Here is a 57,671-nt window from a genome sequence, read left to right as displayed (position 1 = left end):
AAGCTAATCACTATTCCTAAGCTGATGGTCTGGGCGCTACTGGTGGCACCTACGTTAAACCTGTGGGCCAGTAGGTAGACGCTGGCGGCGGTCGGCAGGGCGGCCAGAATCACGCCCATTTCCAATAGTTGTCCGTTTACTCCTAGGGTGCCGAGCAACAAGTAGGCTAACAATGGCTGTAGCAATAGCTTACTCAGGTTGAGCAGGGTGAGTTCAGCCAGACGCGATTGTATGCCGGCGGCGTTTCTCCCCCCCTGATTGGCCTTGCAGAGCACCATGCCGATGGCAAACAGGGCGCAGGGGCTGGAGGTCATGCCAAATTGCCTGATGATCTCGGCGATGGGGCGGTACAGCTCTATATGGGCGGCTGATATTGCAACCCCGGCCAGGCTGCCCAATATGATGGGGTTTTGGATGAGGGCTAACACTACCGTCTTGAGTGCGCTGTCTGTCTGGCCCTGAAACAGTGCCAGTTGGGCCAACACTATGGCAAATACGGTTACAGATAAAAGGCTGGCCAGGGCAGCCGCGGCCAACGCCAGCTGATCGCCGGGAAACAGCATCATCATCAGCGGGATGCCGATAAAGGAGGTGTTGCCGAAGGTGGTATTGAGGGCCCGGATGGCGGCGAGGGGCTTCTCTTTGGGTTGTAACCAGAGGGAGAGCAGGCCGGTGAGCAGGTAAATCAGGGTCATGGCCAGGCTATAACCGCCAATAAAGCCTCAGTTGGCGATCTGCTCGATTGGGGTTTCGGCCAGCACTATCATCATGATCGCCGGAAAGGCGATGTAATAGACATATTGATTGAGCACATTGTCGCTGCCTTCGGGCAGTAGCCGGGCTTTCTGCACGACAAAGCCAGTGACCATAATGCCAAATACGACAAAGAGTGGCGAGAGAGTGGATAACATAGGGAGACGACTTCCTTGGCTTGAGTCTGAGTGGCGCTTATCCTAAAAACTGTTATGGCTATTAGGTTACCACTTAGCCGGTCGTGTCCCTATAACGCTAAAGTCTAATGCTTAGGGCCTGATCGTCTTTGCAGCGGCTTGGGCGGCGGTAGGATGCCCAGCTCCAGGTAGAAATGGAGCTGGCGCCTGAGTTCAAACAGGGAGCCGACGCGTCGCTGCTCCCCTATGGCGAGGCACCAGGTATTGGTTAACCCATCGGGGTTGGTCAATACAAATCCCTGGTAGATAAGTTTGCGCATTAGGCGCCCGCCGAGATACCTATGTTGGATACGCCTGCCTGGACAACCTCCTTGCGCAGCGCCTTGACGAAGTCGGCGGTGATCTTAGGGTTCTCTTCGATGATCTCCAGTAAAGAGGCCTGCAGTGCCTTCTCTTCCTGCATCACCTCGTGATTGAAGATGTGCTCGTCCAGCGCCGCTTCATCCATCTCATCTTCTAGGGTGGCCTCGATATAGTTGGCTACCGTGGCGGATGAGAGCTTGCTGATGTTGGTGATATCGTCTTCCACCTTGCTCTGCAGGGCGCTGAGCAGTGAGGTGAGGGCGACGGCCGCATCCATGGCAGGGTAGACGCCATAGACATCGAAATCGCTGGGTTCTGGGGTGTTGAGATCCAGACGCTCCAGGTAGAGGTCGATGTTGAGCTTCAGCTTCTGATCGTACATAGATTGCCACAGCAGGTTGAGCACGGTATCGAGCACCTGTGGGTCGCCAAACTCGCAGACTTCGCTGAACAGCTGATAGTTGGGGTACATGCGTTGGCAAAGGGCGATGGCGAACAGCTTCTTCTGTTCCAGTTCGAGGGCCTTGAGGCGCTTGAAAAACCCGGGTTTATTACTCATCGATCACATCCATAGATAACTGGGCTATTACTTGATTTGCGGCCGATTCTACCTTAGAAAGCTCGTCAAGTAACTCAAGTATTTCCGGCTCGACGAGATCGACATCGGCATTTTGCTTGAGTGACTGTTCAATCTCTCGACAGAGTCGCTGCGTGGTCGGCACGCCGCAGTAGCAGCTGGCGCCGTGTAGCTTGTGGACATGGCTGACCATGGCCTGGCTGTCTTGCCTTTCGAGGGCGCCCGAGATGTTATCGCGGGTCTCGGGCAGTGAGTCGACCAGCATCTGTAGCATCTCCAGCGCCAGATTGGTCTTCTGGTTGGCCTGGGTCACACAGAGATCCCAATTGAGGGTGTGCTGGTCGAAATGGGTAAACTGCGGTCGGGTCTTCCAGCGGCTAATCACGCTCTTGAGCGCCGCCTCATCGATAGGCTTTGGCAAGTAGCCATCCATGCCACTCTGATCGATACGCTCGCGCTCTTCGGCGATGGCATGGGCGGTCACGGCGACTATGGGAGTGTTGCGGTTGAGCGAATGCTCACGTATCTGCTTGGTCGCGCTAAAACCGTCGGTGCCCGGCATCTGAATATCCATGAAGATGAGATCGAAGCTCTTGGCCTTGGTGATCTCTATCGCCTCCTGGCCGTTGTCGGTAACAGTAACCTGAGTGACCAGCTCCTTGAGTAGGGTCTTAATCAGCTTGAGGTTGGCGGGGTTGTCATCCACAGCCAATACGCTCATGGGTTCGCGTTCCTGGGTCTCTTTGATCGCCTCTTGGAACGGCATGGCTTCGAATTGGGCGCGGTGAGGGTTGATCAGTGTCACCGCCAGGGCGCGCTCGCCAACCGGTGCCTGCATCACCTTGTCTACAGTGGGCTGGATCAGGCTCATCTTGGCGGTGCTTTCGGTGCTGCTGTACAGGTAGAGGGTATAGTTGCTGATCTTGGCAATCTTATTCAGCACGTTGAGCAGGTTAGGGCTACTGGCCAGATCGTTACAGCTGATGATGGCATAGTCGAAGTGACGTCCCTCTTCGCCGGCGACACGGGCCAGATCTTCCGGGGTCGTGATGCTGACACTCTGCATGCCCCAGTGGCTAAGCAGGCTCTCATGGACCTTGCGTGACAGCTCCCTTGGCTCGAACAAGAGCACCGTCTTGTCGATGAGTTTATCGGTTTCCAGCGGCTGACTGATAGGGTAGGAACTCAGCTTGAGAGGTAGGGTGAACCAGAAGGTAGAGCCCTTACCCGGCGCCGAGATGCAGCCGATTTGACCGCCCATACGGTTGAGCAGACGTTTGGTGATAATCAGGCCCAGGCCGGTACCGCCGAAGCGGCGCGAGATGGAGGAGTCTGCCTGGCCGAAGGCCTGGAACAGCTGCGCCTGATGTGGCTTGTCTATGCCTATGCCTGTATCGGTGATCTCACAGCGGACATTGACCTTGTCAGTCTCTTCGCTGGTCAGGCGCATCTTGAGGTGCACGCTACCGCTGTCGGTAAACTTGATGGCGTTGCCCACCAGGTTAGTGATCACCTGGCTGACCCGCAGGGCATCGCCGGAGACGTTGTCGTTGATGCTCGGCTCTATATCCACCACAAGTTCGAGATCTTTATCCTTGGCGCTGTTGGCCAGCAGTGAGATGGTGTCGTCGATCAGCTCGCGCAGGGCAAAGGGCATGTTCTCCAGTTCCATCTTGCCCGCCTCCAGCTTGGAGAAGTCTAAGATGTCGTTGATGATCCCCAACAGGTTGGTGGCGCTCTTTTCTATGGTCTTGATGTAGTCCTGCTGGCTGGCGTGCAGCGGTGTCTTTAATAGCTGCTTGGCGAAACCTATCACCCCGTTGAGCGGCGTACGCAGCTCGTGGGACATGTTGGCCAGAAACTCAGACTTGATACGGCTGGCCTCTAGGGCGCGTTTCTTGGCCAGATCCAGCTCGACGTTTTGGATCTCTATCTGCTCTAGGGTTTCCCGCAGATCCGAGGTCGCCTGGTCAATATTCTGCTGCATCTCCTCGTGGTATTCCGACAAGGAACCGGCCATGGCGTTGATGCCGCGCTTGAGCAGGTCCAGTTCACCGATCAGGTTGCCGTCGACCCGGGTATCCAACTTACCCTCGCGGATCTTGGCCACCACGCGCACCATCTCGGTGATGGGGTGGGTGACGTTTTTCACCAGGCGAAAGGTAAATAATAGGTTAAGCTGCACGCCGATAAGGACGATGATAAAGGCGGCCACCGCGGCCCTGTGCTGTTCCAGCAGGGCATTTTCTTTGTTGAGTAACACGGCGATATAGCCGAGTTTGGCGGAGTTGACCTGCTGGGCCATGGTGTTGCTGTCGTAGGGGCTGACCACAAGTTCGCGCTGGCTGGAGAAGATGGGGCTGCGCATGATGATGCTATCGCCAAACTGCTCCACCTCTGTGGTTTGCAGCGAATCTATGGGCTCGTTGTAGCGCATAAATTCGTGGCTCTTATAGTGATGCGAGGTCACTATCACCCGGTTACTGGTGTCGAAGATGGCAATAAACTGCACCAGGTTGGATTTGTTGAGCTGTACCGAGGTGAGCAGTCGCTTGGTGGTCTCGAAATTCTTAGTTTCCAGGCCTATCTCGGCCGAGATGGCCAGCGGCTCGATGATGTTACCGCCGCGCTCGATTAAGCTTTCTTCCAGCTCATAGAAACGATTTATGGTAAAATAGCTGCCAAGCAAAATACCAACCAAAATAGTGGGCGCTAAGGCCAGCACGAGAACCCAGGCTCTCAGGCTGTATTTAGTCATATTGTCTGCACTATTCATTGAGTTGGTATTATTTATCTACGATGGATATAGGTTACATTAGAGTGCCAGACTTTGTGCAGTCTTTACTAGTATTTTTATTGTTTTAGAGGCCTAAATGGCACAATTTTATAAAGCTAAACCCCGCAAGACACAACAAACCCAGGCCAAGCAAAGTTTCCATGTGAGCCAGCTGGATCACCTAGGGGCGGGGATAGCCGAGCATCAGGGAAAAATCGTCTTTATTCCCGGCGCCCTGCCCAGTGAAACGGTAACGGCGCAGATAACAGAGCAGAAGAAGCGTCACGCCAAGGCGAAGCTGATCAAGGTCGAGACCGCCAGCGAGGCGCGTATCGCCCCTAGTTGTCCTTATTATGGCCGCTGTGGCGGCTGCGACCTGCAACATCTTGAGCTCTCTGCCCAGCGTGCCGCTAAGCAAGATGCGCTTGAGAACCTGATTAATAAGCTGGGCCGCAACCAGCCGCAGGCCATGAGTGAACCGCTGAGTGGCGAGGGCTGGCACTATCGCCGCCGCGCCCGTCTGGCTACCCAGTATCAGCGCGATAGTAAGCGGCTCAACCTGGGGTTTCGTGCCCTGGCCAGCAGTGAGGTGGTTAACATAGATGCCTGCCCCGTGCTGGCTAAGTCGCTGTCAGATCTTATCGCGCCGCTCAATCAATGCCTTAACCGCCTGAGTGCCAAGCGTAGTCTGGGCCATGTGGAGCTACTGTCAGTCGACTCGGGCCCTGGTGTGGTGCTGCGTATCACCAGCCCTTTGAATGACAAGGATAAAGCCTTGCTAGCAGCCTTTGGCGAGCAGCATGGGGTAAGGGTGATATTGCTCGACGACGAAAGCAGGCTTGAGACCCTTTGGGGCGACGAGGGCCTGCCTTTCTATCGGCTAGAGGATGGCAGTCAGCTTGGCTTTTCGCCGGGCAACTTCATCCAGGTCAATGGTGAGATCAATCAGCAGATGGTGACTCAGGCCATCGACTGGCTGCAGGTTCAGCCCGGCGAGCGGGTGCTGGATCTCTTCTGCGGCGTGGGTAACTTTACCCTGCCGCTGGCCAAGGCTGGCGCCCAGGTGGTGGGTGTCGAGGGGGTCGAAGCCATGGTGGCTCAGGCAAGACTAAATGCCGGTGCGAGCGGCGTCGAGGGCGCGGAGTTTTATCATGGGGATCTTAGCGCGGATCTATCCGGTGCACCTTGGCTCGGGCGTATCGATAAGTTACTGCTGGATCCTGCCAGAGCCGGCGCCTATGAGAGTCTACAATGGTTAAAGAAGATGAAGCCCAAGGCGATCGTCTATATCTCCTGTAACCCGGTGAGTCTGGCCAGAGACTGTGAGCCTTTGCTCGCCCAGGGATATGTGCTGAGTCGACTCGGCCTCATCGATATGTTTCCCCAGACACATCATATCGAGGCAATGGCCTTGTTTGAGCTGGGTAAATAGTTGTTAATCTTGGCCTAAGCGCGCAAATAGTCGGCGTATATCATTTGACTTTGGCGAGGGAATCCCCAAGATAGTGAGTTCATTATTGGCGATGTCATATGGCGCTTATTTAGGCCGGGGTCGAACGCTTTTAGGGGCAAGCAATCAAGTAATAGGACATGCAGTAGATGGTATCTGTTAGAGAAGCACATTTTAAAGACACAGATTTTCAATTGACCGAGTGGGTTAATCGTTATCTGAGTGACGCCGATGACGCCAGCACCTTACTCGCGCTGATTAAGCAGATCGAGGCGCTGGTGGCGAAACATGATGCTAACGATACCCTGCTGATCGGCCGTGCCCGCGAGCTGATCGAGATCCTGGCGCCGCTCAACATGGATATCGAGACCCTGCAGGCAGCGGTGATCTTCGTGGTGTTCGATGCTGGCCTGCTGACCGAGGAGCAGATACTTGAGCTGTTTGGCGACAAGCTCACCACCCTGGTCAATAGCGTGGTCACCATGGAAGCCATTGGGGCCCTCAAGGTCAACGAGCAGAGCCGTAACGCCGAACCCCAGATAGATAACATACGTAAGATGTTGCTGGCCATGGTGGAGGATGTCCGCGCCGTGGTGATCAAGCTGGCTGAGCGTATCTGTCTGCTGCGTGAGGTTAAGAACGCCGACGAGGAGACCCGTGTGTTACTGGCGCGGGAGATCGCCGACATCTATGCGCCCCTGGCCAACCGCCTTGGCATAGGTCAGCTCAAGTGGGAGCTGGAAGATATCTCGTTTCGCTATCTGCACCCTGAGATCTACAAGGACATTGCTAAGCAGCTCGATGGCAAGCGGATGGATCGCGAGACCTATATAGATAACTTCGTTAACCAGTTGCAGCAGCGATTGGACGAAGAGCAGATCCGCGCCAAGGTCTATGGCAGGCCCAAGCATATCTACAGCATCTGGAAGAAGATGCGCGGTAAAGATCTTACCTTCGATGAACTCTTCGATGTGCGCGCGGTGCGAGTCGTTACCGAGCGTCTGCAGGACTGCTACGGCGCCTTGGGTGTGGTACACACGCTCTGGCATCATATTCCTAAAGAGTTCGACGATTATGTGGCCAACCCTAAACCCAATGGCTATCAGTCGATCCACACCATAGTCGTAGGGCCAGAGGGCAAGACGGTGGAGATCCAGATCCGTACCGAGCAGATGCATGAAGATGCCGAGCTGGGGGTGGCCGCCCACTGGAAGTATAAAGAGGGCACCACAGGCAAGCAGAGCGGCTACGAAGAGAAGATCAACTGGCTACGTAAGATCCTGCAGTGGCAGGAAGATGTGGCCGAGAGCGGCAACCTGGTGGACGAGGTGCGCAGCCAGGTGTTCGAAGACAGGGCCTATGTGTTTACGCCAAACGGTGACGTGGTGGATCTGCCCATGGGCTCGACCGTGTTGGATTTCGCCTACTATATTCACTCCCAGGTGGGCCACAGGTGTATCGGTGCCAAGGTCGATGGCCGCATCGTGCCTTTTACCTATCAGGTCGAAACAGGTGAACGGGTAGAGATCATCACCTCCAAGCATCCTAACCCTAAGCGCGACTGGCTTAACCCTAACCTGGGCTATATCAAGGCATCGCGCACCCGCTCTAAGATCCAGCATTGGTTCAAGCAGCAGGACAGGGACAAGAATATTGTCGCCGGCCGCGAGATGCTCGAGGCCGAACTGGCACGTTCAGGCCTGACACTGAAAGATGCTCACAGTGCGGTGGAACGCTTTAACATGGTGGGCATGGACGATTTGCTGGCCGGTATCGGCGGCGGTGACGTCAGGCTCAACCAGGTGGTCAACCACGTACAGAGCCGTATGCGGGTCAACGAGGTCTCCGAAGAGGAGGCGCTGGAAGATCTGCTGAAGAAGAATCAGGCGCGTTCCACCGGTAAAGGCAAGGGCCAGGTCGAGGTGAATGGCGTAGGTAACCTGCTCAGTCATATTGCCAAGTGTTGTCAGCCGGTGCCGGGAGATGAGATCTTCGGGTTTATCACTAAGGGCAGGGGGATCTCGGTTCACCGAGCCGATTGTGAACAGGTGAAGGAGCTGATGCGGGTGCATCCCGAGCGCAGCGTCGATGTGGTCTGGGGTGAGAACTATTCCGGCGGTTATAAGCTCAAGCTCAAGGTGCTGGCCAATGATCGCAGCGGCTTGCTGAGGGATCTCACTTCAGTGCTGGCGGCGGAGAAATCAAACGTGCTGGCCATGAGTTCATCGTCGGATGTAAAGACCCAGACTGCGGCTATCGAGCTGGAGCTTGAGCTGTACAACCTAGAAGGCTTGTCTCGGGTGATTGCCAAGTTGTCTCAGGTCAGCGGCGTTATCGAGGCGAGACGCCTCTAAGCTGTAATGACAGCCTATAAAGCGTAATTAGAGGCGGCCCAGGCCGCCTTTTTGATGAGGTAAACGATGCAGAGCAAATCAGACATCCAAAGGCTGCTGACCATCATGGAGCGGCTCAGAGACCCGCAGACGGGTTGCCCCTGGGACAAGGCACAGAGCTATCAGACCATAGTGCCCTTCACGCTGGAAGAAGCCTTCGAGGTGGCCGACACCATAGAGCGCGGCGCCCTGGGTGAGCTCCCCGGGGAACTCGGCGATCTGCTGTTTCAGGTGATCTTCTACTGTCAGTTGGGTAAAGAGCAGGGCAGGTTCGATTTTGAGCAGGTGGTGGAGAAGATCTGCACTAAGCTCACCGAGCGTCATCCCCACGTATTTGGCGAGATGAGTCAGGCCTCAAGCAAGACGGTGCGCGAGACCTGGGAGAGCATCAAGGCCAAGGAGCGCGCCGGGCGCTCGCTGCATTCGGTGCTGGATGATATTCCAAGGGCACTGCCAGCCTTGACCCGCGCGGCCAAGGTACAGCGCCGGGTGGCAACTGTGGGCTTCGACTGGAACGACTTAGGGCCTGTGGTGGCCAAGATCCATGAGGAGCTTGACGAGGTGATGGTGGAGGTCGCGGCCCAGGATAGCGACAAGATGGAGGATGAGCTGGGTGATCTGTTGTTTGCCGTGGTGAATCTGGCCAGGCATCTTAAGCTGGACCCTGAGCAGGCGCTGCGCCGGGCGACCAACAAGTTTGAACATCGCTTTCGTGGTGTGGAGGTCCTAGCAGCCCAGGCGGACAAACCCATGCAGGCGCATACCCTTGAGGAACTGGATGCCTATTGGGAGCAAGTCAAGCGAAATGATCCCTTAAAAGGCTAAAATAGTTGCTGTTACCTATTTGTCGAATCCAAAGGGCTTTGATATAATAACGCCCCGTCCTAGTGCTTTCTTACAAGCACATATTTCCAACTCATTTTCTCAGGTTCAGCATGACTACAAGGTATATCTTCGTTACTGGTGGCGTGGTTTCATCACTAGGTAAAGGCATTGCAGCAGCATCATTGGCGGCAATTTTAGAGGCTCGGGGCCTTAACGTAACCATTATGAAGCTGGATCCTTATATTAACTTGGATCCGGGTACCATGAGCCCAACCCAGCACGGTGAAGTATTCGTCACCGAAGATGGTGCTGAAACTGACCTTGACCTGGGTCACTACGAGCGTTTCATCCGTACCAAGATGAACCGTCGTAACAACTTCACTACGGGTCGTATCTACGAAGAAGTGCTGCGCAAAGAGCGTCGCGGCGACTACTTAGGGGCTACCATTCAGGTGATCCCACACATCACCAATGCGATTAAAGAGAAAGTGCTTGAGGGCGGAGAAGGGCACGACGTGGCGATCGTAGAGATCGGCGGTACCGTTGGTGATATCGAGTCATTGCCTTTCCTTGAGTCTATTCGTCAGTTAGGCGTAGAACTCGGCCGTGACCGTACCCTATTTATGCATTTGACCCTGGTGCCTTTCCTAGGCGCGGCGGGCGAAGTGAAGACCAAACCTACCCAGCACTCGGTGAAAGAGCTGCGCTCAATCGGTATCGCACCAGACGTATTGGTTTGCCGTGGTGACCGTGCGATCCCATCTAATGAAAAGGCGAAGATTTCGCTATTCTGTAACGTCGAAGAGCGTGCGGTTATTTCACTGAAAGATGTCGATAGCATCTATAAGATCCCGGCTCTGTTGAAGGCGCAAGGCTTAGATGACCTAGTCACCAAGCGTTTCGGCCTAGAGTGTAAAGAAGCCGATCTGTCTGAGTGGGAAAATGTGATCTATCAAGAAGCCAACCCAACCGGTGAAATCACTATCGGTATGGTCGGTAAGTACACTGAACTACCAGATGCCTATAAGTCGGTGAACGAAGCGCTGAAACATGCGGGTCTGTTTAACCGCGTATCGGTTAACATCAAGTATATCGATTCACAAAACATCGAAGCCAAGGGCACAGAAGTGCTGGAAGGTCTCGATGGTATCCTGGTACCGGGTGGTTTTGGTGAGCGCGGCGTAGAAGGTAAGATCATGGCGGCTCAGTATGCCCGTGAGAACAACCTGCCGTATTTCGGTATCTGTCTGGGTATGCAAGTGGCGCTGATCGAGTTCGCTCGTCACGTGGCTGGTTTAGAAAATGCGCATTCAACCGAGTTCAACAAAGACACGCCGCACCCAGTTGTGGGCTTGATCACAGAATGGATTGACGAAAAAGGTAATATCGAGCAACGTCATGAAGAATCAGATCTTGGTGGCACCATGCGTCTAGGCGCGCAGCTGTGTCATCTGGTCGAAGGTACTAAGGCGGCAGAAGCCTACAAGGGACTGACCTGTGTAGAGCGTCACCGTCATCGTTACGAAGTGAATAACACATACAGAGAACGTTTAGAGAAAGCCGGCTTGGTATTCAGCGGTCTGTCGACAGACCGTCAGCTGGTTGAAATGATTGAACTACCTAACCACCCATGGTTTGTGGCGGGTCAGTTCCACCCTGAATTTACATCAACACCTCGCGATGGTCAGCCATTGTTCCAAGGTTTCGTTGCTGCAGCCGTTGCGTACCAGAAACGCGATTTAGACTAATCTTTATACAAGAGCCGCTTCCGAGTCTCGGAGGCGAATTTTTTGTTTCAGATGATGTAAATTTAGCGATAAGAATTTTAGTTTTGCATTAACTTTTAAACTTAAATCTTAAACTTAGAGTCGAGGAAATTATGGCTAAAATTATCAATGTCATTGGTCGCGAGATCATGGATTCACGCGGTAACCCAACGGTTGAAGCGGAAGTGCATCTAGATGGCGGTTTCGTAGGCATGGCAGCTGCACCATCGGGTGCCTCTACCGGTAGCCGCGAAGCACTAGAGCTACGTGATGGTGACAAGAGCCGTTACATGGGTAAAGGCGTACTGACTGCTGTGGCTAACATCAATGGTCAGATCCGTGATGCCCTACTGGGTAAAGATGCGACGGCGCAAGCCGAGCTGGATCAGATCATGATCGACCTGGATGGCACTGAAAACAAAGACAAGCTAGGCGCGAACGCTATCCTGGCCGTGTCTCTGGCTGCTGCGAAAGCTGCAGCTGCCTTCAAAGGCATGCCACTATACGCGCACATCGCAGAGCTAAACGGTACCCCAGGCCAGTACTCTATGCCTGTACCTATGATGAACATCCTTAACGGTGGTGAGCACGCCGACAACAACGTTGATATCCAGGAGTTCATGGTTCAGCCTGTTGGTGCTAAGAGCTTCCGTGAAGCGCTGCGTATGGGTGCCGAGATCTTCCATAACCTGAAGAAGGTACTGCAAGAGCAAGGCCTTAATACGGCTGTGGGTGATGAAGGTGGTTTCGCGCCTAACCTGGCCTCTAACGCCGATGCGCTTGCTGTGATTAAGGTTGCAGTCGAAAAAGCCGGTTACAAGCTGGGTGAAGACGTTACTCTGGCTCTTGACTGTGCAGCCTCTGAGTTCTACAAAGACGGTCAGTACGACCTGTCTGGTGAAGGTAAGGTATTTGACTCAAACGGTTTCTCTGACTTCCTTAAGTCACTGACCGAAGAGTACCCAATCGTTTCTATCGAAGATGGCTTGGACGAGTCAGATTGGGATGGCTGGGCATACCAGACTCAAATCCTGGGCGACAAGATCCAGCTGGTGGGTGACGACCTGTTCGTAACCAACACTAAGATCCTAAGCCGTGGTATCGAGAACAAGATCGCTAACTCAATCCTGATTAAGTTCAACCAGATCGGTTCTTTGACTGAGACGCTGGCGGCAATTCGCATGGCGAAAGATGCTGGTTACACAGTGGTTATCTCTCACCGCAGCGGCGAAACCGAAGATGCGACCATCGCGGATCTGGCGGTAGCGACAGCGGCTGGCCAAATCAAGACCGGCTCTCTGTGTCGTAGTGACCGTGTTGCTAAGTACAACCAACTGCTACGTATCGAAGAGCAGTTAGGTGAAAAGGCTCCTTACAAGGGCCGTAGCGAGATCAAAGGTCAAGCATAACCGAGTTTTTTTACGGTTAATTTGGTAAAAGGCCACCACTTGGTGGCCTTTTTTGTTGTAATATCAGTTCAGCCTTTTAACAGAGATAAAGCCCATTAAGGATGAAGCGACTTCTTATCGCCATGTTTATGCTGCTTGGTCTGCTCCAGTATCGACTCTGGTGGGGACAAAATAGCCTTCCCGAATCTTTTCAGCTGCAGGAACAGATCAAGTTGCAGCGCGAGAGTAACGCCAAACTCATCGAACGAAATCAGGTACTCAAAGAAGAGATTCTCGACCTTAGACGCGGTACCGAGGCGCTTGAAGAACGCGCCCGCAACGAGCTGGGGATGGTGAAACAGGGAGAGACCTTCTTTCGGGTAGTGGGTGAGCCTCAGCGTAAAGCCGAGATCGGCGAGCACTAGCCTCAGACGGTTTCGCCTAAAAGTGACACGAGTTAACACCTATGACAAGTAGCATACAAGAACTGGTTGCTATCGTGCCCGCCGCCGGCATAGGCGCGCGAATGGGCGCCGAGATCCCAAAGCAATATCTGATGTTAAATCATCAACCTATCCTGGCACATACCTTAGATGTGCTGTTGGCACATCCGCGCATCACCCAGGTGATTATTGCCCTGAACCCTGAAGATACGTATTTTGCCAAACTGACCCAGTCAGCCCATCCTAAGCTGATGACAGTCATCGGCGGTAAAGAGCGCGCCGATTCTGTGCTGAGCGCTCTCAAGGCGGCACCGAGTGATGCCTGGGCGCTCGTGCATGATGCCGCGCGCCCCTGCCTGAGTGCCTTGGATATCGACAAGCTGATCGCCGCCTGCGAGACAGATGTTGGCGCTGAGCAGGGCGCCATCCTGGCGATGCCGGTGCGCGACACCATGAAGCGCTCGGGTGAAGGGGGAGCTATTCAAGAGACAGTCTGCCGGGAGAACCTCTGGCATGCGCTGACGCCCCAGCTGTTCCCGGTTCAGTGCCTGAAGCACAATCTTAATGATGCCCTGGCCGCGGATGTTGCCATTACCGATGAGGCTTCGGCGATGGAGTGGGCCGGAGGTCGGCCGCTATTGGTGAGTGGACGCTTCGATAACATCAAGGTGACCCATCCAGATGATTTGCAACTGGCGGCGCTGTTTCTGCAGGCGGCTGCGAGTGATTTAAATTCGAACACAGGTGAAAAGTAGATGAATATACGTATCGGCCATGGTTTCGATGTGCATAAATTCGGCGGCGAGTTACCGCTTATCCTCGGCGGGGTGGAAGTCCCCTATGATACCGGCCTGGTCGCGCACTCGGACGGTGACGTGGTGCTTCATGCCATCTCAGATGCCATTCTTGGCGCCATGGCCCTTGGGGATATAGGTAAACATTTTCCCGATACCGATCCAGAGTTTAAAGGGGCCGACAGCCGCGTATTGCTGCGCCACTGCTATCAGTTGGCGCTCGATAAGGGCTATCGGCTTGGTAATCTGGATGTCACCATCATCGCCCAGGCGCCTAAGATGCTGCCCCATATTCGAGCGATACGCGAGTGTTTAAGCAGTGACTTAGACAGTGACATTGAAGCGATCAATGTAAAGGCCACTACCACAGAGAAACTCGGCTTTACCGGACGCAAAGAGGGGATAGCGGTGGAAGCCGTGGTGCTGATGTGCGCCTCCCCGAGATAAGAGAGAGTTATGACCCCACTACATTATTTGCATGGCCAGCCCGAGGCGAGCGCCGACTTAAGAACCTTTAATCGCGATTTTATCGTGCAGGAGCTCTTGCCATTCCTTCCGACAGGAGAGGGGGAGCATCATATGCTGCACATTCGCAAAGAGGGGTTAAATACCGCCGATGTGGCGCGCATGCTCTCAAGTTTTGCCGGGGTGCATCCTAAAGAGGTGACCTTTGCCGGCCAGAAAGATAGACACGCCATCACTGAGCAGTGGTTCGGGGTGCGTATCCCCGGCAAGAGTATGCCCGACTGGCAGTCGCTCAATAGCGAGCAGCTCACCGTGCTTTCCTGTGCCCGTCACGGCAAGAAGCTGCGCACCGGCGCCCTCGCGGGTAACCGTTTCACCCTGACCTTAAGGGCGGTGTCTGACATGGACGCTTTGGTGCGGCGCATCGAGCTGATTAAAGCTACAGGCGTGCCAAACTACTTTGGCGAGCAACGCTTTGGCCACGATGGCAAGAATCTCGCTTTTGGCCGCCTGATGCTCAGCGGACGCAAGAAGGTGAAAGACAGAAATAAGCGCAGCATCTATCTCTCTGCGGTGCGCTCTCATCTCTTTAACCAGCTGGTGAGCGAGAGACTGCGCCAGCATGAGCTGAACACGCTCGAGGGCGACTGTGTGATGTTGGCCGGCAGCAAGAGCTATTTCGTGGCCAACCCCTGGGACGAGGAGCTGATGGGCCGTCTGTCACAGAAGGACATTCAACTCTCGGCGCCCATGTGGGGCAGAGGTCAGGCATTGAGCGAAGCCGAGGCGTTAGCCTTTGAGCAGAGTGTTTGCGATCAGTATCCTGAGGATCTTGCCGGCCTGGAGCAGGCTGGTCTGAATCAGGAGCGTCGCCCCCTGCTGCTTATGCCGCAGCAACTGAGTTACGAAATAAAGGATGATGTCATAGTGATAAAGTTCGCCCTACCGGCCGGTAGCTTTGCCACCTCTGTGCTGCGGGAGCTGGTGAATTATCAAGATGTCAAAGAGCGGGAATATCAGGCCAGAAAGGCCGCTGCGAGTGAAGAAGCCCATGATTAAGATATTGGTAAGCAATGATGATGGCATCACGGCGCCGGGGATTGCGGCCCTGTCCAATGCCCTGGCGAAGCACTTTGACGTGATGACTGTCGGTCCGGATCGCAACTGCTCCGGTGCCAGTAATTCACTAACCTTGACTAACCCTTTGAGAATTAATAAGTTAGACAATGGTTATATTTCCGTCAGTGGTACGCCAACCGATTGTGTACATCTGGCCATTCGCGAATTTTATACCCATGAGCCGGATATCGTGGTGTCTGGCATCAATGCCGGCGCGAATATGGGGGATGACACCCTCTATTCGGGCACCGTCGCGGCGGCGATGGAAGGGCGCTTTCTGGGCTTACCGGCGATTGCCATCTCGCTTGTGGGCCGAGAGCTGAAGCATTATGACAGCGCAGCCCATTACGCCTGTAAGATAGTGGCTGGCTTGATCGATAGCCCTATCGCTTCGGACCAGATCTTAAATGTGAATGTGCCGGACTTACCGCTCAGTGATATCAAGGGCATAAAGGTGACCCGCCTCGGCGCCAGACACAGGGCCGAGGGCATGGTACGCATGCAAGATCCGGCCGGACGCGAGATATTTTGGCTGGGTCCGCCGGGTGAAGAGCAAGATGCCAGCGAAGGCACTGACTTTCATGCCGTGGCCAACGGCTATGTGTCGGTGACGCCATTGACGGTGGATCTCACCGCATTTGAACAAGTACCAAAGATAAAGCAATGGATAGAGCAATTATGAATGGGGTAGCCACAACGGCGGCATTGAATCTGGCACGTCACCTTCAGGGGGCGGGGATAGTTAATGCCGATGTTTTATCTGTGGTGGCGAAGACGCCGAGAGAGCTGTTTCTCGATGCGGCCCTGGGCCATAAGGCCTATGAAAATACTGCTCTGCCCATAGGACAGGGACAAACTATCTCTCAGCCCTACATAGTAGCGCGCATGACGGAGCTGTTGCTGGAGTCGCATCCCAAACGGGTATTGGAGATAGGCACAGGTTCTGGTTATCAGGCGGCTATATTGGCGCAATTGGTGGACGAGCTCTGTACTGTCGAGCGCATCAAGAGTCTGCAGATCCAGGCGCGCCAACGTCTAAAGCGGCTCGATCTGCATAACGTCTCCTTTAAATATGGTGACGGCTGGAAGGGATGGGCGAACAAGGGGCCCTTCGACGCCATCATGGTGACGGCCGCGGCCAGCAGTGTGCCTCAGGCGCTGCTCCAGCAGTTGGCCGATGGTGGCGTGCTGGTTATCCCTGTCGGCGACGAGGTTCAACAATTGATGCGCGTGGTGCGCCAAGGCGAGCAATTTCATTCGCAGACTATCGAGATGGTGAAGTTTGTCCCTCTGGTTAACGGTGAACTCGCCTAGTGGTGGTTGTCATGTTTTTCGCTGGCGCAAAGGGAATAGGGGAGCTGTCATGCTGAGCACCCCGAGCCGGTGTAGGTTTTTGCAAAAGCTTGTTCAAAAGTCTGTCGGCATTCTATGTGTCTTGATGCTTGCCGGTCTGCTGAACGCCTGTAGTTTTCAGGCCCATTCTCCCGCTCCTGTGGTTAACGTTAACTCGCCGGTGAAAAAAGCCTATAAACGAGGCGGCCTCACCTCCGACTACTATAAGGTCAGGCGCGGCGACACCCTCTATTCGATCGCCTGGGCGGCCAACAAAGATTTTGTCGAAATTGCCCGATATAACGGGCTTCGCAAGCCCTATACCATCTATCCAGGACAGGTTTTAAAGCTAAAATCGACAAACGCTGTTACAAATAGCAAAACCCAGCGTAGCACTCAGTTATCGAGCAAGAAAACGCAGCAAGACACAGTTAAAAATCAACCTAAACAAACAGTTAAACCTAGTCAGCAGGAGGCTGCCAGTAAAACGACACCGGTGAAAAAATCGCTTGATCGGGGCGATAAATCTGCGTACGCTGTAACAACTGGTCAACAAAATTTTAACGGGGTTATCCACAAGCCCAGTAGCACCCTACCCAAGAAGGTTCAGCGCTGGCATTGGCCTGTTAAAGGCAAGTTGATCGGCACATTCTCTACCAAGGAGCAAGGTAATAAAGGGATTAAGATCGCAGGATCCCGAGGCGATCGCATTCAGGCCGCCGCCGATGGGCGAGTGGTGTATGCGGGAAATGCACTAAGGGGATACGGCAATCTGGTGATCATTAAGCATAGCGATGACTATCTCAGTGCTTATGCCCATGCCGATAAGATCTTAGTAAAAGAGAAGCAGTTCGTTACCGCGGGACAAACGGTGGCGAAAATGGGACAAACGGGTACCAACAGAGTGATGCTGCATTTCGAGATTCGGTATCACGGCAAATCCGTTGACCCACTTAAATTTTTGCCTAAATCATAATTTTATAGGCGCCATTTTGGCAATTGGAGGACAGTAAAGTGCAGTAAATTAGCATGTAAAATTTGGGAGAGTATATTATGGGTCGTAAACAATCTACCGCCGTGGCGGAGCCCTTGGTTGACTTGTCTAAGAATGAGTCTGATCTATCAGTTACCAACAGCAAGGAGGTTTTGAAAGAAGCAGAACTAGAACAGCAAGTACAAGATGACTTACAAAAGAACTTAGATGCCACTCAGCTGTATTTAAGTGAAATTGGATTTTCCCCCCTATTGAGTGCGGAAGAGGAGGTTTATTTCTCACGCAAGGCCCTAAAAGGCTGTGAAAAATCTCGCAACCGTATGATTGAGAGTAATCTCAGACTCGTCGTAAAAATTGCACGTCGTTATAACAATCGTGGCTTAGCCTTATTGGATCTGATTGAAGAAGGTAACTTAGGTTTGATCCGCGCCGTCGAAAAGTTCGATCCGGAACGTGGCTTTCGATTCTCCACCTATGCCACCTGGTGGATCCGCCAGACCATAGAACGTGCGATCATGAATCAAACCCGTACCATTCGCCTACCTATTCATGTGGTGAAGGAGCTCAACGTTTACCTTCGCACCGCTAGGGAACTCGCGCACAAGCTAGATCATGAGCCTACCGCCGAAGAGATCGCCGAGCAGTTAGACTTGCCCAGTAGCGATGTGAGTAAGATGCTGAAGCTCAATGAGCGTATCACCTCTGTCGATACCCCGCTGGGTGGCGACAACGACAAGGCACTGCTGGACGTGTTAGCCGATGATGATTGCGTGGGCCCGGATTACAAGGTGCAAGACGATGATATGTCTAAGTCTGTCGTACGCTGGCTAGACGAGCTCAACAGCAAGCAGAGAGAAGTGCTTGCCCGTCGTTTCGGTTTGCTAGGTTATGAGCCATCGACGCTTGAAAATGTCGGTAAGGAGATAGGCCTCACTCGTGAGAGAGTACGCCAGATCCAGGTGGAAGCCCTGAAACGGTTAAGAGATCTGCTCAGTGCACAAGGACTATCGGTAGAAGCTATCTTCAGAGTATAAGTGTGTATCGGGGTGTAGGCTTAAGGGCTGATTTAATGTACTTATCGCCGTTTTGAATTCGTCGCCAGGTTGAACTAGCCGTATGATGGCTAGAAGGTCGATGAGCAGTGCTAGCGTCTTGTTGAGAAAAGTTGCGGTAAGCGCCCTAAGGTGTAAACCTTTTTCATGAAGAGCCGACCCCAGAATTAAAAAAAGCGCACCTCTAAGAGGTGCGCTTTTTGCTGTCTAGACTTAATTAACCTGGCTGTATTTAATCAACGTAGCTGTTTGAGCTCATAGAGCAGATCCAGCGCCTGTTTCGGGGTAAGGCTGTCGGGATCTATGGTGTCTAATCTGTCTAGTGCCTTCGAGGCTTCTGGCATGGCGAGACTCAGCTGAGCCTGTCTGAGCTCGGGCAGGCCCTCCTCTTTGTCACGGCTCTCAAGGTGATGCAGCTTGTGCTTGGCGGCCTGTACCACCTTGGCCGGTACGCCGGCGAGCGCCGCCACCTGCAGGCCATAACTCTTGCTCGCCGCCCCTTCTTGCACCGCATGCATGAAGGCGATGGTGTCGTCATGCTCTATGGCGTCAAGGTGTACGTTAGCCACATTTTCCATCTGCTCGGGTAGCTGGGTCAGCTCGAAATAGTGGGTGGCAAACAGGGTCATCGACTTTAAATTCTGCGCCAGATGTTCGGCGGCTGACCAGGCGAGCGATAAGCCGTCATAGGTCGAGGTGCCCCGGCCAATCTCGTCCATCAGCACCAGGCTCTGTGGCGTGGCGTTATGCAGTATGTTGGCGGTTTCCGTCATCTCAACCATGAAGGTCGACCGGCCGGAGGCAAGATCGTCCGCGGCGCCAATACGGGTAAAGATGCGATCCACTGGGCCGATGGCGGCCTTCTGCGCCGGCACGAAGCTACCGATATGGGTCATCAGGGTGATTAGTGCGACCTGGCGCATATAGGTCGACTTACCGCCCATGTTCGGACCGGTCACAATCAACATGCGTCTCGTCGGACTTAGTGTCACCGGGTTAGCGATAAAAGGCGACTGGCTGACACGTTCGACCACGGGATGTCTGCCCGCCTCGATATGGATGCCGCTCTGGGCGGTGAGTTCCGGCCTGTGATAGTCGAGCTGCTCGGCGCGTTCGGCAAAGTTAGTGATCACGTCGAGTTCGGCTGCCGCCCGGGCAAAGGCCTGTAATTCATGTAGACGTGGCATTAAGAGATCGAACAGCTCTTCCCATAGCTGTTTCTCCAGTGCCAGTGCTTTGCCCTGACTGGAAAGCACCTTCTCCTCATGTTCCTTGAGCTCGGCGACGATATAACGCTCTGTGTTCTTCAGGGTCTGTCTGCGCTGATAGCTCATGGGGACCAGATCTGACTCGCGGCGACTCACCTCGATGTAATAGCCGTGCACCCTGTTATAGCCAACCTTCAGGGTTGAGGCGCCGGTGGCAGCCTTCTCGCGTGCCTCGAGCTGGGCAAGGTAGTCGGTTGCGCCTTGGCTGAGTTTGCGCCACTCATCCAGCTCTGCATGATAGCCCTCTTTAATCACTCCACCGTCGCGGATCAGCATAGGCGGGTTGTCGACGATGGCGCGGCTTAGGAGGGCATGCTCTTCGGGAAACTCGCCGATAGATTGCGACAGGGTATGCAGATGTGCGCTGTGACAATCGGCTAGCTGCTGCTGTATTTCGGGCAATAGGGCGAGTGCCTGACGCAGGCGGGCAAAGTCACGGGGGCGGGCACTGCGAATGGCCAGACGCGCCGTGATACGCTCTATATCGCCCAGGGCTTTTAGCTGCTCATGCAGACTCTCGTGATAACCATTGTCCAGTAGCTCGTCGATAGCATCGTGACGGGCACGAATGATGTTGTGGTTGCGCAGCGGTTCGTGGATCCAGCGCTGTAACATGCGGCTACCCATAGGAGTTGCCGTGTTATCCAGTACCGAGGCCAGAGTGTTATCGCTGCCCCCCTGCAGGTTGCGGGTCAGCTCCAGATTCTTTCGGGTGGCCGCGTCCAGCACTATGCTGTCGCACTGATTGAAACGTGTGATGGCGTTGATATGGGGCAGGGCGGTGCGCTGGGTATCTTTTACATACTGGATAAGGCAGCCAGCCGCCTGCAGCGATAACCTGACTTCTCCCAGGCCGAAGCCATAGAGGTCTTTGGTGCCGAACTGTTCCAGCAGCAGCTTGTAGCTGGTGTCATAGTCGAACTCCCATTCGGGGCGGCGCCGCTTACCCGAGAGCGAGGCGATCAGTGCCGGCTCGCTGAAATCTTCGCTGTAGAGCAGCTCTGCCGGATTGGTGCGTTGTAGCTCGGCTTCCAGTGCCTCTTTGCTGGCCAGCTCTGTAACCACGAAGCGCCCAGATGAGACATCCAGGGTCGCGTAACCAAAGCCAATCTTACCGTGATAGACGGCGGCAAGCAGGTTGTCTTGCCTCTCCTGCAACAGGGCTTCATCGGTAAGCGTGCCAGGGGTGACGATGCGAACGATTTTTCTCTCCACCGGTCCCTTAGTGGTGGCGGGGTCACCTATCTGCTCGCAGATAGCCACAGATACCCTGAGTTGCACCAGCTTGGCCAAATAGCCTTCTACCGCATGGTAGGGAATGCCCGCCATGGGGATAGGGTCACCGCCACTCTTGCCCCGGGCCGTTAAGGAGATCCCTAACAGCTCAGATGCGCGTTTAGCATCGTCGTAGAAGAGCTCGTAAAAATCTCCCATACGATAAAAAAGCAACATATCGGGTGTTTCGGCTTTCAGCGTCAGATATTGACGCATCATGGGGGTGTGCTTTTCAAGATGTTGAGTATCGACGGCGTTCATGAATTAACCAAGGTATCCTGCTACAAAAATGTCTGTCATAGCCCCGCGGCTAGCACAGAATGAATGGCCTCAATACTAACAATAAATTGATGGCGGTTGCGCATTTATCCTGCCTGTTTGGATAAATTTAGTGCTAATGCGCCTTGGGGCATTTAGCTGGCTTTGTCGGAGCTTAGGCAAAAATAATCGCATACAGTACTTGATACTGTATGATTGTACAGTATACTAGGTTTCATATTGAGACAGCCTAAAGCGATGCAGAAACCGTCTGCGGGCTTTAACTTAACGGATACCCCACAGCGCAGCGTCTGTGATTGAGAGGAAAGCAGAATGAAGATTGATGCGAATAAAGAGAAAGCCCTGAGCGCGGTTCTTGGCCAGATTGAGAAGCAGTTTGGTAAAGGCTCTATCATGAAGCTAGGTGAAAACCGCTCTATGGATGTTGAGACTATCTCAACGGGTTCTCTGTCGCTGGACGTTGCATTGGGTGCCGGTGGTCTGCCACTGGGTCGTATCGTCGAGATCTATGGTCCTGAATCTTCGGGTAAGACAACCCTGACCCTGGAAGTGATTGCGGCGGCTCAGCGCGAAGGTAAGGTTTGTGCCTTCATCGACGCCGAGCACGCGCTGGACCCTATCTATGCGCAAAAGCTGGGTGTAGATATCGATAACCTGCTGTGTTCTCAACCCGATACTGGCGAGCAGGCCCTTGAGATCTGTGACGCACTGACGCGTTCTGGCGCTGTGGATGTGATCATCGTCGACTCGGTAGCTGCCCTGACGCCTAAGGCGGAAATCGAAGGCGAGATCGGTGATTCTCACATGGGTCTAGCCGCGCGTATGATGAGTCAGGCGATGCGTAAATTGGCGGGTAACCTGAAGCAATCTAACACCTTGCTGATCTTCATCAACCAGATCCGTATGAAGATTGGTGTCATGTTCGGTAACCCTGAGACCACAACTGGTGGTAACGCCCTTAAGTTCTATGCCTCCGTTCGTTTGGATATTCGTCGTACGGGCGCCATCAAGGACCGTGAAGAGGTTATCGGTAACGAGACCCGTGTTAAGGTGGTGAAGAACAAGATTGCCGCACCGTTTAAACAGGCAGAGTTCCAGATCCTCTATGGTGAAGGTATTAACCGTACCGGTGAGCTGGTGGACCTTGGTGTGATGCACAAGCTGATCGAAAAGTCGGGTGCTTGGTACAGCTACAAGGGCGACAAGATTGGCCAGGGCCGCGCTAATGCCGGTAAGTACCTGGTAGAGAACCCAGAGATTGCTGCCGAAATTGACCAGGCGCTGCGCGCCATGCTACTGGGTGCTGGTCAGGTGGTTGCCGAGTCGGCCACTGGCGATGAGAATGTCGATCTGGAAACCGGTGAAGTATTTTAAGCTGACCCGTTTCAGCTAATTGGTTTTTGATGACTCAGGCTTTGCAATGACCTTGGTTTTTTCATGACAATGTCGGCGATGCAAGTTGCGGTGGGCCTGCTGGCCCACCGCGATTATTCCCGCTATCAGATAAAGAGTAAGCTGAATCAGAAAGGCTTTCTCGACGGCGAGATCGAAGCGGTGCTTGGCGAATGTGAGCGCCAGGGCTATCTCGATGACGCCAGGTTTGCCGGACTCTTGTTGCGTTCTCATATCGCCAAAGGTCATGGTCATAATAAGATTCGTCAATCTATGTCGCAGAAGGGACTGACTAAAGAGGTTATCGAGTCGACCCTCAATCAGAGCGATTGTGACTGGTTCGAGCTGGCGAGACAGAAAGCCATCAAAAAGTATGCCGCTAGCGGCCCTATTCAAGATCAGAAAGATCGCGCCAGGCGAGTGCGTTATCTTCTCTCCCAAGGTTTTGGCTTCGATCAGGTCGCCTATGCCTTAGAGGTCGACCCTGACTTAGATTAAGACTAATTTCCTGACGACTATCCAAGCAATGGCTATGGCTCAGGCGCAGGCTATGAATCAGGCAATGACTCACACTGTGCCCCACACAGTGCCCCAGACTATGATCCAGACCTGGATTAAGTCATAGCCTGAAAATCATCCTCGCTCTATAGCTAACAGACCCAATGGAAACTTAGGCTTTTTACGGTTTCTTTGGGGATCCTCGGCTAAACCTCTGGTTGTTCCCCCATAGACTGCTTATAATGCTGGGCTAACTGAGCATCGTCGGTGAACCTTTTGCTTTCATCGCTAAAATAATCAAATTCAGGATGATTTCATGTATCAAACTACTGCAGCGCTGAGAAGTGCTTTCTTGGAGTTTTTCCGCAGAAACGGTCACCAGGTTGTGGACAGCAGTTCACTGGTACCTGGCAATGATCCCACCTTGCTATTTACCAATGCAGGGATGAACCAGTTTAAAGATGTTTTCCTTGGGGAAGACAAGCGTGACTACACTCGAGCCACCACGGCCCAGCGCTGTGTACGCGCCGGCGGTAAGCATAACGACCTAGATAATGTCGGTTACACCGCGCGTCACCATACCTTCTTCGAGATGCTGGGTAACTTCAGCTTCGGTGATTATTTCAAGCAAGATGCGATTCGTTTTGCCTGGACCTTCCTGACCGAAGAACTCAAGCTGCCAAAAGAGCGTCTGTGTGTCACCGTCTATGAAACAGACGATGAAGCCTTCGAGATCTGGAACAAAGAGATTGGCGTAGCGGCCGAGAACATCATTCGCATCGGCGATAACAAGGGGGCTGCATATGCCTCTGACAACTTCTGGCAGATGGGCGATACCGGTCCTTGTGGTCCTTGTACCGAGATCTTCTACGATCACGGCGAGCATATCTGGGGTGGCCGTCCCGGCACACCGGAAGAAGATGGTGATCGCTTCATCGAGATCTGGAACATAGTATTCATGCAGTACAACCGTCAGGCCGACGGCACCATGGATCCGCTACCTAAGCCTTCGGTCGATACCGGTATGGGCATAGAGCGTATCGCGGCTATCATGCAGGGCGTGCACTCAAACTATGAGATCGACATCTTCCAGTCACTGATCAAGAAGACCGCCGAAATATTGGGCGTTACCGATCTGGAGAACAAGTCGCTACGCGTCGTCGCCGACCACATCCGTTCTTGCGCCTTCCTAGTTGCCGATGGCGTAATGCCATCAAACGAGGGCCGTGGTTACGTACTGCGCCGTATCATTCGCCGCGCCGTGCGTCATGGTAATAAGCTGGGGGCCAACGAAGCCTTCTTCTATAAGCTGGTACCGACACTTATCGAAGTCATGGGCGACGCAGCCAAAGAGCTGGTGGCGACCCAGGCGATCGTCGAAAAGGCACTGAAGGCGGAAGAGGAGCAGTTTGCTCGCACCCTGGAACGTGGCCTGGGTATTCTCGATAACGCTCTGAGTCAGCTAGCGGGTAAGGAGCTTGACGGCGAGACAGCCTTTAAGCTTTACGATACCTATGGTTTCCCTGTGGATCTCACCGCAGATGTGTGCCGCGAGCGCGATATCACGGTCGATGAAGCCGGCTTCGAGGCGGCCATGGCCGAGCAGCGTAGTCGCGCCCAGGCGGCGGGACAGTTTGATACAGATTACAACGAAAGCCTGAAGATAGATGCCGAGACCGAGTTCTGCGGTTATAGCGACCTTAACGGTGAAGCTAAGGTGATTGGTCTCTATGTCGACGGTCAGGCGGTCGATGCCCTAGCCGAAGGCGACCAAGGTGTCGTAGTGCTCGACAGCACACCATTCTATGGCGAATCAGGTGGTCAGTGTGGTGACAAGGGCCTACTGAGCGCCGAAGGCGTCGAGTTCCAGGTGAAAGACACCCAGAAATATGGACAGGCAATGGGCCATATCGGTCAGGTTAAGACAGGTGGCATCGCCATGGGTCAAACTCTTAATGCGGCCGTTGACAAGAAGCTAAGACATCGCACCGAACTCAACCACTCTGTGACTCACCTGCTGCATGCCGCGCTGCGTCAGGTACTGGGCACTCACGTGAGCCAGAAGGGCTCTTTGGTAGAGCCTGAGCGTCTACGTTTCGACTTCTCTCATTTCGAAGCCGTTAAGCGTGAAGAGCTTAAGCAGGTCGAAGATCTGGTTAACACCCAGATTCGTCGCAACCACGAGCTGAAGGCCGAGGTGATGGACATAGACCAGGCCAAAGAAAAGGGTGCCATGGCACTGTTTGGTGAGAAGTATGACTCTCAGGTTCGCGTGGTGACCATGGGGGATTTCTCTATCGAGCTATGTGGTGGTACTCACGTGGGTCGCACGGGTGATATCGGCCTGTTTAAGATCACCTCTGAAGGCGGCATCGCCGCCGGTATCCGTCGTATCGAGGCGGTCACAGGGGCGGCGGCGATCGCTTATGTCGGTGAGCAGCAGGCTCAGCTCGAACAAGCGGCTTCCTTGCTCAAGGGCGATAGTGCCTCTGTTGTGGCCAAGCTTAAGGCGCAGCTGGATAAGACCAAGCAACTTGAGAAGGAGCTGTCTCAGCTTAAAGACAAGCTTGCGGCGGCGACCAGCGCCGACTTGGCCGGTGAGGCTCAGGAGCTTGCTGGCGTTAAGGTGCTGGTTAAGCAGCTTGACGGCGTCGAAGCCGGTGCGCTGCGTGGCCTACAGGACGAGCTCAAGCAGAAGCTGCAATCTGGCATCGTAGTGCTGGGGATTGCCGGTGATGCCAAGGTGAACCTAATTGCCGGCGTGACCAAAGACTTGACCGGCAAGGTCAAGGCCGGTGAGCTTGTTGCCATGGTGGCTGCTCAGGTGGGCGGTAAGGGCGGTGGACGCCCAGACATGGCTCAGGCCGGTGGTAGTGAGCCTGCTAAACTAGCGGGCGCATTGGATTCTGTGATCCCTTGGCTGTCTGAACGTTTGGCCTAAGTTGCCGCAATAGAAAAAAGCGCTCCCTGGGCGCTTTTTTTTGTGCCATATTGATTGAAGCATAGGCCGAGGTACGGTTTAAGGTGTTAAATATAAAGCTGGTTTACTTGACCGCCCTTAATATCTTGGATATCTGTTAATGAAGGTTTGGCTAAATCAGCGATGTGCGGCACATTTAAGCGAACTAACATGCAATAAAAGGGTGTTTTTCATCAGAACACTATTAATTTGTACTAAGCAGACCGTATAATAAGGTCATAACGGAATAATGCCGTATAAGCAGAATTAGGAACTAAAGGAGCAAAAAATGCTGATATTGACTCGTCGTGTTGGTGAAACACTGATGATTGGTGATGAAGTTACTGTCACCGTTTTAGGCGTAAAGGGTAATCAAGTTCGTATTGGTGTGAATGCACCAAAAGAAGTTTCAGTTCATCGTGAAGAGATTTATCAGCGTATTCAGTCTGAAAAGTCAGGTAGCTCTTCGGAAGGCGGCAATTTTTAAGCGATAGATATAACCGGCGTTACACGATAAGAGTCAGCAAGTTTGCTGGCTTTTTTGTTTTTAGCTGGCAGCTTTTTAACCATAACGGCGACATAGCATACAGGCCCTTAGGGGAAATAGGGATAACTGCTTAAAAACAGCTCAAACAGCATTTGTTTAGGAGAAATGGTTTGACTTATTTTCTTCAAACAGTAATATGTGCGCCAAGAAAACGGAGAGGTGGCCGAGTGGCCGAAGGCGCTCCCCTGCTAAGGGAGTATGGGCTTTATCTCCCATCGAGGGTTCGAATCCCTCCTTCTCCGCCATTTCTTAACTGACAAAACAGGGCGCGTGTAGCTCAGCTGGATAGAGTACCTGGCTACGAACCAGGCGGTCAGAGGTTCGAATCCTCTCACGCGTACCATTTGTTTTTCAGTAAAAGTAGGTTTATAGATATAAGATGCGCGTGTAGCTCAGCTGGATAGAGTACCTGGCTACGAACCAGGCGGTCAGAGGTTCGAATCCTCTCACGCGTACCATCTCTTCACTTACTTAAATTTCTGTGCGCGTGTAGCTCAGCTGGATAGAGTACCTGGCTACGAACCAGGCGGTCAGAGGTTCGAATCCTCTCACGCGTACCATATTTTAAAATCGACGGTTTTGGCCGTCGTTTTGTTTGAAAGCCTAGAATTTGCGCGTGTAGCTCAGCTGGATAGAGTACCTGGCTACGAACCAGGCGGTCAGAGGTTCGAATCCTCTCACGCGTACCATTTTAGACGGAGAGGTGGCCGAGTGGCCGAAGGCGCTCCCCTGCTAAGGGAGTATGGGCTTTATCTCCCATCGAGGGTTCGAATCCCTCCTTCTCCGCCATTATTAAAACCCGCAACTTAGGTTGCGGGTTTTTTTATGCCTGTTATTCGTACCTCTCTCAAATCTTACCCCTATCTGGCCCATGGTTAAGCCAGAGAGCTCCCCATGCACAGCCGATAACCTGTATAGATTGCATAATCTTGCATTTCTCGCAGGTTCTCGTTCGTATTCGTGAATTCAATTTTCAAGCGGGTTAGGGCTTTTTAATCAAATTCTGCATATGGCGGCTAAAATTTTATGTGATCGTCAAAAATAACTGCCATTTATTGTGAAATAACCGAAAGCCCCTTATCAATTAGTCTTATTTCGGTAAGACCAATTTACAATGTGTTCGCCTTTTTGTTATAGATTGGTTAAGGTTTCCTGGCTAAAGGCGATCCCTTTGCGCCCTAATCGACGACACCTGTCATGTCATCTGTCGATTTTTAAGCGTGTTACCTGAATAAATAGCATGTCGTGCGGCTAGGCCGTTAGTCTGATGTGCTCGATTAACCTGAGAGGATAGTATGGAATCAATGGCTCAACAGATAATGGAAGCACTGACGATCATGGTGCTGGGAATGGGGTTGGTGTTTATCTTCCTAACTATACTCATTGGGGTCGTTAATCTGGTGGCCTGGAGATGTGCGCCTAAGCCCTGTCTTGCACCACTCGTCAAGGCGAGTGAGCCGCAAGCGCCACGCTTTCCGGGCGTCGACCCTAAGATGGTCGCCGTGATCACCGCCGCCGTACATCAATATCGCGCCAAAGCATAAATAGAAGTAGGGAGTTTTTATGAGCAAGCCACTTGCGTTAACCGACGTCGTGTTACGCGACGCCCATCAATCGATTCTTGCCACGCGTCTTCGTATCGACGATATGCTTCCTATTGCCCCCTTACTGGACAAGGTGGGCTTCTGGTCGTTGGAATCCTGGGGCGGTGCGACCTTCGACGCCTGTATCCGTTATTTGGGGGAGGATCCCTGGGAGCGGATCCGTGAGCTCAAGAAGGCGATGCCCAACACGCCGCAGCAGATGTTACTCAGGGGGCAGAATCTCTTAGGCTATCGTCACTATGGCGACGACCTTGTACACAGATTCGTCGAACGCGCACATGACAACGGCGTCGATGTGTTCCGTATCTTCGATGCCATGAATGACGTGCGTAACCTGGAGACGGCCGTTAAGTCCGTGGTCGAGGTGGGCGGTCATGCTCAGGGCACCATCTCCTATACCACGAGTCCGGTCCATACCTTAGATACCTGGGTCGATATGGCTAAGCGTCTGGAAGATATGGGTTGTCACTCGCTCTGTATCAAGGATATGGCTGGCCTGCTAAAGCCTTTCGATGCTTTCGACCTCATTAGCCAGCTCAAGGCGCAGACAAACCTGATTGTCTCCATGCAGTGTCATGCCACCACAGGCTTGAGCACGGCAACCTACCAAAAAGCGATAGAGGCTGGCATCGACGTGCTCGATACCGCCATCTCTTCCATGAGTCAAACCTACGGCCATAGCGCTACCGAGACCCTGGTGGCCATGGTGGAAGGCACAGACAGGGCCACAGGCTATGACATGGAGCTGCTGGAGCAGATCGCCGCCTATTTCAGGGAGGTGCGTAAGAAATACGCCGCCTTCGAAGGAGAACTCAAGGGGATCGATTCGCGCATTCTACGCGCCCAGGTACCCGGTGGCATGCTTACCAACATGGAAAATCAACTTAGGGAGCAGGGCGCCGCCGATAAGTTGGACTTGGTGCTCGAAGAGATCCCTAAGGTGCGTGAAGATCTTGGTTTTATTCCGCTGGTCACGCCTACCTCGCAGATCGTTGGCACCCAGGCGGTGATCAATGTGCTCACCGGCGAGCGTTATAAATCGCTTACCAAGGAGACCGAAGGGGTGCTTAAGGGCGAATATGGCGCCACACCAGCCCCGGTTAGTAGTGAGCTGCAGGCTCGTGTGCTGGCCGGTGGCGAGGCGATCTGTTGTCGCCCGGCCGACTTGCTGCCCAATGAGCTAGACAGCCTGAGAGCCGAGCTCAATAACAAGGCCGCCAGCGACAAGATAAGTCTGGCTACAGAGGTGGACGATGACGTATTGACCTACGCGCTCTTCCCACAGATTGGCCTTAAGTTCCTTAAGAATCGTGATAATCCTGATGCTTTCGAGCCTAAACCCGAAGCACCTCAGGCCGCAGCTCAAGCCACAACTCAAGCCGCAACTCAAGCCACACCGCCGAGCGAGCCGGTCGCTACGCGCCAGCCACAAGGTAAGGAGACCTATACGGTCAATGTTCAGGGGCAGAGCTTCGTGGTAGAGGTATCTCCCGGCGGCGACATCAGTCAGATAGTGCCGAGTGAGAACGTGGTGCCTTTCGCGGCGCCAGAACCCGCAGCTCCTGCCGTCGGCGACGGCGCGCCCATGAACGCGCCTTTGTCGGGTAACATCTTCAAGGTCAATGTACAGCCAGGTGACGCCGTTAAGGCGGGGGATGTGGTGATCATCCTAGAGGCGATGAAGATGGAAACGGAGATCCGCGCCGAATCCGATGGCGTGGTCGCCAAGGTGTGGGTCAAGGAAGGTGACTCTGTTGCCGTTGGCAATCAATTGCTTGCCATTGCATAGGAGCTGAGATGGACGGATTAATCGCCTTTTGGGCCGAGTCGGGTATTGCTAACTTTACCGGTGGCCAGTTGTTGATGATGGCCGTGGGGGGACTCTTGCTCTATCTGGCCATCGCCAAGGGATTTGAGCCACTGCTGCTCTTGCCTATCGGTTTTGGTGCCATATTGGCCAACATTCCCAACGGGGGCTTCACCGAAGAGGGGGGCATGCTCTATTACGCCTATCACGTGGGGATCGAGACCGGGGTCTTCCCCTTGCTGATCTTCATGGGTGTCGGCGCGCTGACAGACTTTGGTGCCCTTATCGCCAACCCTAAGATGCTATTACTGGGGGCGGCGGCGCAGTTTGGGATCTTTGCCACCTTAATTGGTGCCATCGCGCTCAATGCGGTGCCTGGATTTGAGTTCTCCATGACGGATGCGGCGGCAATTGCCATCATCGGCGGCGCCGATGGCCCGACGGCTATCTTCCTCGCCTCCAAGTTGGCCCCCGAGCTGCTCGGTGCCATCGCGGTGGCAGCATACTCCTATATGGCGCTGGTGCCCATCATCCAGCCGCCCATCATGAAGCTGCTGACCACTGAGGCCGAGCGCCAGATCAAGATGGAGCAGCTGCGTGAGGTGAGTAAGCTTGAGAAGATCATCTTCCCGCTCGCCGTGCTGGGGCTGACCATACTCTTCCTGCCGGCGGCGACCCCTTTGGTGGGCATGTTCTGCCTGGGCAACTTAATGCGCGAGTCCGGTGTGGTCGACAGGCTCTCCAACACGGCGCAGAACGAGTTGATCAACATAGTGACCATCTTCCTGGGTCTGGCGGTCGGCTCTAAGCTTTCGGCGGACAAGTTCCTGCAGCTGGAGACCTTAGGCATCTTGGTATTGGGGGCCGTGGCCTTCGGCATCGGTACGGCCGCCGGTGTACTGATGGCCAAGCTGATGAGTAAGCTGTCTGGCGGTAAGATCAATCCACTTATCGGCGCCGCAGGTGTCTCGGCCGTGCCTATGGCTGCCAGGGTGGTGAACAAGGTGGGTCTGCAGGCCAATCAGCAAAACTTCCTGCTGATGCATGCCATGGGGCCGAACGTGGCCGGTGTGCTGGGCTCTGCGGTCGCCGCCGGTGTCTTGCTGGCGGTGCTGGGCGGCTAGCCTATTTAGACTCGAAGCGTCTTAAACCTAAAAACGGTCGGCACCTGTGTCGGCCGTTTTTATTTTTTCTGTTTAATCGGCTTGCTTAATCGACTCGTGGCATTACGTCGTGATTTAACGCCTTTTTATGGCTTGATTGATTATGCCTCTCCACCAAGGTGGCCGCCATTGGGCTTACCTTAATCAAGCTAATGCTAAAGCGCTTGATGCAGATCAACGTCTGCCTCGCAGGTTTAGCGTCTAATAAGTGTGACGCAGCTCTCAATACGTCTGTTTTGGTGAGCCATGATCCAATAAGTGAGGAGTAGACGATGGAATTACGACCCAACTGTTATACCGATATTTGTGTGAACGGCAAATGGTTTCATTATGATCACGGCGACCTTTCAGTGTTTATGTTAAACGGCGGCGATCCCTTAACCTTCGAGCTGAGTAAGTTGCCTACCACAGAAGCCGAGCTAGAGGCGCACCTGGAAAGCTTGACCCGCGAGGGCTAACGAGGTTAAGTCAACCGCGCAGGTTTTGCCCGGCGGTCAGCCAGAGTAAGAAACCGAGTGAGAAGATGAGGGTCGCGCTGATCGCTATGATGTAGATAAAGCCCTTCTTGCCTTGTTTTAGCGGCACGCCGTTGAGATAGAGAAACAGTGCCCAGAACAAACTCAGTATGATAGGTAGTAAAAACAGGCGGGCCATGGCGGTTAATCGTTACCTTATTGCTGGTGCGAGTATTATATGATTTAAACTTACTATTTCTGTTTTAACAAGCAATTAGCAATAAAAAAGCCGCAATATGCGGCTTCTTCTTTAAAAGGCGTGACAGGAATTAACTGGCGACCTCTGGGGTTTCAGCCTCTTCGTTGCGATAAAACTGCTCTTGGTCGAGCTGGCCTTCCGACTTGCCCACCACGACGGCTGTCATCATGTCGCCGGTGACGTTGGTGGCGGTGCGGATCATGTCGATCACCCTGTCGATAGAGGCGATGAAGGCGATCCCCTCGAGCGGCAGACCTATGACCCCCAGGGTGACAGAAAGCATTACCATGGCACTGCCCGGTACGCCGGCGGTGCCCACAGAAGCCACTGTAGCGGTAACGGCGATCAGCATATAGTCGGTGGTTTCCAGCGGGATACCGTAGATCTGGGCGATGAAGATGGCGGCGATTGCCGGATAGATACCGCCACAGCCGTCCATGTTCATGGTGGCACCGAGTGGTAGCACGAAGGCGCCATATTTCTTCGATACGCCCATGGTTTCTGTGGAACGGGTGCTGGCGGGCAGGGTGCCGAAGCTCGATGCCGTGGTAAAGGCAACCAGCTGGGCCGGCATCGCCTTTCTGAAGAATTGCACCGCGCTAAGGCCTGCACCAAATCTCACCAGGCCGCCATAGACGAAGATCATGTGGATCAACGCGGCGATATAGATGGCACCTATAAACTTGCCAAGAGGCAGCAGGGTAGATAGACCATATTCGCCGACGACCCAGGCCATCAGGCCGAATACGCCGATAGGGGTCAGTTGCAGCACCATGCGGGTCAGCTGGAACATCACCTCGGCACTGGCTTCGATGGCGTGCTTGAGTGGCGCGGCCTTCTCGCCAACCTTATTGATGGCGATGCCGACTAAGGCGGCAAAGACGATGATCTGTAGCACCTTGCCTTCTGCCAGGGAGGCAAACGGATTCACCGGGATCATGTCCAGCAGCACCTGAGCGAAGCCGGGCACGTTGCGTTCGCGCACCTCTGTGGTGGCCAGCTCCAGCGAGCCACCCATGTCGATTAGGCTGCCTATGGTCAAGCCGATAAGCGAGGCGATGGTGCCGGTTAGCATGAACATGGCCAGGGTCTTGATACTCAGGCGCTTAAGGCTGACATCATTACCAAGAGAGGTGATGCTGACCACAATGGCGCAGAAGATAAGCGGCGCAACCAGCATCTTGATTGCCGCGATAAAGAGGTCGCCAAGGGGCTTTAGTTGGGTTGCTTGTTCGCCTAGGATCACGCCCAGGCCTACCCCTAAAATGAAACCGGCGAGAACCTTCTGCCAAAAGGGGATCTGTTTAATTGTTTGCCACATGGGATCTATTCCAAATTTTATTAAGTCGTTATTGTGGATGGCGTTGTCGAATCAAAAATGAATTGCTTGTTCTAGCATGAGCCATCCAGGTATTTCAACCTTAGCGAGTGAGCCAGACATTGTATCTGGCCGCAGCCTTGCTTACCAAAGCGATTTTGTTATAACTTATTGTGATATAAGAATTTGTTTTAATAAGATTAAATTTTTACTTTTAGGTAACATCAACAGCTTGAATGACATACACATAAAAATTTACTTTTTTTCATTAGGTAAGGGAGCATGACCGCGTTATGGTTGATCTTTAGTGGCGCCTTTTTGGCGGCCACCCTGTTGCCTGGAGGCTCTGAGGTGCTACTGGCGGCGCTGATCAATCAGGCGCCAGAGACCTGGGTGTCGCTGGTGGTGATGGCAACCCTGGGGAATACCTTGGGATCTTTGACCAGTTACTATCTGGGGGCACTGGGACGCTTTGCCAAGACGCCGGAGGAGATGGCTAGCGGTCGCTATCGTCATGGGTTACAGCTTATCGAGCGCTACGGCTACTGGAGCCTGCTGCTCGCCTGGACCCCCCTCATCGGTGACATCTTATGCCTGCTGGCGGGGTGGCTAAAGCTGCCGCTGATTAAGTCCAGCATAATGATTTTTATAGGGAAAGGAGTGCGCTATCTGCTGGTTGCAGCCTTGGCGCTACATTGGTTGTGAGCAGTCTGGTTTGTGTCTGATACTGAGTCGCCTCGCCATAGAGCCGACTCGATAAAAAACACACCACTGCTTCAAATAGGAGTAAAGAATGAAGAAATGGATATTGGCTGCGGCAATTTCGGCCGCGCTGAGCGCCTGTGCCAACGCGCCGGCTAACCTGGCACTGCCTGAAGGCGTTTCGCTGGTCGAAAATGTTGCTCTGGCCGAGTCGGGCGTGGGGATCCCCTATAAGAAGTATCAGCTGGCCAACGGCCTGACGGTGATCCTGCATCAGGATCATTCGGATCCTCTGGTGCATGTGGATGTCACCTATCATGTGGGCTCGGCAAGAGAACTGCCCGGCCGTTCGGGGTTTGCGCACCTGTTCGAGCACATGATGTTCCAGGGGTCAGAGCATGTGGCCGACGAGCAGCACTTCAAGACGGTCACCGAGGCTGGCGGCAATCTCAACGGCACCACCAACACGGACCGCACCAACTATTTCGAGACAGTACCCAGCAATCAGCTAGAGAAGATGCTCTGGCTGGAGTCGGATCGCATGGGGTATTTCCTGCCCGCACTCACGGATAACAAGTTTGAGGTGCAGCGTGAAACGGTGAAGAACGAGCGCGCCCAGCGCATCGACAACCAGCCCTATGGCCGCATGAACGAGCGCTTTAATCAGGCCTTCTATCCGAGCGGACATCAATATTCCTGGCCCGTTATCGGCTGGCCCGAGGATCTTGATCGTGCCGAGCTCGATGATGTGAAGCATTTCTTCCAGCGCTGGTACGGGCCCAACAACGCCACCCTCACCATTGGTGGCGACTTCGACGAGATGCAGACCCTGGCCTGGGTGAACAAATATTTCGGCGAGATCCCCAGAGGTCCAGAGGTGAAACCTGAGCCCAAGGCGTTGGTGACATTGGATAAGACTCGTTATATCTCCATGGAAGACAGGGTGCACCTGCCGCTGCTGCGCATGGCATTTCCAACTGTCTACGCCAGCCATGAAGATGAGGCGGCGCTGGATCTGCTGGCCAACATCATAGGTGGCGGCCCAACCTCATTGGTTTACAAGAACTTAGTCAAAGATGGTTATGCCGTGCAGGCAGGGGTGAGCCACCCTTGTCAGGAATTGGCCTGTCAGTTCTCTATCTATGCCCTGGCCAATCCGGCCAGAGGCGGTCAGCTTGCGGATGTCGAGCAGCGCATCAGGGAATCTATTGCCGAGTTTGAACAGCGTGGCGTGACCGACGATGATCTGCAGAAGGTGAAGGTGCAGTTCGAGGCGAGCACCATCTTCGGCCTGCAGAGTGTTAAGGGTAAGGTGTCGACCCTGGCCCTCAATCAGACCTTTTTCGGTAATCCCGACATGATAGCGCACGATCTTAAGCGCTATGCCAACGTGACCAAGGAAGATGTGATGCGGGTGTTTAACACCTACATTAAGGGCAAGCCGTCTGTGGTGATGAGTGTCGTGCCTCAGGGGCAGAAGCAGTTGATCGCCCATCAGGATAACTTTGTACCGCCGGCGCCGCGTGTGGCTGCCGAGGCCGTGAGCGGCATGGTTGATGTGGCAAAGGCTGGAAGCAGCTTCGATCGCAGCGTCATGCCGAGCGCCCAGCAGGCACCCGTTATCACGGCGCCAAGCCTGTGGACAGATAAGCTGAGCAACGGCATAGAAGTCATGGGCACAGAGAGCGACGAGACGCCTACCGTCGAGCTGCTTATCTACCTCAACGGTGGCCATCGCCTGGCGGATGTGAAACAGGCGGGGCTAGCCGGCCTGACTGCGGCCATGCTTAACGAGTCGAGCGAGCAGCGCAGCACCGAAGAGCTGGCTCAGGCGCTTGAGATGCTTGGCAGTAGCGTCAGCTTCGGCAGCAGCGTCTATCAGAGCTATATCAAGGTCTCGGCCTTGACCTCACATCTAGATGAGACCCTGGCCATCGTTCAGGAGAAGCTGTTCCATCCAGGCTTTAAAGAGAGCGATTTTGCCCGGGTACAGCAGCAGCACCTGCAGAGTCTGCAGCACATGCAGTCTGACCCTAACTATGTCGCCGACAGCCAGTTCGATGCCTTGCTCTACGGCAAAGACACGGCCCTGGGGGTGAGCGACATGGGCACGCCAGAGACAGTATCTCAGCTGACACTGGATGATGTTAAGGCTTTTTACAACAAGCAGTTCCGCGCCGGAAACGCCCAGATAGTGGCCGTGACTAACCTGTCTAAGGCGCAGCTGATGCCTAAGCTTAAGGGCCTTGCCAAGTGGCAGGGGGAGGCGACGCCTATGCCTGAGCTTGCGGCCATGCCAAAGCTTGATGCCGGTACCGTCTATATTCTGGATAAGCCGGGCGCGGCGCAGTCGGTGATCAAGATAGGTAAGCGCGCCATGGCCTATGACGCCACAGGCGAGTTCTTCAAGTCTTACCTGATGAACTACCCGCTCGGCGGCGCCTTTAACAGCCGCATCAACCTCAATCTGCGAGAAGACAAGGGCTACACCTATGGCGCCCGCAGCTACTTCAGCGGCGGCAGCGAGCTTGGCCTGTTCGAGGCATCGGCCAGCGTACGCAGCGATGTGACGGCACAGGCGCTCAGCGAGTTTGCCAAGGAGATCAGTGCCTATCAGGCTGGCGGCATGACAGACAAGGAACTGAGCTTCCTGCGCAGCTCTATCTCTCAGGGGCAGGCTCTGGATTATGAGACGCCATACCAGAAGGCGGGCTTCATGCGGAAGATCCAGCGTTATGATCTTGCCGCCGATTACACTCAGCAGCAGGCCGAGATCATCAACTCGGTCAGCAAGGATGAGCTCAATCAGCTGGCGAAGGATAAGCTGGCACTGGATAAGATGATCGTCCTGATCGTCGGCGACAGGGCCAAGATAGAGCAAGAGATTAAGGCCCTTGGCTACCGCGTGAGTAATTTAGAGTTGTAATCTGTAGATTGCGCCCCAATATAAGCCCTAGCGGTGAGCATTAACTCTGCTCACCGCTTTATTTTTTCCCTTGCCAAGGATCTAGCACAGCGGCTATTTTGTGGTGATGGCGAAAGCAAACGCGCTTTTTGCAGGTCTGACTTGCAAGGCAAACGGTTGAAGCAATGAGAGACGAAGAATTTGAACTCTTTCGATGAAGTGATAGGCCTACTCGATAACGAGCAGGGAAGCGCTGCACTGGCAGGTATGCAACGAGGTATTGAGCGCGAAGCATTACGTATCGAGCCAAATGGTCATCTGGCCATGGATAAACATCCTAAGGCGCTCGGCTCGGCCCTGACCCATTCGCGGATCACCACAGACTACAGCGAATCCCTGTTAGAGTTTATTACCCCAGTCTATCAAGATATCCCCGCCTTGCTGACGGATCTCACCCAGACCCATGCCTTTACCGTAAGGCATCTGGGCCAGCAGCTCTGGCCGGTGAGCATGCCCTGTTATGTGGGCGATGTGGCCGATATTCCCATTGCCGATTATGGCAGTTCCAATACCGGCAAGCTTAAGCGTTTGTATCGCAAAGGGTTAACCTATCGCTATGGCGCCCAGATGCAGATCATCTCTGGCGTACACTTTAACTTTTCCGTGTCCGATGCCCTATGGGAGCAACTCTACCAGGCATCGGATAAACGTCTCAGCCGGGGCGATTTTATTTCCGAATCCTATTTTGGATTAATCCGTAACTATCGCCGTCTGGTATGGGTACTGCCTTATCTGTTTGGCGCCTCGCCGGCGCTGTGTGGCTCCTTCATCAAGGAGCAACAAACCGATCTCGCCCTCGAAAAACTGGGTAAGGGCACCCTCTACCTGCCGTATGCCACCTCGCTGCGCATGAGTGATTTGGGGTACACCAATAAGGAGCAGGAGCGGCTTAATATCAGTTACAACTCCCTGGCGGATTACCTCGAGGGGATCAACGCAGCCATCAAGATGCCATCGGCCAGTTTCGAGGCGATAGGCGTCAAGGTCGACGGCGAATTCCGTCAGTTGAATGCCAACGTGCTACAGATAGAAAACGAATTTTATTCGCCCATCCGCGCCAAGCGGGTCACGCTGGCCGGCGAGAAGCCTTCTCAGGCATTGGCCCGCGCCGGAGTCGAATATATCGAGGTGCGTGCACTGGACGTTAACCCATTTAGCCCCGTGGGCATTGATGCCGATCAGGTGCGCTTCCTGGATCTCTTCCTGCTGCACTGCCTGTTGACGCCATCGCCGAAGAGCGACGCACAGGACGAGGCCGCCATCGGCGATAACCTGAGCCGGGTGATCACCCGCGGCCGAGAGCCAGGGTTGACCCTTAACCGTGCCGGTGAGGAAGTGACGCTGCAGGCCTGGCTGGAGTCGCTGTTTGGTGAGCTAAACACTTTGGCCAAGCTGCTTGATGGTGAAGGACAGGCCTATCAAGACAGCCTGGCCCATTGGCTTGAGGCGGTGCGTGATCCCGCGAAGACCCTATCTGGCCGCGTGATGTCGACGCTGCTGGCCGAGGGGATAGACCACAGCCAGTGGGTGAAATCTCTGGCGAAAGATTATTACCAGGCCCTGCTTGAGTATCCACTCTCCAAAGAAGTTGAGGCGGCCTATGAGGCGGCGGCCACGCAATCCCTCGCGGCCCAGGCCCAGCTTGAGGCCGAATCAACCCAGGACTTTGAGCAGTATCTTGCCGACTACTTCGCCGAGGCGTCCGCGCCGGTAGAGCAAGTGGTGTAAACATGAAGGCTCGCGCTATTGGTGCAGGTGCTGGCCTGCTGACGCTGATGATGCTATCGGGCTGCGCCTCCGGGCCCGATAACGAGTCTTTGTGCGCGACCGTATCTGGCTATCAGATGCCCGATGAGTCCCAGGGTTTATACCGCGCCGTGGTGACCCACCTCAACGGTAAGCCTGTGATCTCAAGGCCTAATTATCGCCTCGCACCAGGGGAGTACCAATTTACCCTGGCCGAGCTTATCGATTCGCCGCGGCTCAAGGTGAAACTCGCGGCGCGCAAGACCAAGACGCTGACGCTGCACCTGGAGGCGAATCAGCGCTATCATCTCGCCGCGCAATTTAATCAAGACAAGATCTACCGCGGACTGGACAGCGACTACTGGCAGCCAGTGGTGTGGGCCCAAGAAAGTCACGAGTGTGAGTTTCTAAGCGAAAGCAATTAGTTCGCCTTTGCCAAGGTTAACAATCCCTTTGGCCGAGGTGAAAAATCCCCTTGGCCGATTGCATCTCTCTAGTAAGGATGTGACACTAGCCTTTTGATTGAGTTATTGTTTCGGGCCTTTTGATGAGAAAGATTTCCTTTGCCTTACTTGCCGCCACGCTCCTGACTCTGGGCGGCTGTGCCACCTCTCCACCGGAGGATCCTGAGAACCTCTGTGCCATCTATCAAGAGAATCGAGACTGGTATGAGGCCGCGGTCAATACCCGCGAGAAGTGGGGCGTCCCGGTACATGTCCCGTTGGCCATGATGTATCAAGAGAGCTCATTTAAACATAATGCCGCGCCGCCGATGGAGTATTTCTTAGGCTTCATTCCTATCGGCCGTGCCAGCGACGCCTATGGCTATGCTCAGGCCAAGACGCTGACCTGGGATGACTATGTGCGTGAGACGGGCAACTCCTGGTCGAGCCGCAGTGATTTCGACGATGCCATGGACTTCATGGGCTGGTTTATCTATAAGACCCATAAGATCAACGGAGTCTCCAAGTGGGATGCCCGTAATCAGTATCTCAATTACCATGAGGGCTGGGGCGGTTATAAGCGTGGCACCTACAGGCAGAAGCCTTGGCTAATCAAGGTGGCCGACAAGGTCGACAAACGCTCTAAGCGTTATGCTGCCCAGTACCACAGCTGTAAGGAAGACCTCGACTCCTCCTGGTTGTGGCGTCTCTTCTTCGGCTAACTGGTTGAGCTGACCTCGCCTGCCTTTTTGCAAGGGGCGGGCGAGGTGCTGAGTCAAGACTCGCGACCTGGCTAAATATGCCTGGTCGCGTCGTCAAATCGCCTAACAATTAGGGAAGGTGCGAATAAGTCCCGTGCTTGCTCTGCGTGTGCTTAAAGTGGATAGATGCAAGGCACAGTTTGCAGCGAATGGCCCTAGTCCTTCGCAAGAACTGTAACGCAGCAAATACCGCTGTAAGCCTCGCCCTGCGGGGCTTTGATAGCAACACCATTTCGGCGTTATTCAACTTCAGCAGGCCTCGGCATGCCCTCAGTTGAATGCCTTGAACTGTCGCTGCTATCAAAGCCAGAGCTGTGCGTGCTTGCTCTGCGTGTGCTTAAAGTGGATAGATGCAAGGCACAGTTTGCAGCGAATGGCCCTAGTCCTTCGCAAGAACTGTAACGCAGCAAATACCGCTGTAAGCCTCGCCCTGCGGGGCTTTGATAGCAACACCATTTCGGCGTTATTCAACTTCAGCAGGCCTCGGCATGCCCTCAGTTGAATGCCTTGAACTGTCGCTGCTATCAAAGCCAGAGCTGTGCGACGACTTGTTCGCACCTTCCTTAGCTCTTTATCACCTACCTCTCGCCTATTTATCGCCTATCTATTACTTATCCAGCACTCCAGAACTCACTGTTTTTATATTCGCACAATGTTAATCGGTTATTTGGGGGCTAAGTCAATGCTGCCTAAGCCTTTTTACTGCACTTAGGTTAATCCCGCCGATCACTATTATCTGCATTTAAAAATGACTATAATGCGCGCAAAACAATAGCCTTACCCTACAAAAAGGATAAAAGATGACTAAGCCATTTGTTGCCGTACTCATGGGATCGGATTCTGATCTCCCAACAATGCAAGCCACCTTAGATGTACTTAAAACTTTCGGTATTCAATACGAAGCCAAGGTAACTTCGGCGCACCGCACGCCTGCAGCGACCCATGCTTACGTTCACGATGCCGAAGAACGTGGTTGTAAGGTATTTATCTGCGCGGCGGGTCTGGCGGCTCACCTGGCAGGTGCCGTGGCCGGTATCACTACTCGTCCAGTGATCGGTGTGCCAGTAGATTGCGGTCCACTACAGGGTCACGATGCTCTGCTATCGACAGTGATGATGCCTGGCGGTGTGCCTGTGGCAACCGTGGCTATCGGCAGTGCAGGCGCGAAGAACGCGGGTTACCTAGCAGCGCAGATGCTGGCCGTTGGCGATGACGCCCTGGCGCTTGCGGTGAAAGAAGAGCGTGCTAAGTCTGCCGAAGCCGTGCAGGCAAAAGATGCCAAGCTACAAGAGAAATTAGCCAACGCATAATCTCGTTTTTATGAGAAAAAAGCCGCCAACCTTATAGGTTGACGGCTTTTTTTGTCTTGTTTAACCCTTTAGCCAATTTCTAACGTTACTAGAATTAATGATGAGTTTAACGTGACAGCAGGAGTGTGAAATGTGGCTGAATTTATCGACCCAAGTTAACGCCGTGCCGAGCACTGGTAACCTAAATCATTTGTCCTCGCTGGTGGTGGTTTTTTTGTTGGTTATGCTCTCGGGCTGTCACATGACAAATCAACAATCACGTGAAGAAAACACAGCTGAAGCACAGGTGCAACAGACTGAAATCCTTGAGATACAGGCAACTGATAATAGCAGCGAACAGCCGCTAAAAGTGCTTAAGTCATCAACACGAGAAGAGCCTGCTGCCCCGCAAATAAAGCAGGGGGAGCATACCTTAGTTAAACCAATTGATAAGCCTTGGCCGTCTCAACCGGATCCTAAACCTGTATTGGAAGAGAAGCCTAGAAAGGACAGCATATAGTTGAATTTATAAGCATACCTTAGGTTAGTCGTAGACAAACGTAGCGAGGCGATGCAGACTCAGTCATAGAAGACTGATGGTCCATTTATGGATATGCATAGGGAGCCTAGCGTGACTAAGGTATCTGAAGATGATGTTGTAAAGGATCCTGATCAAACCTTAATGATGCAATATGCCCAGGGAGATCAGGGAGCCTTTGAGCAGCTTTATCATAAACACAAGGGTGGCCTGTATCGCTATTTTAGGCGTCAACTCGGCGACGCTGCCTTGGCCGAAGACCTCTACCAAGAGACCTGGAGCCGGGTGATTAAGGCCGCCGCAGGCTATGAGCAGCGTGCCAAGTTTACCACTTGGCTCTATCGCATCGCCCACAACTTGCTAATCGATCATGTTAGGGCGCTCAAGCCGGTGGATAGCCGGAGCGATCCGGCGGGCGATGAACAGCCCTTGGAAGCCGTAATTTCCAGTGATGAGAGCGGCCCGGACGACCAGCTCGAGGATGAGCAGAAGGCCTTGATTTTAAAGGATTGCATCAGCCTTTTGCCCCATGTGCAGAAAGAAGCCTTTCTGCTGAATGTGGAGATGGGATTTACCGCGGCGGCGATTGGTGAGATCGCCGGGGTCGGCATGGAAGCCACCAAGAGTCGTATTCGTTATGCCAATCAGGCGCTTAAGGCCTGTGTGCAACAGAAATGGCAGGAGCAGTCTAATGTCAGATGAAAACGATAAAATGCTCTCGGATGCCGAGCTAAAGGCACTCTATCTCGCTAAGGCGACAGAGCAGCCATCATCCGAAGTCGATGCGCGTATCCTGGCGATGGCCCAGCAACGCCTAAATGAGCGACGCCTAAATGAGCAAGACCTATCAGAGCAAGAGAGTGAGGGGGCGGATAAGCAGAGCGGGTCTGCCAATGTTATCCAGGTCAGCTTCTGGCGCCGCTATCGCTGGCCGATGTCAACGGCCGCGTCCGTACTCTTGTTGTCTAGCCTGCTACTGATGAACCTCAATGGACCAAACCCCATAGACGAGCAGGTTCGCCCTATGCTCGCCAGTGAGCCTCAGCCGATGCGCATGGCAGCGCCGCACGAGAAGCAAGAGTCGAAAGTGCAGCAGGGACCCAGTGCCCAGGCCGATGTCGACGCGCCCGAGATGGCGAGCCCCCAGGCCGTCACTATGATGTCTCGTAAAGCGCCTGCGGATCTCAACACAGAGGTGAAGACAGACACACAGACAGACGAGCAGACAGACGAGCAGGCCAAGCTCGAGTCGCTAACCCCTCCCGAAGCCGAAGTGAAAGCTCAGGCCAAGGCGGTGATATCGGATATTCAGGCGGTGAATCATCTGCAGCAGCTGGTCGATGCCGAGCTGTGGCCTGATGCCGATATCCTCTACCAAAGATTGTTAAAGGAGCGTCCAAGGCTAGAAGATAACAGCCATCCTCAACATGCCCAGTGGCGTGAGTTGGTGAGTCAGATTAAGGTGCACCGACAGGACAACTAACGGGTTGAATTAGCAAAAGGGGCCTACGGGCCCCTTTTGTTTAGAAGGGCTTAATTCGCTGGTGGACTTGGCTTGGTTATTATCAACCAATCTTTTACGCCATCTTTTACCACCATCTTTTACTATCATCTTTTGCCATCATCTTTTGCGACTCACCCTCTGCCCTCTCTTTTGACTAGCTTCTTTTGCTACCTCCGTTTGCCACCTCCGTTTGCTACTTATTTGGGTTAAATGGATAGCGATATCCACTCCCCTAATCAGCCGACTAAAGGTCAGCGTAGGATTATGGATATTTGTACACATTTGCTAATACTTCTTTGGTCACAAATTACTGTAGATTTAAGGAAAGTTTGCTACCTTGTTGCCCCATAAGAATAAATCTGACTTAATCATGGGCGCTTTATGAAACTTTCTCACCTGTTTGCCTGCTGCGCGATCGCCTTGGGCACAGCCTCTTCCGCACCACTCTTCGCCGCTCAAGCTGAAAATGTAAAAGCCGAGAGCCAAGCCGCCGAGCAGAATGTTGGTTATTACCGCTCGCCAGCCATTCATGGCGATACCTTAGTGTTTACCGCCGAGGGCGATCTATGGGTTCAGCAGCTTGGCGATGCCCAGGCGAGAAGGCTTACCAGCCTGCCGGCGCAGGAGCTGGGCGCCGCCATCTCTAACGATGGTCAGCAGCTCGCCTTTGTCGCCAACTATGAAGGGGCCAGCGAGGTCTACGTGATGCCAGTTCAGGGGGGCGTGGCCAAGCGAGTCAGTTTCGAGAACAGCCGAGTAAGAATGCAGGGCTGGACGGCTGATGGCAAGGTGCTCTATGCCACGGATAATGCCTTCGGCCCAGCCAACTATTGGGTGCTACGCAGCGTCGATCCTAAGACGCTAACCACCCAAGATCTGCCGCTGGCGGATGCCATCGAAGGTGTGGTGGACGATGCCGGTGATTATGTCTACTTTACCCGCTTCGGTCTGCAGGCCACAGGCGATAATGCCAAGGTGTATCGCGGCGGTGCCAAAGGCGAGTTGTGGCGGTATAAGCTCGGTAGCGACCAGGAGGCTCAGCCTCTGACCGCCGAGCATGAAGGCTCGGTGCGCCAGCCCATGCTGTGGCAAGACCGCCTCTATTTCGTCAGCGACAGCAGCGGCAACGATAATATCTGGTCCATGGCGCTCGATGGCAAGGATCTACGTCAACATACGCAATTCAGTGACTGGCAGGTACGCGGTGCCCGCCTAGAGCAGGGGCGCGTGGTGTTTCAGCAGGGCGCCGACATCAAGCTCTATGATATTGCCAGCAATCAGGTGTCGACCCTGGATATTCATCTGACCTCGGATTTTGCCGAGCGCCGTGAGCACTGGGTCAATCAACCAATGAAGTATGCCACCTCGACTAGCCTGGCGCCGAGTGGCAACAAGGTGGTGATCACCGCCCGCAGCCATGTGGCGCTGGCGGGCACAGACGGCTCACGCCTGATAGAGCTGGCGTTGCCCGGCGACTACCGGGTTCGCGGCGCCGTGATGAGCCCGGATGGCAAATGGGTCTATGGTATCAGCGACGCATCGGGCGAGCAGGAGATCTGGCGTTACAGCGCAGATGGCAGCGATGAGGCCAAGCAGCTTACCCAAGATGCTAGCGCCCTGCGTATGGGTATCAGCCTGTCGCCCGATGGCCGTTACATTGCCCACGATGATTACAATGGCGATTTATGGCTCCTCGATCTCAAGAAGGGCCGCAACAGCAAGATATTGACCAATGGCCAGGGCCTGGGACCCTACGGCGATGTGGTCTGGTCGAACGACAGCCGTTTTATTGCTGTGACCAAGGATGAGCGTGGTCAGCAGAGGCCACAGATAGTGCTCTATTCTCTGGATGAGAAGCGGGCCGAGGCGCTGACCAGCGACAAGTATGAGTCATTCTCGCCGGCCTTCAGCGACGATGGTCAGTGGCTCTATTTCATCTCTAATCGCGAATTTAATGCGACTCCCACCTCACCCTGGGGCGATCGCAACATGGGGCCGGTATTCGACAAGCGCGGACAGATCTTCGCCCTGGCGCTGACGCCAAAGGCGGTCTTCCCCTTTACTAAGCCTAACGAATTAAATCAGCAGCCTGCTAAAGATACGAGCGTTGCCGATAAGCCCGCCAAGACTCAGGTTCAGTGGCAGGGGCTTGGTAAGCGTTTATGGCAGGTGCCTGTGGCATCGGGCAACTATAGTCAGTTGCAGGTAACCGCCAAGGGGTTGTATCTCTTGTCTAATTCGGTCGATGGTGCCCAGGCGCCGTCGCTTAAGTGGATCAAATTTGATTCCCTCGGGCCTAAGGTTGAGACCTTCAGTGACGATGTGGCCAGCTATGGGCTTTCAGCCGATGACAGCAAGCTCTTCCTGCGCCGTCACAGCAAAGGGGGCGCGGAGATGCTAATCGTCGATGCGGGCGAGTCGCTGCCCAAGGAGCTAAATCATGCCAAGGTGCAGACCGAACAATGGCAACTGGCTATTTCTCCTCAGCTCGAGTGGCAGCAGATGTTTGAAGATGCCTGGTTGATGCACAGAGATTCTTTCTTCGACAAGAAGATGCGCGGCCTCGACTGGCAGGCCACCAAGGCCAAGTATCAGCCACTGCTGGCCAGGCTGACGGATCGCCATGAGCTCAACGATATCTTTATGCAGATGATGGGCGAGCTCGATGCCTTGCATTCTCAGGTGCGCGGCGGCGATCTGCCACAGGATCCTAACCAGCCTAAGGGGGCGAATCTAGGTGCTCGTCTGTTACAGACCAAGCAAGGGGTCAAGATAGCCCATATCTATCAAAATGATGCCGAGTTACCCCAGCAGGCCTCGCCGCTGGCCAGGGTCGATGTCGATGCCAGGGTGGGTGATTTGATTTTGGCTATCAATGGTAAGCCGGTTGAAAACGTTGCCGACGTGGCGCGTTATCTGCGTAATCAGGCCGATAAGCAGGTGTTGCTGACCCTTAAACGCGAGGGTAAAACACTCAAGACCATAGTCTTGCCTGTGGCTAACCGCGTCGATGCCAAGCTGAGATACCTAGATTGGGTCAACAACAATAACCAGAAGGTGGCTAAGGCCGGCGAGGGTGACATAGGTTACCTACACCTGTATGCCATGGGTTCAGGCGATATCGCCAACTTTGCCCGCGAGTTCTACGCCAACATAGAGAAGAAGGGCTTGATCATCGATGTGCGCCGTAACCGTGGCGGTAACATCGACAGCTGGATCATCGAGAAACTGCTGCGCCGCGCCTGGATGTTCTGGCAGCCTACCCAAGGCACGCCAAATACCAACATGCAGCAGACCTTCCGCGGTCACCTGGTGGTGTTAACCGATCAGCTGACCTATTCAGACGGCGAAACCTTCTCTGCCGGCATCAAGGCGTTAGGCCTGGCGCCGCTCATCGGTAAACAGACCGCCGGTGCCGGTGTCTGGCTCTCGGGTCGAAACTCGCTGACCGATAAGGGGATGGCAAGGGTTGCCGAGTATCCTCAGTACGCCATGGATGGACGCTGGATAGTGGAGGGGCGAGGCATCAGCCCGGATATCGAGGTCGACAATCTGCCCCACGCCACCTTTAAGGGAGAAGATGCTCAGTTGAACAAGGCGCTTAACTATCTCAAGCAGAAGCTGGAACTCGAGCCTGTACTGCCGATTAAGGCGCAGCCGATGCCAGGCAGCGGGATGGCCCAAGACGTTAAATAAATCATTTATAACGCCTTAAGTTAACCCATACCATTTTAGGAGGTTACCGACCAAGCAGTTCCCAGGTCGGTAACCTCCATTTTTATGTGCGCTGATTTATGTGCGCTGATTTACGTACGCGGAAAATATGTATGCTGAGCATGCGTTCGCTGTGGCAAAGGCTAGAGCCTGTTGACCTTTTGAGAACAAATTTTGTTCTAATTGAGCACGTTCAAATCGCGACAGAATGAACGCAAAAGATAAACAGGTCCTAGGCCCCGAGACAACGTGAGTGCTATGGCGTGTCGCTAGCCCTGTGTGTAGTGGGGCATTGGTATGTTGAGGTAAGGGCATCTTGAGCCGCCAGCGTTAACCTGTGATGATCTCGATTGCTATCTCTTTGGCTAGGGAATTAGCAATAAAGCAGTGTTTGTGGGCCAAGGCATGCAGCTTAGTTAACTGCTCATCGTTTAAAGGCGGCACCGATTCAACCTTGGGGTTTAAGGTGATGCGGGTGATCGCCGTTCTCCCCTGAGCGTTGGTGCCCAGTTCGGCGCTCGCCTGGTCATGGTAGCTCATCAGGGTGAGTCGCTTCTTTTGCACTATGGTGAGAAAGCTCAGCATGTGGCAGGCCGCCAGCGCGCTGAGCAGACTCTCTTCTGGATTGACTCGCGTGTCATTACCGCGATATTCGGCGGCGGCCGAACCCTGCAAATACTGACCACTACCAAAGCTAAGCTCATGATCTGTCGATGTGAGGTTGGCTGCACTATCCTGTGCTGGCCATGAGATGTTTACCGAAAAAGACACGCGTGAGACTCGTTAGTGTGAGGTGGCATTAATATACCAGAGTCACGCTGACTTAGCAGACGCTTAGGCCTGATACCAACTCATCGCCTGTTCATTGCTTTTGGCATAGGTCTGCATGGCAGAAACCTGCTGCTGTTGCATACTAGCGTTGACGACAGCACTGCGCGCGTCGTCATGCCGGGATAGATAATAGATGCTGACCGGTGACAAACCATTATGATTGCCCGTGACGATAGAGGCCATGTCGCTGCGTACCTGGTATTCGAGCTGGGCCTTCTTATAGTCTTTTAGTTTGTCCAGCGCATCGTCAGGTACTGGGCGATTTAGTTGCTGAGTCGCAGTTGCTTGAGCAGAGGCCTTATCATGTTCACTTAGCAGTCTTGCCTGGGCCGAGATGCTCACTGTGTCCTGTACGCCATCGACCTTAGTCTCTGCAGTCTGTGAGCCTTGATGTGGCATCATCTTGCCAGCTGGTGGCATGATGGCCGCATTGTCATCTTGCCTTTTCACTTGTTGATAGGCCGGTTGATTCACTGGTTGATTGAGCTGTTGGTAGGCCATCGCCGGAGAAACCTGCATCTTAATTCGCCTTAGTCACCTGTAGTCTGATTCGGCGTATCCTAATGCACTGAGGCTGTACCTTAGCTGAATTAATGACCAGTTAGGCGATAAGGCCGCTGCCTCCTAACACTAAGCTAAAGACACTGGTTAGGGTTAACACCAAAGGCAGGCGCTTGGCCTGGTAACTCAGCAGCAAGATGGTGGACAGTGCCGTAATGGTCATCACGCCAAAGAAGACGATGCTGCCGTAGCCCAGATGATAATCGTGGATGCATTGGCCATAGCTGCCGAGTAATAGTAACCAGGCAAATCCTGTTAGCCAGCGTTGCTCGGTCCTCGTCGGGGCTCGACCAAAGCAGTCTTTATAATGGCCGAACATCGACAGCGCCATCAAACCAAAGGCGGTGAGGCCAAGACAAAGGGCTAATATCATTGGCGAGCCTCCTCTAAGCTTAGGTCTTTCGATTCTTTCTTATTAACCGCTGCTCTGGGAGCAAGAGTGTTAGCTGTGCTAGGCGCGGCTGATTTACTTTTTAGCCTGCTACCGGCGCCTTGGCGCGAAGGGATCAGCTTAGTGCGTGACACCTGCCTGGCGGCAAACCCCAATGCTAAGGCAAACAGCAGGCTGACCATATCGAAACCCACCAGGGTCCATTGGTTATCGGCCATGTTGCTAAGCAGACTCTGCCTAGAGGTGACGGCGCCTAGTAGCGGCAGCGCCGCAAAGGCCAGGGCACCCAGTGCTAACCATTGACGCCAACGTCGCCAAGATTGCGTGCAGCGCAGCCCATCCCACAGCGCAACGATGGCGATGACGGCCAGGGTGATAAAGAAGATATCCACCTCTCGTTGGGCTCGGTCAACCATATCGACTGGTAACAGGCGGTTGGCATAGAAAAAGCCTGCCGTGGCGAGAGGAAGGCCACAGATGAAGCTGATGTTGAGCCCATCGACCAGCCTGAGGCCAATGCTTGGCTTGGCGCCTGTTTTAATGGCTTTTTGTTGTTTCTGGGCGATTTTCACTGCCCACAGCAGGGTGCCTGTGGCCACCATGGCGCAACCTAGCAGACCACAGAGGAAGAACAATCCCCTCAAGACCCAGCCGGCAAAGCGCGCGGTATGCAGTGCCATCAGGGTGTCGTAGGTCTTGTATGTGGCGCTCTCAGGGTTGTCTAAGGATTTAAGCTCACCCGTTACCCCATCGAAGACAAGCAGGTTGCGTCTATCTGTCACCGTCTGTTCGCTGTTAAGGGTAAAGCTGATGCGGCTGTTGTCACGCCCTGGGCCTGTGATGCTCACCTGCTTCAGGGGCACCGCGCCCCATTGGCGCTCGACTTGACTAACGAGTCTGGCCGCATCGAAGAGGGGCGCCTGGGTATCGCTAGGCTTTTCCTGTATTCGCGCGGGGTTGAGATCGGCCCTGAAGGCGCGCACGTCACCATCGTATTGCTGCAGAGCGCCCCATGGCATGAACATGAACATCAGGGTGATGAGACCCGTGTAGGTGATGATCAGATGATAGGGCAGTGCCATCACGGCGCTGACATTGTGAGCGTCGAGCCAGGAGCGACTGCCCTTGGCAGGCCTGAAGCTGAAGAAGTCTTTAAAGATCCGCTTGTGGATCACCACGCCGCTGATCAAGGCGATCAGCATCGCCATGGTGGCGAGCCCCACTATCCAGCGCGCGGCCACCACAGGCAGGTAATGGAGATCGAAATGCAGGCGATAGAAGAAGTTGCCACCGCGGGAGTCGCGAATGTCTGAGATCATCTGCTGACCATCCTGGCTCACCACATGCTCGTGGAATTTGCCGCGGCGTTCGCCTGCTTTCGGCGCATCCGCCCAGCCGAAGCTCAGATAGGGCTTACGCTCGCTCGGGAAAGAGATGGTCCAGCTGGCGGCATCGGGCGCCTTGTCGGCCAGATATGCCTGGCCCTTGGTGATTTGCTGCTCAACTTGCCTTTGGTCATAGTCTTGAAACACGGCCTGGTGCAGTTCAGGTTTACTCCACAGGCTGATCTCATGGCGAAAATAACTCAGGCTGCCGGCAAAGAAGATGAGTAGCAGTAGCCAGCAGACGGCGAGACCGGCCCAGGTGTGCAGCCAGGTCATGGAGCGAAAAAAAGTCTCTTTCATGGGATTAACCTAAAACGAGTGTGAGGCCGTAAAGCAGGCTGCAGAGTGCCACGGGTTCCAGCACCACGCGTAGGTGGGACCTTAGGCTAAAGAGTCGAATGATCATTATGGCAAAGAGGCTAAAGGAAACCATGGTGCCCACAAGCACGGCGTCGAGACGGCTTAGGGGCAGAGACTGTGCCAGCAGAACTGTGGTGAGCGCCGCCACGCCATAGCCACCAAACAGGGAGGCGAGCAGGCGTACGATGACCGAAGCCCTGGGAGACATGTCTCGCTTGGTTGGCGTTAGACGCTGAGAAATGCTTGTATTCACTATGAATAAATTGATGACCTATATTCAGGTCATTCTACACTTGTTGAGATAGGTTCTCATTCGTATTTACATGTAAAGCTCATCTCTTAGCCTAGCGAGGATGCTAGGGCCTGTTTATCTTTCGCGTTCATTTTTGCAGGGTTCGTCTTGAGCACGTTCAACGCTTTGTTACTCGGCTTTTATATAGAATAACTATACAGCAAGCCTCATGCGGCGATTTGAACGTGCTCACTTAGAACAAAATTTGTTCTCAAAAGGTCAACAGGCCCTAAGGTGACGCCATAAAGTCAGATTGATTAAATTTTGTTTATTTTGTGGGATTTATGGCCGAAACCGCTCGTTTGCACCCGATATCCTGTTTTTGCCGCTTGATTTTAACCTGTATGGGGAGTAGATCTTAGTAGACAGTGAATGGAGATTTACTTGGATATCGCCCATGCTTACATAGGCGTCAATTGAAAAAAAAGTGCTTCAGTCCCTTGTTTTTTCTTTTAATCATCCCAAGTTCATTATTGAAGTCATCCTAAAAAGGAAAACCTATGAAAATAAATCTTTCTGGTCATCACGTAGATATCACCGATTCAATTAAAGAGCATGTGAATCAAAAGTTTTCCAAGATCGCGACCCATTTCCCAACGCTCATTTCACTCGATGTCATCATTGCTAAAGAGCACGGAGAGTTTCAGGTCGAACTCAGTACCAATTATGAAGGTAGCCGGATATCCGCCTCTGGGAGTGACGATGTTATGTATCCAGCTATCGCAAATGCCGCCAAAAAACTGGATGCGGCGTTAAAGCACAGAAAAGGGCAGTTGAAGGCAGATCTGCATCAAAAGCCGGTAAGTACCACACCTGAGATAGCCCATGAGATCATCCAGGAGATGAAGTTGGTCTAATCAGCCTGCCAGGTAAGTGATATAGAGAAGCCACCCTAAGGGTGGTTTTTTTATGTTCGGATTTAGGGCAAACAGGCCTGAAAGGCTAATGTGGTTAAGGCCAGGCTGTTAAGGCAACTCTACCTCTTGCGCCGGGCATTCAAGCGTCGTGACCTGCTGTTTGTCACTTAGGTCTTGATAGAGTCTCATGGGCTTCAGCGCCGCTTTGTATCGACCAGGCGGGATCTCAAACGCCAGGGTAAGTTCCAGTGAGGCGGTTAGGGATTTACCCGCAGGCAGAAGCAGGTAGTCGTCATCAAGTGGCTCACCGCGCTTGGCCAGTGCGCCTTGGTAATCGAGTGTCTGTTGATTACCAAGGTCGGTCAGGGTCAGAAACTCACTAAACCAGGCATCGAAGGGCGTATGCCAGCTAAGCAGATACCAGCTGGTCTCAGTGGGGGCCTGTATCTCGAAGGTGAGGGTATTGTCTTGCTCCGCCTTTATTAGGCGACAGGTGGGCAGTGCTTGATGTGCGAGGCTGTTCATACTGATAGTCCAGAGTAGCAAGAGGCTAAGAGACAGAGACCTTAAAGGCGTAAACATAGGCGTTAACCTTTGGCATAGACCAAACAAAAAAAGGGCGGATAATTCCGCCCTCTAACTGACAAGAAAGATAATAAGAAGATTAGTTTAAGTTAGGCGTGTTTTCAGCAAAATATTCATGGCTGTCAGCATTTTGAATCGCCTGTGAAGGATCGCTGATCGCCAAAGATTTTGCACCACTCTGACCGTAAACGATGTCATCGGTACCAGCAACTACGTTGAAGTGGCTGGTTTCGTGGATGATGGTGCCGCCCTTAGAGTCTGTGCCCGATGTCGGGGCTGACCAGAAGGCATTACACATGTAGATCTTGTATGGCTGAGTTGGGTAAACATAAGCGTAGTATTGCTTCTTACAGCTACAGTCAAAGGTCAATGGCTCGTTGTTAAGCGCACTGTCGATCTTGCTGAAGTTGTTGCTTACCGTGTTCCAGCGAGAAGAGCTGTAGGCACCAAACCAGGTGCTGTAACGCTGAGAGTTGCTGCTGGCCGTGGCCAGATGCTGGTTAGCGTCGGCAGACATAGTCTTAGCCGCAGCCAGGCCGGCAAGGATATCGCTCTGCTGCGAGTTGCTGCAGCGACCGGTGAAAGAGATACCGTCTGGTGTAGTACCGCCACCATCGCCAGTGCCTGGCTTACCCTTGTTAGCGCCGCCCTTAAATTCGCGACCCTCTAGGTAGAAGCTGGCTGGCGCCGAATGTATGCCTTCTACGCCCAGGCGAGCCAGCTTCTTGGCTTGGCCAGGATTTGGCGCAAACAGTTGCATAGAGCTGACATCGTAGCTGATCTCATAGTTGGCTGTAGACGACATGTCGTATAGCGACGAAAGCTCAACCTGGTAAGAGATGCTCTCGCCAGATTTTAGCTTGATGTAGTCCTTGTGGCTTGGTGCTGGACGCTTGTAGTGAGCGCCAAGGTAAGGGCGCTCCTGACCGTCAGCGGTAACTTTAAATAGCGACTCTTCAACACCGTCTGCCGCGGTAAACCACTTGAGTAGTTTCACCGGAACGTTTGCTTCGTTGGTCAGGGTTAGGGTGACCATCACGTCCTGGTCGCTGCTAAAGCTGTCTTGGCTCATCTGCAGCTTAGCGGCGATCCCCTCGGCGAGGGCCGATTGACTCAGTAAGGTGGTAGCAATGGCGAGTGTTGATAATTTGAATAGCTTGCTCATCAATTTGTCCTTTTGATTGAGGTTGTTCTTATTGTGTTTACAAATGTTACTCAAATGTTGCGAAATCGAGTTTATGTCGAACCGCTAATGAAAAGCAAGACTAAGTTGGCGATTTGTTTCGTTATGATCTTAATATCTAGGGAAGGTGCGAATAAGTCCCGTGCTTGCTCTGCGTGTGCTTAAAGTGGATAGATGCAAGGCACAGTTTGCAGCGAATGGCCCTAGTCCTTCGCAAGAACTGTAACGCAGCAAATACCGCTGTAAGCCTCGTCCTGCGGGGCTTTGATAGCAACACCATTTCGGCGTTATTCAACTTCAGCAGGCCTCGGCATGCCCTCAGTTGAATGCCTTGAACTGTCGCTGCTATCAAAGCCAGAGCTGTGCGACGACTTGTTCGCACCTTCCCTAGTGTAAAACTCTTTTTTAGCACCCAGCAGGAAGGCGCAATTTTGGGGGCGTGGCAGGGCATGCGGGCTCGATTCCTCATCGAAACGAGCCCGGTGAGGTTAACGTGTTAACCATTGGGTGATGGCTTGATTAAAGGCCTCCGGCGCTTCTGTCATGACCCAGTGACGGGTATCGAAGGCGATGACCCGATTACCTTCTCTTGCGGCCATCTCTTGTTCCCACGCAGAGGAGTGGAACATACCCGGTTTATTCTTTCCGTATATAAACAGCAAGGGACAATCGATTTTTAGCGGCAGATGACCCAGAGGCTTGCCCGTCAGCGTTCGACTCCATTTCCAGTAGTAGGAATAGGTCATAGATGAACCGATCAAGGCAGGCTCTCCCGGTGCATGAAGCCATTTAGCCATCTTGCGGGTCATCGCATCGCCAATGCTGCCGCCAATTTTCCAGGCCGTGGCTAACCAGATCTGGTAGGCAAACATAAAGGCTTTGACGCTTGCGGTTAACTGATGCTCCTTTGAGCCGGCGTCACCAATGTCGACACCTATGATCTTCTCGACTTTATCCTGATGGCGCAGATAAAACTGGTAACCGAAGAAGCAGCCCCAATCGTGGAGCATTAAGATCACCTTTTGGTTAGGGCTAACGGCATCGATGACAGCGTCAATTAATGTGACGATCTGCTCTAAGGTATAGAGCGTGCGCGATTGTTTGTCCTCGTAGCCGGGCAGGCTAAATCGAACACAACGATAATCTGACTTAAGGACATCGACCTGTGGTTGCCAGAGCCGATAGGTATCGGGCCAGCCGTGAAGCATCAGTATGGTCTGTTCGCCTTGACCTTCTATATGGACCTGAGTTCCATTTACATCTACTAATTCAACCATGTTAACTTCCACTCTTGGTGAAAACGGTTTAGAGTAATTGCTCTACTTTAAGGTAAGGCGAAAAAGAGAGCATGTCCAGAAGATGTTAATGCATCAGATCATGTTTTCAACGTAAACCTGTGGGATGAAAAACGGCGGCCGATGCGAGCATGGCCTGAGCATTGTGTGAATCATCATAGCGTGATCAATCGCAGAATGATTGTAGATAGCATGATTAAGCCCAATGTTAAGCGGCGAGATCATGAGACTAGTAAGACAAAGAGGCTAGCAAGGCAGTGGGGCTAGCAATACCAAGAGCTGGTGGACGGGAGCTTTCACCTTCTATTAAAAGTTATCGTCATTAGGGGGGCAATAGCAGCGGGGCATAGTTAAACTTTAACGCCCGTCGAGTGATCCCTGGGGCGGCTATTGCCGTAGGCCTATTTATGAATCGATTACATCCCAAGAAACTGCTCCAGAGTAAATGGACAAAAGTAACGCCGCAGGCGCGTGAGAAACACTTCATGGTGACCGAGGTGGATTATGACGAGCATCTAAATATCCAAGGCTGCGTCATCGAGGCCACTGCATAGTGGCAGGCAATACGCTATTGACAGGCGTTCACTGAAAGACAGTGATATCTGGCTTGTGGGTTGGCGCTAATCGGCTTTACCAATAATCGCCATCGAGTCTTTTTATTTAAATTGTGTGCAATTTATTTGCGCGACACTCTCTTGTTTGCTATAAATATCCCTAGTTAAGTTGTGCGCAATTTATTTTAGCAAAATCGAGCGAGGAAAATGAGATGAAGACATTATATCAAACCAGTGCTACTGCCAGTGCCGGCCGTAACGGCCGAGTCGCCACCGACGATGGTAAACTGTCGCTAGACCTAAGCTATCCTAAGGAGATGGGTGGAACCGGTGAGGCTACCAACCCAGAGCAGCTGTTTGCCGCGGGTTATAGCGCCTGTTTTTCTAACGCCATATTGCATGTTGCCAGAGAGGCTAAGGTGAAGCTGACTCAGGCGCCGGTTACGGCCGAAGTTGGCATAGGCGCCCGTGCCGAAGGCGGGTTTGGACTGAGCGTTAAGCTCAACGTTGAACTGTCGCTACCTCAGGAGCAGGCGGTTGAATTGGTCAAGATGGCCCATCAGGTCTGCCCATACTCTAATGCCGTGCGTAACAACATTGACGTAGGGCTAATGGTTAATGGTGAGTCTTTGTAAGTGCAATTTATGAAGAGTCATTCGATGGATGAACGATTTGCTGCGGCGGGGATCTTAGTTGGACGTATCATGCTAGCGCTCTATTTTCTCGTCCCTGGGATCATGAAGTTTGTCAGTTGGGATATGCATGTTGCCTTAATGGAGCGACATCAAATGGTGCTAATTCCCTTGCTGCTTGCCAGTGCCGGCGTTAGCCAGATTGTGGCGGGCATCTGTTTAATGTTAAACCGTTATACGTCGGTGGTTGCTTCGCTGTTAGCTATGATGGTGTTACTGATTAACGTTACACTGCATGATTTTTGGCATTTCGAAGGGCTTGAAGCGGCACATGAGATGCAAAATTTCATTAAGAATCTGGGGATATTCGCGGGTTTACTGGTGTTGGCTGGCCACAGTCACCTGAAGCACCTTGGTAACAAGGGGTTGCGCTAGGCCTAGTCTAGAATAATCCGTAAGCCTGGTTTGTCGGCCATTGCCTATGGGGGGCTGTTTTTGTGGCATCCCCTAATGCCTAATGCCTAATGTCTAACGCCTAAGGTTTGTATAAATGCCTGCAAAAAGGCGCATCAATAAGTCTTTAAGAGCAATAAGGTTTTAAGATCAACAGGCTCTAGGTATTCACCAAGACACAATAAAACGCCCCATTCTATGGGGCTTTTTTATAACTTATGTTTGGCGAGCTCGGTAAGCAGCATTTCACGGCCCTCGCTTTCAACGTGGGTCAAGAAGGCCTGGGCGATCGCCGAGGGACGTTTTGATTTCAGCCAGAGAAAATACCAGTTAGAGTTGATCGGCAATTCCTTCACATTGAGTTGCGCCAGTCCGGTATTGCCGCCAAAGGCCAGGGTATGGGCCGAGAGTATACTGACGCCCAGCCCCGACATGACCGAGTGCTTGATCGCCTCGTTGCTTTCAATGGTCATCTTCACGTTTAGCTTCACCCCCTGTTTGGCCATGAAACGCTCGATCGCCAAGCGGGTGCCCGAGCCATTTTCACGCATCAAGAAGGGCGCCTCGCAGAGCTCTGCCAGTGAGACGCCTTCCTGACTGACGAAGGGATGATTCTCGGGGGCTATGGCCACCAGAGGATTGTTGAAGAACTCTATGCTCTCTGTGTTGATATCCCCCGGTGGATGACTGAACACATAAAAGTCATCAATCCCCTGCTTGAGGCGCTCGATGATCTGCTGGCGGTTGCCGACATTGAGCTGCACCGCGACATTGGGGTAGCGTTCGCAGAAGGGGCCGAGCAGATGGGGAATAAAGTATTTTGAGGTGGTCACCACCGCCAGGCGCAGGGTACCCGACTTCAGTTCCCCCATGTCCGACAAGGACATCTCCAGGCGGGCAAAGCTGTCGAGGATCTCCGTGGCCGACTTGACCACCTCCAGCCCTGCCTCGGTAAACACCACCTTACGCCCCACTATGTTATAGAGCGGGAAACCTATCACATCGGCGAGCTTCTTGAGCTGCATCGAGATGGTGGGCTGAGTGAGGTGCAAGGTCTCGGCGGCGCCGCTGACGCTGCCGCTATCATAGACGGCCAGCAAGATCTCCATCTGCCTGAGGGTACCGAGATGTGCCTGTAGTCTGAGAGACATAGTCGCTCCGTGTATAGATTTTTATCTT

The 57,671-nt window shown here is 53.4% G+C and carries 50 protein-coding genes, 6 tRNA genes and 1 pseudogene (1 of these 57 running past the window's edge); 41 read left to right on the top strand and 16 right to left on the bottom strand.

Translation table 11 applies throughout. From position 1 onward, the window contains the following. The 4 genes and pseudogenes from L1D47_RS08600 to barA all read right to left on the bottom strand — a co-directional run. Positions 1-911, bottom strand: a pseudogene (locus L1D47_RS08600) (AEC family transporter) (it extends 58 nt beyond the left edge of the window). A 104-nt stretch (positions 912-1,015) separates the two neighbouring features. Next, positions 1,016-1,210 carry a hypothetical protein gene (locus tag L1D47_RS08595; protein WP_239884053.1) on the bottom strand — a complete coding sequence of 65 codons (195 nt, stop codon included), beginning with the start codon at positions 1,208-1,210 and terminating at the stop codon, positions 1,016-1,018. Then, complete coding sequence (locus L1D47_RS08590; protein WP_041510474.1) at positions 1,210-1,812, bottom strand: YjaG family protein; 603 nt, start codon at positions 1,810-1,812, stop codon at positions 1,210-1,212. Before L1D47_RS08590 ends, L1D47_RS08595 begins: the two co-directional genes overlap by 1 nt. Further along, positions 1,805-4,606 (bottom strand): two-component sensor histidine kinase BarA, encoded by a 2,802-nt coding sequence (gene barA, locus L1D47_RS08585; RefSeq protein ID WP_239884052.1) that lies wholly within the window; start codon positions 4,604-4,606, stop codon positions 1,805-1,807. Before barA ends, L1D47_RS08590 begins: the two co-directional genes overlap by 8 nt. A 97-nt stretch (positions 4,607-4,703) precedes the next feature. Here barA and rlmD point away from each other — a divergent pair, with 97 nt between their 5' ends. The 13 genes from rlmD to rpoS all read left to right on the top strand — a co-directional run bounded on the left by rlmD (position 4,704) and on the right by rpoS (position 18,609). Continuing rightward, positions 4,704-6,038, top strand: coding sequence for a 23S rRNA (uracil(1939)-C(5))-methyltransferase RlmD (rlmD, locus tag L1D47_RS08580; protein ID WP_239884050.1), 1,335 nt, complete (start codon positions 4,704-4,706; stop codon positions 6,036-6,038). Between the two features lie 167 nt (positions 6,039-6,205). Further along, entirely contained in the window at positions 6,206-8,410 is a 2,205-nt protein-coding gene (gene relA / locus L1D47_RS08575; protein WP_041510477.1) for a GTP diphosphokinase, read from the top strand. Between the two features lie 66 nt (positions 8,411-8,476). Continuing rightward, complete coding sequence (mazG, locus tag L1D47_RS08570) at positions 8,477-9,274, top strand: nucleoside triphosphate pyrophosphohydrolase (RefSeq protein ID WP_239884047.1); 798 nt, start codon at positions 8,477-8,479, stop codon at positions 9,272-9,274. Positions 9,275-9,384: 110 nt separating this feature from the next. Further along, a complete protein-coding gene (locus tag L1D47_RS08565; protein ID WP_239884043.1) occupies positions 9,385-11,022 on the top strand; it encodes a CTP synthase in 1,638 nt (545 codons plus the stop codon). 131 nt (positions 11,023-11,153) lie between these two features. Continuing rightward, a complete protein-coding gene (gene eno / locus L1D47_RS08560) occupies positions 11,154-12,449 on the top strand; it encodes a phosphopyruvate hydratase (RefSeq protein WP_041510480.1) in 1,296 nt (431 codons plus the stop codon). Positions 12,450-12,550: 101 nt separating this feature from the next. Next, on the top strand, positions 12,551-12,853 hold the full coding sequence (gene ftsB / locus L1D47_RS08555) for a cell division protein FtsB (RefSeq protein ID WP_041510481.1): 303 nt from the start codon (positions 12,551-12,553) through the stop codon (positions 12,851-12,853). A gap of 41 nt (positions 12,854-12,894) precedes the next feature. Further along, positions 12,895-13,626, top strand: a complete 732-nt coding sequence (gene ispD / locus L1D47_RS08550) for a 2-C-methyl-D-erythritol 4-phosphate cytidylyltransferase (protein ID WP_239884036.1) — start codon at positions 12,895-12,897, stop codon at positions 13,624-13,626. Further along, positions 13,627-14,112 carry a 2-C-methyl-D-erythritol 2,4-cyclodiphosphate synthase gene (gene ispF / locus L1D47_RS08545; protein ID WP_239884034.1) on the top strand — a complete coding sequence of 162 codons (486 nt, stop codon included), beginning with the start codon at positions 13,627-13,629 and terminating at the stop codon, positions 14,110-14,112. Positions 14,113-14,121: 9 nt separating this feature from the next. Further along, a complete protein-coding gene (locus L1D47_RS08540; RefSeq protein WP_239884027.1) occupies positions 14,122-15,189 on the top strand; it encodes a tRNA pseudouridine(13) synthase TruD in 1,068 nt (355 codons plus the stop codon). After that, positions 15,182-15,931 (top strand): 5'/3'-nucleotidase SurE, encoded by a 750-nt coding sequence (gene surE, locus L1D47_RS08535; RefSeq protein ID WP_239884025.1) that lies wholly within the window; start codon positions 15,182-15,184, stop codon positions 15,929-15,931. The genes L1D47_RS08540 and surE overlap by 8 nt, the downstream gene beginning before the upstream one ends. After that, positions 15,928-16,563: a protein-L-isoaspartate(D-aspartate) O-methyltransferase gene (locus tag L1D47_RS08530; RefSeq protein ID WP_239884065.1), complete on the top strand. Its 636-nt coding sequence runs from the start codon at positions 15,928-15,930 to the stop codon at positions 16,561-16,563. The genes surE and L1D47_RS08530 overlap by 4 nt, the downstream gene beginning before the upstream one ends. A 124-nt stretch (positions 16,564-16,687) precedes the next feature. Next, positions 16,688-17,557 carry a peptidoglycan DD-metalloendopeptidase family protein gene (locus L1D47_RS08525; RefSeq protein WP_239884063.1) on the top strand — a complete coding sequence of 290 codons (870 nt, stop codon included), beginning with the start codon at positions 16,688-16,690 and terminating at the stop codon, positions 17,555-17,557. A 77-nt stretch (positions 17,558-17,634) separates the two neighbouring features. Then, a complete protein-coding gene (gene rpoS, locus L1D47_RS08520; RefSeq protein WP_041510486.1) occupies positions 17,635-18,609 on the top strand; it encodes an RNA polymerase sigma factor RpoS in 975 nt (324 codons plus the stop codon). A gap of 254 nt (positions 18,610-18,863) precedes the next feature. On the opposite strand, the gene mutS is transcribed toward rpoS, so the two are convergent. Continuing rightward, a complete protein-coding gene (gene mutS, locus L1D47_RS08515) occupies positions 18,864-21,431 on the bottom strand; it encodes a DNA mismatch repair protein MutS (RefSeq protein ID WP_239884024.1) in 2,568 nt (855 codons plus the stop codon). Positions 21,432-21,761: 330 nt separating this feature from the next. On the opposite strand from mutS, the gene recA reads away from it, so the two are divergent. The 14 genes from recA to L1D47_RS08445 all read left to right on the top strand — a co-directional run bounded on the left by recA (position 21,762) and on the right by L1D47_RS08445 (position 31,877). After that, positions 21,762-22,823: a recombinase RecA gene (gene recA / locus L1D47_RS08510; RefSeq protein ID WP_041510488.1), complete on the top strand. Its 1,062-nt coding sequence runs from the start codon at positions 21,762-21,764 to the stop codon at positions 22,821-22,823. A gap of 63 nt (positions 22,824-22,886) precedes the next feature. Next, complete coding sequence (locus tag L1D47_RS08505; RefSeq protein WP_239884021.1) at positions 22,887-23,339, top strand: regulatory protein RecX; 453 nt, start codon at positions 22,887-22,889, stop codon at positions 23,337-23,339. Between the two features lie 316 nt (positions 23,340-23,655). Next, positions 23,656-26,280: an alanine--tRNA ligase gene (alaS, locus tag L1D47_RS08500; protein ID WP_239884019.1), complete on the top strand. Its 2,625-nt coding sequence runs from the start codon at positions 23,656-23,658 to the stop codon at positions 26,278-26,280. Between the two features lie 307 nt (positions 26,281-26,587). Next, a complete protein-coding gene (csrA, locus tag L1D47_RS08495) occupies positions 26,588-26,785 on the top strand; it encodes a carbon storage regulator CsrA (protein ID WP_011865020.1) in 198 nt (65 codons plus the stop codon). 213 nt (positions 26,786-26,998) lie between these two features. Continuing rightward, a tRNA-Ser gene (locus tag L1D47_RS08490) sits at positions 26,999-27,090 on the top strand. 21 nt (positions 27,091-27,111) lie between these two features. Beyond that, positions 27,112-27,188 (top strand) — tRNA-Arg (locus L1D47_RS08485). 38 nt (positions 27,189-27,226) lie between these two features. After that, positions 27,227-27,303, top strand: a tRNA-Arg gene (locus L1D47_RS08480). Positions 27,304-27,328: 25 nt separating this feature from the next. Beyond that, positions 27,329-27,405: transfer RNA gene (locus L1D47_RS08475), tRNA-Arg, on the top strand. A gap of 52 nt (positions 27,406-27,457) precedes the next feature. Then, a tRNA-Arg gene (locus L1D47_RS08470) sits at positions 27,458-27,534 on the top strand. Positions 27,535-27,542: 8 nt separating this feature from the next. Beyond that, positions 27,543-27,634 (top strand) — tRNA-Ser (locus L1D47_RS08465). 515 nt (positions 27,635-28,149) lie between these two features. Next, positions 28,150-28,389 (top strand): OadG family transporter subunit, encoded by a 240-nt coding sequence (locus L1D47_RS08460; protein ID WP_239884009.1) that lies wholly within the window; start codon positions 28,150-28,152, stop codon positions 28,387-28,389. A gap of 19 nt (positions 28,390-28,408) precedes the next feature. Further along, positions 28,409-30,238 (top strand): sodium-extruding oxaloacetate decarboxylase subunit alpha, encoded by a 1,830-nt coding sequence (oadA, locus tag L1D47_RS08455; RefSeq protein WP_239884007.1) that lies wholly within the window; start codon positions 28,409-28,411, stop codon positions 30,236-30,238. A gap of 8 nt (positions 30,239-30,246) precedes the next feature. Next, a complete protein-coding gene (locus tag L1D47_RS08450) occupies positions 30,247-31,380 on the top strand; it encodes a sodium ion-translocating decarboxylase subunit beta (protein ID WP_041510492.1) in 1,134 nt (377 codons plus the stop codon). Between the two features lie 311 nt (positions 31,381-31,691). Beyond that, the gene (locus L1D47_RS08445; RefSeq protein WP_239884005.1) at positions 31,692-31,877 is read left to right on the top strand and encodes a hypothetical protein; all 186 of its coding nucleotides are present in this window, start codon (positions 31,692-31,694) and stop codon (positions 31,875-31,877) included. Between the two features lie 10 nt (positions 31,878-31,887). On the opposite strand, the gene L1D47_RS08440 is transcribed toward L1D47_RS08445, so the two are convergent. Both L1D47_RS08440 and L1D47_RS08435 read right to left on the bottom strand, forming a co-directional pair. Further along, complete coding sequence (locus tag L1D47_RS08440; RefSeq protein WP_041510494.1) at positions 31,888-32,073, bottom strand: hypothetical protein; 186 nt, start codon at positions 32,071-32,073, stop codon at positions 31,888-31,890. Between the two features lie 130 nt (positions 32,074-32,203). Continuing rightward, the gene (locus L1D47_RS08435; RefSeq protein WP_239884003.1) at positions 32,204-33,454 is read right to left on the bottom strand and encodes a dicarboxylate/amino acid:cation symporter; all 1,251 of its coding nucleotides are present in this window, start codon (positions 33,452-33,454) and stop codon (positions 32,204-32,206) included. A gap of 279 nt (positions 33,455-33,733) precedes the next feature. On the opposite strand from L1D47_RS08435, the gene L1D47_RS08430 reads away from it, so the two are divergent. From L1D47_RS08430 to L1D47_RS08385, 10 genes are all read left to right on the top strand, one after another. Continuing rightward, positions 33,734-34,156, top strand: coding sequence for a YqaA family protein (locus L1D47_RS08430; protein WP_041510495.1), 423 nt, complete (start codon positions 33,734-33,736; stop codon positions 34,154-34,156). 88 nt (positions 34,157-34,244) lie between these two features. Further along, positions 34,245-37,079: a pitrilysin family protein gene (locus L1D47_RS08425; protein WP_239884002.1), complete on the top strand. Its 2,835-nt coding sequence runs from the start codon at positions 34,245-34,247 to the stop codon at positions 37,077-37,079. Positions 37,080-37,259: 180 nt separating this feature from the next. Next, positions 37,260-38,846, top strand: a complete 1,587-nt coding sequence (gene gshA, locus L1D47_RS08420) for a glutamate--cysteine ligase (protein ID WP_239884001.1) — start codon at positions 37,260-37,262, stop codon at positions 38,844-38,846. Between the two features lie 2 nt (positions 38,847-38,848). Further along, positions 38,849-39,289, top strand: coding sequence for a hypothetical protein (locus L1D47_RS08415; protein ID WP_239884000.1), 441 nt, complete (start codon positions 38,849-38,851; stop codon positions 39,287-39,289). Between the two features lie 122 nt (positions 39,290-39,411). Continuing rightward, a complete protein-coding gene (locus tag L1D47_RS08410) occupies positions 39,412-40,029 on the top strand; it encodes a lipoprotein (protein WP_041510499.1) in 618 nt (205 codons plus the stop codon). 839 nt (positions 40,030-40,868) lie between these two features. Then, entirely contained in the window at positions 40,869-41,378 is a 510-nt protein-coding gene (gene purE / locus L1D47_RS08405) for a 5-(carboxyamino)imidazole ribonucleotide mutase (RefSeq protein ID WP_041510500.1), read from the top strand. A gap of 130 nt (positions 41,379-41,508) precedes the next feature. Next, entirely contained in the window at positions 41,509-41,877 is a 369-nt protein-coding gene (locus L1D47_RS08400; RefSeq protein WP_239883999.1) for a hypothetical protein, read from the top strand. A 162-nt stretch (positions 41,878-42,039) separates the two neighbouring features. Then, on the top strand, positions 42,040-42,597 hold the full coding sequence (locus L1D47_RS08395; protein ID WP_239884061.1) for a sigma-70 family RNA polymerase sigma factor: 558 nt from the start codon (positions 42,040-42,042) through the stop codon (positions 42,595-42,597). Then, positions 42,587-43,378: a hypothetical protein gene (locus tag L1D47_RS08390; RefSeq protein ID WP_239883998.1), complete on the top strand. Its 792-nt coding sequence runs from the start codon at positions 42,587-42,589 to the stop codon at positions 43,376-43,378. Before L1D47_RS08395 ends, L1D47_RS08390 begins: the two co-directional genes overlap by 11 nt. 402 nt (positions 43,379-43,780) lie before the next feature. Beyond that, positions 43,781-47,095, top strand: coding sequence for a S41 family peptidase (locus L1D47_RS08385; protein ID WP_239883997.1), 3,315 nt, complete (start codon positions 43,781-43,783; stop codon positions 47,093-47,095). 348 nt (positions 47,096-47,443) lie between these two features. Here L1D47_RS08385 and L1D47_RS08380 read toward each other — a convergent pair whose 3' ends face one another. From L1D47_RS08380 to L1D47_RS08360, 5 genes are all read right to left on the bottom strand, one after another. Continuing rightward, positions 47,444-47,884 carry an OsmC family protein gene (locus tag L1D47_RS08380; protein ID WP_239883996.1) on the bottom strand — a complete coding sequence of 147 codons (441 nt, stop codon included), beginning with the start codon at positions 47,882-47,884 and terminating at the stop codon, positions 47,444-47,446. Positions 47,885-47,947: 63 nt separating this feature from the next. Continuing rightward, the gene (locus L1D47_RS08375; protein ID WP_239883995.1) at positions 47,948-48,463 is read right to left on the bottom strand and encodes a hypothetical protein; all 516 of its coding nucleotides are present in this window, start codon (positions 48,461-48,463) and stop codon (positions 47,948-47,950) included. Positions 48,464-48,545: 82 nt separating this feature from the next. Further along, a complete protein-coding gene (locus L1D47_RS08370; protein ID WP_239883993.1) occupies positions 48,546-48,878 on the bottom strand; it encodes a DUF3325 domain-containing protein in 333 nt (110 codons plus the stop codon). After that, positions 48,875-50,581 (bottom strand): PepSY-associated TM helix domain-containing protein, encoded by a 1,707-nt coding sequence (locus tag L1D47_RS08365; protein ID WP_239883991.1) that lies wholly within the window; start codon positions 50,579-50,581, stop codon positions 48,875-48,877. Before L1D47_RS08365 ends, L1D47_RS08370 begins: the two co-directional genes overlap by 4 nt. Positions 50,582-50,585: 4 nt before the next feature. Beyond that, a complete protein-coding gene (locus L1D47_RS08360) occupies positions 50,586-50,894 on the bottom strand; it encodes a hypothetical protein (RefSeq protein WP_239883990.1) in 309 nt (102 codons plus the stop codon). 539 nt (positions 50,895-51,433) lie between these two features. Here L1D47_RS08360 and raiA point away from each other — a divergent pair. Next, entirely contained in the window at positions 51,434-51,790 is a 357-nt protein-coding gene (gene raiA / locus L1D47_RS08355) for a ribosome-associated translation inhibitor RaiA (protein ID WP_041510507.1), read from the top strand. Between the two features lie 108 nt (positions 51,791-51,898). On the opposite strand, the gene L1D47_RS08350 is transcribed toward raiA, so the two are convergent. From L1D47_RS08350 to L1D47_RS08340, 3 genes are all read right to left on the bottom strand, one after another. Then, positions 51,899-52,315: a hypothetical protein gene (locus tag L1D47_RS08350; protein ID WP_239883988.1), complete on the bottom strand. Its 417-nt coding sequence runs from the start codon at positions 52,313-52,315 to the stop codon at positions 51,899-51,901. 139 nt (positions 52,316-52,454) lie between these two features. Further along, positions 52,455-53,540 (bottom strand): M35 family metallo-endopeptidase, encoded by a 1,086-nt coding sequence (locus L1D47_RS08345; protein WP_144203379.1) that lies wholly within the window; start codon positions 53,538-53,540, stop codon positions 52,455-52,457. A gap of 506 nt (positions 53,541-54,046) precedes the next feature. After that, a complete protein-coding gene (locus L1D47_RS08340; protein ID WP_239883986.1) occupies positions 54,047-54,835 on the bottom strand; it encodes an alpha/beta hydrolase in 789 nt (262 codons plus the stop codon). Positions 54,836-55,260: 425 nt separating this feature from the next. On the opposite strand from L1D47_RS08340, the gene L1D47_RS08335 reads away from it, so the two are divergent. From L1D47_RS08335 to L1D47_RS08325, 3 genes are all read left to right on the top strand, one after another. Continuing rightward, complete coding sequence (locus L1D47_RS08335; protein WP_345778761.1) at positions 55,261-55,407, top strand: TIGR02450 family Trp-rich protein; 147 nt, start codon at positions 55,261-55,263, stop codon at positions 55,405-55,407. 212 nt (positions 55,408-55,619) lie between these two features. Next, complete coding sequence (locus tag L1D47_RS08330) at positions 55,620-56,042, top strand: organic hydroperoxide resistance protein (protein ID WP_041510511.1); 423 nt, start codon at positions 55,620-55,622, stop codon at positions 56,040-56,042. A gap of 24 nt (positions 56,043-56,066) precedes the next feature. Then, positions 56,067-56,474: a DoxX family protein gene (locus L1D47_RS08325; protein ID WP_239883985.1), complete on the top strand. Its 408-nt coding sequence runs from the start codon at positions 56,067-56,069 to the stop codon at positions 56,472-56,474. Positions 56,475-56,701: 227 nt separating this feature from the next. On the opposite strand, the gene L1D47_RS08320 is transcribed toward L1D47_RS08325, so the two are convergent. Then, complete coding sequence (locus L1D47_RS08320) at positions 56,702-57,643, bottom strand: LysR family transcriptional regulator (RefSeq protein WP_041510513.1); 942 nt, start codon at positions 57,641-57,643, stop codon at positions 56,702-56,704. Between the last annotated feature and the right edge of the window lie 28 nt (positions 57,644-57,671).

It is taken from the genome of Shewanella sp. Isolate7 (assembly GCF_022398425.1).
Classification (GTDB): Bacteria; Pseudomonadota; Gammaproteobacteria; order Enterobacterales; family Shewanellaceae; genus Shewanella.
This window is presented reverse-complemented; position numbering and strand designations above follow the sequence as displayed.

Bases quoted from the DNA above. Each gene is read 5' to 3' on its own strand.
- L1D47_RS08335 (WP_345778761.1), top strand. From the start codon at position 55,261: ATGAATCGATTACATCCCAAGAAACTGCTCCAGAGTAAATGGACAAAA.
- L1D47_RS08325 (WP_239883985.1), top strand. From the start codon at position 56,067: ATGGATGAACGATTTGCTGCGGCGGGGATCTTAGTTGGACGTATCATG.
- raiA (WP_041510507.1), top strand. From the start codon at position 51,434: ATGAAAATAAATCTTTCTGGTCATCACGTAGATATCACCGATTCAATT.
- ispF (WP_239884034.1), top strand. From the start codon at position 13,627: ATGAATATACGTATCGGCCATGGTTTCGATGTGCATAAATTCGGCGGC.
- oadA (WP_239884007.1), top strand. From the start codon at position 28,409: ATGAGCAAGCCACTTGCGTTAACCGACGTCGTGTTACGCGACGCCCAT.
- purE (WP_041510500.1), top strand. From the start codon at position 40,869: ATGACTAAGCCATTTGTTGCCGTACTCATGGGATCGGATTCTGATCTC.
- alaS (WP_239884019.1), top strand. From the start codon at position 23,656: ATGTATCAAACTACTGCAGCGCTGAGAAGTGCTTTCTTGGAGTTTTTC.
- L1D47_RS08375 (WP_239883995.1), bottom strand. From the start codon at position 48,463: ATGCAGGTTTCTCCGGCGATGGCCTACCAACAGCTCAATCAACCAGTG.
- L1D47_RS08320 (WP_041510513.1), bottom strand. From the start codon at position 57,643: ATGTCTCTCAGACTACAGGCACATCTCGGTACCCTCAGGCAGATGGAG.
- rlmD (WP_239884050.1), top strand. From the start codon at position 4,704: ATGGCACAATTTTATAAAGCTAAACCCCGCAAGACACAACAAACCCAG.
- L1D47_RS08565 (WP_239884043.1), top strand. From the start codon at position 9,385: ATGACTACAAGGTATATCTTCGTTACTGGTGGCGTGGTTTCATCACTA.
- L1D47_RS08410 (WP_041510499.1), top strand. From the start codon at position 39,412: ATGAGAAAGATTTCCTTTGCCTTACTTGCCGCCACGCTCCTGACTCTG.
- relA (WP_041510477.1), top strand. From the start codon at position 6,206: ATGGTATCTGTTAGAGAAGCACATTTTAAAGACACAGATTTTCAATTG.
- L1D47_RS08400 (WP_239883999.1), top strand. From the start codon at position 41,509: ATGTGGCTGAATTTATCGACCCAAGTTAACGCCGTGCCGAGCACTGGT.
- L1D47_RS08435 (WP_239884003.1), bottom strand. From the start codon at position 33,454: ATGTGGCAAACAATTAAACAGATCCCCTTTTGGCAGAAGGTTCTCGCC.
- rpoS (WP_041510486.1), top strand. From the start codon at position 17,635: ATGGGTCGTAAACAATCTACCGCCGTGGCGGAGCCCTTGGTTGACTTG.
- L1D47_RS08425 (WP_239884002.1), top strand. From the start codon at position 34,245: ATGAAGAAATGGATATTGGCTGCGGCAATTTCGGCCGCGCTGAGCGCC.
- L1D47_RS08595 (WP_239884053.1), bottom strand. From the start codon at position 1,210: ATGCGCAAACTTATCTACCAGGGATTTGTATTGACCAACCCCGATGGG.
- barA (WP_239884052.1), bottom strand. From the start codon at position 4,606: ATGAATAGTGCAGACAATATGACTAAATACAGCCTGAGAGCCTGGGTT.
- L1D47_RS08460 (WP_239884009.1), top strand. From the start codon at position 28,150: ATGGCTCAACAGATAATGGAAGCACTGACGATCATGGTGCTGGGAATG.
- L1D47_RS08415 (WP_239884000.1), top strand. From the start codon at position 38,849: ATGAAGGCTCGCGCTATTGGTGCAGGTGCTGGCCTGCTGACGCTGATG.
- L1D47_RS08530 (WP_239884065.1), top strand. From the start codon at position 15,928: ATGAATGGGGTAGCCACAACGGCGGCATTGAATCTGGCACGTCACCTT.
- L1D47_RS08365 (WP_239883991.1), bottom strand. From the start codon at position 50,581: ATGAAAGAGACTTTTTTTCGCTCCATGACCTGGCTGCACACCTGGGCC.
- L1D47_RS08430 (WP_041510495.1), top strand. From the start codon at position 33,734: ATGACCGCGTTATGGTTGATCTTTAGTGGCGCCTTTTTGGCGGCCACC.
- L1D47_RS08445 (WP_239884005.1), top strand. From the start codon at position 31,692: ATGGAATTACGACCCAACTGTTATACCGATATTTGTGTGAACGGCAAA.
- mazG (WP_239884047.1), top strand. From the start codon at position 8,477: ATGCAGAGCAAATCAGACATCCAAAGGCTGCTGACCATCATGGAGCGG.
- L1D47_RS08525 (WP_239884063.1), top strand. From the start codon at position 16,688: ATGCTTGCCGGTCTGCTGAACGCCTGTAGTTTTCAGGCCCATTCTCCC.
- L1D47_RS08440 (WP_041510494.1), bottom strand. From the start codon at position 32,073: ATGGCCCGCCTGTTTTTACTACCTATCATACTGAGTTTGTTCTGGGCA.
- L1D47_RS08385 (WP_239883997.1), top strand. From the start codon at position 43,781: ATGAAACTTTCTCACCTGTTTGCCTGCTGCGCGATCGCCTTGGGCACA.
- L1D47_RS08330 (WP_041510511.1), top strand. From the start codon at position 55,620: ATGAAGACATTATATCAAACCAGTGCTACTGCCAGTGCCGGCCGTAAC.
- L1D47_RS08540 (WP_239884027.1), top strand. From the start codon at position 14,122: ATGACCCCACTACATTATTTGCATGGCCAGCCCGAGGCGAGCGCCGAC.
- L1D47_RS08345 (WP_144203379.1), bottom strand. From the start codon at position 53,540: ATGAGCAAGCTATTCAAATTATCAACACTCGCCATTGCTACCACCTTA.
- eno (WP_041510480.1), top strand. From the start codon at position 11,154: ATGGCTAAAATTATCAATGTCATTGGTCGCGAGATCATGGATTCACGC.
- L1D47_RS08370 (WP_239883993.1), bottom strand. From the start codon at position 48,878: ATGATATTAGCCCTTTGTCTTGGCCTCACCGCCTTTGGTTTGATGGCG.
- ftsB (WP_041510481.1), top strand. From the start codon at position 12,551: ATGAAGCGACTTCTTATCGCCATGTTTATGCTGCTTGGTCTGCTCCAG.
- ispD (WP_239884036.1), top strand. From the start codon at position 12,895: ATGACAAGTAGCATACAAGAACTGGTTGCTATCGTGCCCGCCGCCGGC.
- L1D47_RS08505 (WP_239884021.1), top strand. From the start codon at position 22,887: ATGACAATGTCGGCGATGCAAGTTGCGGTGGGCCTGCTGGCCCACCGC.
- csrA (WP_011865020.1), top strand. From the start codon at position 26,588: ATGCTGATATTGACTCGTCGTGTTGGTGAAACACTGATGATTGGTGAT.
- recA (WP_041510488.1), top strand. From the start codon at position 21,762: ATGAAGATTGATGCGAATAAAGAGAAAGCCCTGAGCGCGGTTCTTGGC.
- L1D47_RS08590 (WP_041510474.1), bottom strand. From the start codon at position 1,812: ATGAGTAATAAACCCGGGTTTTTCAAGCGCCTCAAGGCCCTCGAACTG.
- L1D47_RS08340 (WP_239883986.1), bottom strand. From the start codon at position 54,835: ATGGTTGAATTAGTAGATGTAAATGGAACTCAGGTCCATATAGAAGGT.
- L1D47_RS08450 (WP_041510492.1), top strand. From the start codon at position 30,247: ATGGACGGATTAATCGCCTTTTGGGCCGAGTCGGGTATTGCTAACTTT.
- L1D47_RS08395 (WP_239884061.1), top strand. From the start codon at position 42,040: ATGATGCAATATGCCCAGGGAGATCAGGGAGCCTTTGAGCAGCTTTAT.
- surE (WP_239884025.1), top strand. From the start codon at position 15,182: ATGATTAAGATATTGGTAAGCAATGATGATGGCATCACGGCGCCGGGG.
- L1D47_RS08390 (WP_239883998.1), top strand. From the start codon at position 42,587: ATGTCAGATGAAAACGATAAAATGCTCTCGGATGCCGAGCTAAAGGCA.
- mutS (WP_239884024.1), bottom strand. From the start codon at position 21,431: ATGAACGCCGTCGATACTCAACATCTTGAAAAGCACACCCCCATGATG.
- L1D47_RS08350 (WP_239883988.1), bottom strand. From the start codon at position 52,315: ATGAACAGCCTCGCACATCAAGCACTGCCCACCTGTCGCCTAATAAAG.